This window comes from Acinetobacter sp. LUNF3 (assembly GCF_022699605.1).
GTDB lineage: Bacteria > Pseudomonadota > Gammaproteobacteria > Pseudomonadales > Moraxellaceae > Acinetobacter > Acinetobacter johnsonii.
In genome coordinates, this window is the sequence record NZ_CP093968.1 from 2,016,560 (window position 1) to 2,074,230 (window position 57,671).

49 protein-coding genes and 1 pseudogene (1 of these 50 cut by a window edge) are annotated in these 57,671 nt (G+C 40.6%); 27 read left to right on the forward strand and 23 right to left on the reverse strand.

The window, feature by feature from the left end; translation table 11 throughout:
- The first annotated feature begins 18 nt into the window (after positions 1–18).
- The gene (locus MN200_RS09850; RefSeq protein WP_242759292.1) at positions 19–1,383 is read left to right on the forward strand and encodes an amino acid permease; all 1,365 of its coding nucleotides are present in this window, start codon (positions 19–21) and stop codon (positions 1,381–1,383) included.
- A gap of 216 nt (positions 1,384–1,599) precedes the next feature.
- Positions 1,600–2,085, forward strand: a complete 486-nt coding sequence (locus tag MN200_RS09855; protein ID WP_004696532.1) for an Lrp/AsnC family transcriptional regulator — start codon at positions 1,600–1,602, stop codon at positions 2,083–2,085.
- Between the two features lie 231 nt (positions 2,086–2,316).
- Here MN200_RS09855 and gltS read toward each other — a convergent pair whose 3' ends face one another.
- The 11 genes and pseudogenes from gltS to MN200_RS09915 form a co-directional block, all read right to left on the reverse strand.
- Positions 2,317–3,540, reverse strand: coding sequence for a sodium/glutamate symporter (gene gltS / locus MN200_RS09860; protein ID WP_242759295.1), 1,224 nt, complete (start codon positions 3,538–3,540; stop codon positions 2,317–2,319).
- Between the two features lie 475 nt (positions 3,541–4,015).
- Positions 4,016–5,730 (reverse strand): annotated as a pseudogene (locus MN200_RS09870) (TonB-dependent siderophore receptor); the annotation flags it as partial.
- A 414-nt stretch (positions 5,731–6,144) separates the two neighbouring features.
- The gene (locus tag MN200_RS09875) at positions 6,145–6,360 is read right to left on the reverse strand and encodes a hypothetical protein (protein ID WP_242759297.1); all 216 of its coding nucleotides are present in this window, start codon (positions 6,358–6,360) and stop codon (positions 6,145–6,147) included.
- On the reverse strand, positions 6,353–8,470 hold the full coding sequence (locus MN200_RS09880) for an NERD domain-containing protein (protein WP_058869838.1): 2,118 nt from the start codon (positions 8,468–8,470) through the stop codon (positions 6,353–6,355). The genes MN200_RS09875 and MN200_RS09880 overlap by 8 nt, the downstream gene beginning before the upstream one ends.
- A 63-nt stretch (positions 8,471–8,533) precedes the next feature.
- Positions 8,534–11,173 carry a bifunctional aconitate hydratase 2/2-methylisocitrate dehydratase gene (locus MN200_RS09885; protein ID WP_058869839.1) on the reverse strand — a complete coding sequence of 880 codons (2,640 nt, stop codon included), beginning with the start codon at positions 11,171–11,173 and terminating at the stop codon, positions 8,534–8,536.
- A 294-nt stretch (positions 11,174–11,467) separates the two neighbouring features.
- A complete protein-coding gene (locus MN200_RS09890; RefSeq protein ID WP_058869840.1) occupies positions 11,468–11,737 on the reverse strand; it encodes a hypothetical protein in 270 nt (89 codons plus the stop codon).
- A 120-nt stretch (positions 11,738–11,857) separates the two neighbouring features.
- Entirely contained in the window at positions 11,858–12,217 is a 360-nt protein-coding gene (locus tag MN200_RS09895) for a hypothetical protein (RefSeq protein WP_058869841.1), read from the reverse strand.
- A 108-nt stretch (positions 12,218–12,325) separates the two neighbouring features.
- Positions 12,326–12,760 (reverse strand): I78 family peptidase inhibitor, encoded by a 435-nt coding sequence (locus MN200_RS09900; RefSeq protein ID WP_058869842.1) that lies wholly within the window; start codon positions 12,758–12,760, stop codon positions 12,326–12,328.
- Positions 12,761–12,904: 144 nt separating this feature from the next.
- Complete coding sequence (locus MN200_RS09905) at positions 12,905–13,108, reverse strand: hypothetical protein (protein WP_058869843.1); 204 nt, start codon at positions 13,106–13,108, stop codon at positions 12,905–12,907.
- Positions 13,109–13,316: 208 nt separating this feature from the next.
- Positions 13,317–17,834, reverse strand: a complete 4,518-nt coding sequence (locus tag MN200_RS09910; protein WP_242759301.1) for a translocation/assembly module TamB domain-containing protein — start codon at positions 17,832–17,834, stop codon at positions 13,317–13,319.
- 25 nt (positions 17,835–17,859) lie between these two features.
- The gene (locus MN200_RS09915; RefSeq protein WP_114392862.1) at positions 17,860–20,613 is read right to left on the reverse strand and encodes a BamA/TamA family outer membrane protein; all 2,754 of its coding nucleotides are present in this window, start codon (positions 20,611–20,613) and stop codon (positions 17,860–17,862) included.
- Positions 20,614–20,789: 176 nt separating this feature from the next.
- Between MN200_RS09915 and MN200_RS09920 the strand changes: the two genes are divergently transcribed.
- Positions 20,790–22,109, forward strand: coding sequence for an MFS transporter (locus MN200_RS09920; RefSeq protein WP_058869846.1), 1,320 nt, complete (start codon positions 20,790–20,792; stop codon positions 22,107–22,109).
- Between the two features lie 4 nt (positions 22,110–22,113).
- Entirely contained in the window at positions 22,114–22,749 is a 636-nt protein-coding gene (gene coq7, locus MN200_RS09925; RefSeq protein WP_004696505.1) for a 2-polyprenyl-3-methyl-6-methoxy-1,4-benzoquinone monooxygenase, read from the forward strand.
- Positions 22,750–22,817: 68 nt separating this feature from the next.
- Here the strand turns inward: coq7 and MN200_RS09930 are convergent, their stop codons facing one another.
- The 8 genes from MN200_RS09930 to MN200_RS09965 form a co-directional block, all read right to left on the reverse strand.
- Positions 22,818–23,255 (reverse strand): hypothetical protein, encoded by a 438-nt coding sequence (locus MN200_RS09930; RefSeq protein ID WP_058869887.1) that lies wholly within the window; start codon positions 23,253–23,255, stop codon positions 22,818–22,820.
- 169 nt (positions 23,256–23,424) lie between these two features.
- Positions 23,425–23,868: a 2-amino-4-hydroxy-6-hydroxymethyldihydropteridine diphosphokinase gene (locus MN200_RS09935; RefSeq protein ID WP_058869847.1), complete on the reverse strand. Its 444-nt coding sequence runs from the start codon at positions 23,866–23,868 to the stop codon at positions 23,425–23,427.
- Entirely contained in the window at positions 23,825–24,205 is a 381-nt protein-coding gene (gene folB, locus MN200_RS09940) for a dihydroneopterin aldolase (RefSeq protein ID WP_058869848.1), read from the reverse strand. The genes MN200_RS09935 and folB overlap by 44 nt, the downstream gene beginning before the upstream one ends.
- A 144-nt stretch (positions 24,206–24,349) precedes the next feature.
- Complete coding sequence (locus MN200_RS09945; RefSeq protein ID WP_058869849.1) at positions 24,350–25,648, reverse strand: AarF/UbiB family protein; 1,299 nt, start codon at positions 25,646–25,648, stop codon at positions 24,350–24,352.
- Positions 25,649–25,705: 57 nt separating this feature from the next.
- Positions 25,706–26,476 (reverse strand): HesA/MoeB/ThiF family protein, encoded by a 771-nt coding sequence (locus MN200_RS09950; protein ID WP_058869850.1) that lies wholly within the window; start codon positions 26,474–26,476, stop codon positions 25,706–25,708.
- A gap of 295 nt (positions 26,477–26,771) precedes the next feature.
- Complete coding sequence (locus MN200_RS09955) at positions 26,772–28,418, reverse strand: AMP-binding protein (RefSeq protein ID WP_242759304.1); 1,647 nt, start codon at positions 28,416–28,418, stop codon at positions 26,772–26,774.
- 259 nt (positions 28,419–28,677) lie between these two features.
- A complete protein-coding gene (locus MN200_RS09960) occupies positions 28,678–29,814 on the reverse strand; it encodes an acyl-CoA dehydrogenase family protein (RefSeq protein WP_242759305.1) in 1,137 nt (378 codons plus the stop codon).
- 262 nt (positions 29,815–30,076) lie between these two features.
- Positions 30,077–30,847: a 3-hydroxyacyl-CoA dehydrogenase gene (locus tag MN200_RS09965; RefSeq protein ID WP_242759306.1), complete on the reverse strand. Its 771-nt coding sequence runs from the start codon at positions 30,845–30,847 to the stop codon at positions 30,077–30,079.
- A gap of 143 nt (positions 30,848–30,990) precedes the next feature.
- On the opposite strand from MN200_RS09965, the gene MN200_RS09970 reads away from it, so the two are divergent.
- The 7 genes from MN200_RS09970 to MN200_RS10000 all read left to right on the forward strand — a co-directional run bounded on the left by MN200_RS09970 (position 30,991) and on the right by MN200_RS10000 (position 37,536).
- Entirely contained in the window at positions 30,991–32,016 is a 1,026-nt protein-coding gene (locus MN200_RS09970; RefSeq protein WP_242759307.1) for an AraC family transcriptional regulator, read from the forward strand.
- 300 nt (positions 32,017–32,316) lie between these two features.
- A complete protein-coding gene (locus MN200_RS09975; RefSeq protein ID WP_242759308.1) occupies positions 32,317–33,666 on the forward strand; it encodes a sphingomyelin phosphodiesterase in 1,350 nt (449 codons plus the stop codon).
- 9 nt (positions 33,667–33,675) lie between these two features.
- Positions 33,676–34,293 (forward strand): hypothetical protein, encoded by a 618-nt coding sequence (locus MN200_RS09980; RefSeq protein ID WP_242759309.1) that lies wholly within the window; start codon positions 33,676–33,678, stop codon positions 34,291–34,293.
- A gap of 72 nt (positions 34,294–34,365) precedes the next feature.
- Complete coding sequence (locus MN200_RS09985; RefSeq protein WP_228199352.1) at positions 34,366–34,635, forward strand: hypothetical protein; 270 nt, start codon at positions 34,366–34,368, stop codon at positions 34,633–34,635.
- 477 nt (positions 34,636–35,112) lie between these two features.
- Complete coding sequence (locus MN200_RS09990) at positions 35,113–35,466, forward strand: hypothetical protein (protein ID WP_029575052.1); 354 nt, start codon at positions 35,113–35,115, stop codon at positions 35,464–35,466.
- Positions 35,467–35,755: 289 nt separating this feature from the next.
- Complete coding sequence (locus MN200_RS09995; RefSeq protein WP_125274754.1) at positions 35,756–36,715, forward strand: aliphatic sulfonate ABC transporter substrate-binding protein; 960 nt, start codon at positions 35,756–35,758, stop codon at positions 36,713–36,715.
- A complete protein-coding gene (locus MN200_RS10000) occupies positions 36,715–37,536 on the forward strand; it encodes an ABC transporter permease (protein ID WP_242759310.1) in 822 nt (273 codons plus the stop codon). Before MN200_RS09995 ends, MN200_RS10000 begins: the two co-directional genes overlap by 1 nt.
- A gap of 56 nt (positions 37,537–37,592) precedes the next feature.
- On the opposite strand, the gene prmC is transcribed toward MN200_RS10000, so the two are convergent.
- Complete coding sequence (gene prmC, locus MN200_RS10005; RefSeq protein WP_242759311.1) at positions 37,593–38,411, reverse strand: peptide chain release factor N(5)-glutamine methyltransferase; 819 nt, start codon at positions 38,409–38,411, stop codon at positions 37,593–37,595.
- Positions 38,411–39,499 carry a peptide chain release factor 1 gene (gene prfA, locus MN200_RS10010; protein WP_004982013.1) on the reverse strand — a complete coding sequence of 363 codons (1,089 nt, stop codon included), beginning with the start codon at positions 39,497–39,499 and terminating at the stop codon, positions 38,411–38,413. The genes prmC and prfA overlap by 1 nt, the downstream gene beginning before the upstream one ends.
- Before the next feature lie 461 nt (positions 39,500–39,960).
- On the opposite strand from prfA, the gene MN200_RS10015 reads away from it, so the two are divergent.
- From MN200_RS10015 to MN200_RS10030, 4 genes are all read left to right on the forward strand, one after another.
- Positions 39,961–40,386 carry a hypothetical protein gene (locus MN200_RS10015; RefSeq protein ID WP_004696467.1) on the forward strand — a complete coding sequence of 142 codons (426 nt, stop codon included), beginning with the start codon at positions 39,961–39,963 and terminating at the stop codon, positions 40,384–40,386.
- Positions 40,387–40,610: 224 nt separating this feature from the next.
- Positions 40,611–41,138, forward strand: a complete 528-nt coding sequence (locus MN200_RS10020; protein WP_242759313.1) for a hypothetical protein — start codon at positions 40,611–40,613, stop codon at positions 41,136–41,138.
- A 287-nt stretch (positions 41,139–41,425) separates the two neighbouring features.
- Positions 41,426–42,427 carry an LLM class flavin-dependent oxidoreductase gene (locus MN200_RS10025; RefSeq protein ID WP_242759315.1) on the forward strand — a complete coding sequence of 334 codons (1,002 nt, stop codon included), beginning with the start codon at positions 41,426–41,428 and terminating at the stop codon, positions 42,425–42,427.
- A gap of 241 nt (positions 42,428–42,668) precedes the next feature.
- Entirely contained in the window at positions 42,669–43,232 is a 564-nt protein-coding gene (locus MN200_RS10030; protein ID WP_078389323.1) for a flavoprotein, read from the forward strand.
- Positions 43,233–43,267: 35 nt separating this feature from the next.
- Here MN200_RS10030 and MN200_RS10035 read toward each other — a convergent pair whose 3' ends face one another.
- Together MN200_RS10035 and MN200_RS10040 are read right to left on the reverse strand one after the other, a co-directional pair.
- A complete protein-coding gene (locus MN200_RS10035; RefSeq protein ID WP_242759316.1) occupies positions 43,268–43,942 on the reverse strand; it encodes a hypothetical protein in 675 nt (224 codons plus the stop codon).
- 132 nt (positions 43,943–44,074) lie between these two features.
- The gene (locus MN200_RS10040) at positions 44,075–44,911 is read right to left on the reverse strand and encodes a pyruvate, water dikinase regulatory protein (RefSeq protein WP_005400687.1); all 837 of its coding nucleotides are present in this window, start codon (positions 44,909–44,911) and stop codon (positions 44,075–44,077) included.
- Positions 44,912–45,067: 156 nt separating this feature from the next.
- On the opposite strand from MN200_RS10040, the gene ppsA reads away from it, so the two are divergent.
- The 12 genes from ppsA to rplI all read left to right on the forward strand — a co-directional run.
- Entirely contained in the window at positions 45,068–47,446 is a 2,379-nt protein-coding gene (gene ppsA, locus MN200_RS10045; protein WP_004982030.1) for a phosphoenolpyruvate synthase, read from the forward strand.
- Between the two features lie 341 nt (positions 47,447–47,787).
- Positions 47,788–48,555, forward strand: a complete 768-nt coding sequence (locus MN200_RS10050) for an RDD family protein (protein WP_205667847.1) — start codon at positions 47,788–47,790, stop codon at positions 48,553–48,555.
- A 300-nt stretch (positions 48,556–48,855) separates the two neighbouring features.
- On the forward strand, positions 48,856–49,929 hold the full coding sequence (gene cyoA, locus MN200_RS10055) for a ubiquinol oxidase subunit II (protein WP_004696450.1): 1,074 nt from the start codon (positions 48,856–48,858) through the stop codon (positions 49,927–49,929).
- Between the two features lie 3 nt (positions 49,930–49,932).
- Positions 49,933–51,921 (forward strand): cytochrome o ubiquinol oxidase subunit I, encoded by a 1,989-nt coding sequence (cyoB, locus tag MN200_RS10060; protein ID WP_004982033.1) that lies wholly within the window; start codon positions 49,933–49,935, stop codon positions 51,919–51,921.
- Between the two features lie 4 nt (positions 51,922–51,925).
- The gene (cyoC, locus tag MN200_RS10065) at positions 51,926–52,546 is read left to right on the forward strand and encodes a cytochrome o ubiquinol oxidase subunit III (RefSeq protein ID WP_004696446.1); all 621 of its coding nucleotides are present in this window, start codon (positions 51,926–51,928) and stop codon (positions 52,544–52,546) included.
- Complete coding sequence (locus MN200_RS10070; RefSeq protein ID WP_026056475.1) at positions 52,543–52,872, forward strand: cytochrome o ubiquinol oxidase subunit IV; 330 nt, start codon at positions 52,543–52,545, stop codon at positions 52,870–52,872. Before cyoC ends, MN200_RS10070 begins: the two co-directional genes overlap by 4 nt.
- Before the next feature lie 10 nt (positions 52,873–52,882).
- On the forward strand, positions 52,883–53,761 hold the full coding sequence (gene cyoE / locus MN200_RS10075; RefSeq protein ID WP_242759317.1) for a heme o synthase: 879 nt from the start codon (positions 52,883–52,885) through the stop codon (positions 53,759–53,761).
- Positions 53,762–53,873: 112 nt separating this feature from the next.
- A complete protein-coding gene (locus tag MN200_RS10080; RefSeq protein ID WP_242759318.1) occupies positions 53,874–55,982 on the forward strand; it encodes a hypothetical protein in 2,109 nt (702 codons plus the stop codon).
- Between the two features lie 6 nt (positions 55,983–55,988).
- Positions 55,989–56,744 (forward strand): DUF3142 domain-containing protein, encoded by a 756-nt coding sequence (locus MN200_RS10085; RefSeq protein WP_242759320.1) that lies wholly within the window; start codon positions 55,989–55,991, stop codon positions 56,742–56,744.
- A 144-nt stretch (positions 56,745–56,888) separates the two neighbouring features.
- Positions 56,889–57,275 carry a 30S ribosomal protein S6 gene (gene rpsF / locus MN200_RS10090; protein ID WP_004696436.1) on the forward strand — a complete coding sequence of 129 codons (387 nt, stop codon included), beginning with the start codon at positions 56,889–56,891 and terminating at the stop codon, positions 57,273–57,275.
- A gap of 11 nt (positions 57,276–57,286) precedes the next feature.
- Positions 57,287–57,514, forward strand: coding sequence for a 30S ribosomal protein S18 (gene rpsR / locus MN200_RS10095; RefSeq protein ID WP_004278792.1), 228 nt, complete (start codon positions 57,287–57,289; stop codon positions 57,512–57,514).
- Positions 57,515–57,523: 9 nt separating this feature from the next.
- Positions 57,524–57,671, forward strand: the 5' end (the start) of a protein-coding gene (rplI, locus tag MN200_RS10100) for a 50S ribosomal protein L9 (RefSeq protein WP_004696433.1). 299 nt of this gene lie beyond the right edge of the window; only the first 148 of its 447 coding nucleotides appear in the window; the start codon lies at positions 57,524–57,526; its stop codon lies beyond the right edge, outside the window.

The following is a 57,671-nucleotide window of genomic DNA, read 5'->3' on the forward strand; positions in this document are numbered from 1 at the left end:
GCTAGAGATGGATGAATCATGTCTGCACAACAGCAACCCCAGCTTAAGCATGGGCTGAGCAACCGTCATATTCAGCTGATTGCTTTAGGTGGCTCTATTGGTACAGGCCTATTTTTAGGCATTTCTCAAACCATAAAACTGGCTGGTCCTTCAGTTATTTTAGGCTACGCATTGGCGGGCTTAATTGCATTTTTCATGATGCGCCAGTTGGGTGAAATGGTGGTTGAAGAACCCGTGAGTGGTTCTTTTAGTTATTTTGCCTATAAGTTTTGGAGTCCTTTTGCGGGCTTTATGTCTGGTTGGAACTATTGGGTACTCAATGTTTTAGTCTGCATGGCGGAACTCAGTGCCATCGGGCTCTATGTCCAGTATTGGTGGCCTGAAATTCCCACATGGATTTCAGCACTTGGTTTCTTTGTACTGATCAATGCCATCAACCTGCTGCATGTCAAAGTGTTTGGTGAAACAGAATTTTTATTCTCCATGATTAAAATTCTCGCAATCATTGCCATGATTGGATATGGCGCTTGGTTACTGGCAAGTGGTCACGGTGGTGCACATGCCTCTATTTCCAACCTCTGGGCTCTAGGCGGTTTCTTTCCCAATGGGATTTCTGGCTTAATCATGGCGATGGCCATCATTATGTTTTCCTTTGGCGGGATTGAACTCGTTGGTATTGCTGCTGCGGAAACCAAAAATCCGACTACAACTATTCCTAAAGCAGTCAATCAAATTGTCTATCGTGTGTTGCTGTTTTACGTGCTTACGATCATCGTTCTGCTCTCATTGTTTCCATGGAATCAAATCGCAGAAGGCGGTAGTCCTTTTGTTTTGATTTTTGACTCCTTAGGTAGTCAAGGCGTTGCAACTGTACTGAATTTTGTGGTCTTAACCGCAGCCATATCGGTGTATAACGGTACCAACTATGGCACGAGTCGTATGCTGCTAGGTCTGGCAGAACAAGGTAATGCCCCACAGTTTTTAAAGAAGATTAACCAACGCGGCATCCCTTATGCAGCCATTTTATGCTCTGCATTGGTGACCTTACTGTGTGTCGTCTTGAATTATATCTTTCCAGAAAAAGCCTTTAAACTGCTAATGAGTCTTGTGGTTTCAGCCATTGTGATTAACTGGATGATGTTGGCGTTGACCCATTTAAAATTCAAGCAACGTATGCTGGCATTGCAAAAATCAACCTTGTTTCCAACTTTGATTTACCCCATCAGCAACTATATCTGTATTGTATTTATGCTTGGTATTTTAGTGGTGATGTGGCTCACACATGATATGCGAATTGCAGTGATGCTGATTCCACTTTGGATTGGCTGTTTAACCCTAACTTATTGGTTTAAACAAAGATCAAAAATGCAAAAAATACAATAAATAAGTCAGCAAACAGCGCCAATAAAAGGCACCCTTCCCTTTAAGGGCGCTGGTTGCAAATCAAAGCCAATTTCCCAAATGACTTTGATTGAATCACTTTATTGTAGTCATGACCGATGCAGAGTGTTTCTCTTTTATTTGCTTATTTTGAGTATTTATTGAGAAATATTTTCACATAAAATAGTTTATAAAGAAAATTATACGCAGGAATACGTTATGAATGACGCTCACTACGTTTTAGATAAAATTGACCGTCGTATTTTGTCTGAACTTCGCCAAGATGGCCGTCTGACCGTTACCCAGTTGGCTGAGAAAGTTGGGCTGTCCTCTTCTCCTTGCTGGACACGTGTAAAACGCCTAGAAAATCTCAATATCATTGAAGGCTATACAGCAAAGATTAATTCAAAAGCCATTGGGATTAATGAGCTGTTTTTTATTGAAATTACCCTTGAACGCCATGATGATGAAATCTTAGAACAATTTAGTGAAGCACTGGCTTACATGCCTGAAGTGGTTGAAGCGCATTTAGTAACTGGCGATTACGACTACTTACTTAAAGTCGCAGTAAAAAATGCAGAACACTATGAGCGCTTTTTGCGTAAAAACTTATATTCAATGAAAGGTGTGCGTCATACACGCTCCATTTTTGCCTTACGCCCTTTGAAGCTCGAAAATAAATCCGACCTCATTATGATTGAGTGATTGCTGCAAATATTGTGTAAATGTGGTTTAATACACGCAGTATGAGATGAGCCTCTTACAGTATGTTCCTTAGATGTGCATACGACTAGCCCCTAACCATGGGGCTTTTTAATGTCTATACGTTTTAGAATACTAATGTTTTAGATAGTGCAAATTATTCCAATACAAAACCGTAACCAATAAAAAAGCACCCTAAAGTGCTTTTTTATTAACGATATCATCTCTAAAATATTAACCCAAAATACCAATTGAGAGCTGAATCACAAAAGCATTCACAATATCGACAAAGAATGCACCCGTCAGCGGAATGATCAAAAAGGCTTTATGGGATGGTCCATAGGTATTGGTTACCGCTTGAATATTAGCAATTGCTGTCGGTGTCGCACCTAAGTTGACACCACATTGGCCTGCACAAAGTACCGCAGCATCGTAGTTCTTCCCCATCACACGAAAGGTCACAAAGTACAAATAAAGTGCTAAGAACAGTGTTTGAACAATCAGGATAATCACCAGTGGGCCAGCTAAATCTGCCAACAACCAAAGCTGTAAGGACATCAACGCCATGGCTAAAAACAGTGCCAGTGAAGCATTGCCAAATACATCGATGCAGCGGTCAAAAACCTTAACTCTCAACCCATGCTCTAAAATATTACGTAAAATCACACCACACATTAGCGCCCAAACAAAACTTGGTAGCTCAAACCACTGCCCTTTAGCTACCGCTGTCATGAAGTATGCAAAGCTGATACAAATGGCAAACATCCCCATGGTTTTGACCGCATCATCTGCCGTAATTAGACGCGTTTTTTCAGGAAATTCAAATGGAGCCGTTTGTGCTGAAGGTGGCGCTTCATTACGCCCTGTTGCAGCTGGAATTTCTTCAGCCAACTGGTAGCGACGTATCAGAAATTTAGCGATAGGTCCACCTATTACCCCACCAATGATTAAACCAAATGTTGCACTTGCCATACCCAGCACAATCGCACCATGCACACCATGTTCTTGTTCAAATATCGTGCCCCATGCACCTGCTGTCCCATGACCACCTGTGAGTGTGACCGAGCCTGTAATTAAACCAATCAGCGGGTCTAGACCTAAAACTTTGGCAAGACTAATACCGACCACATTTTGCAGCAGGACAAATACAATAACGCAGACTAAAAATATAAGCAGCGACTTCCCACCTTCTTTGAGCTTAACTAAGCTTGCACTTAACCCCACAGAGGTGAAGAACATCAGCATAAAAATTTGCTGAATATTGGTATCAAAGTTGACAGTTATGTTTGAACTTTTAAATAAGCTATAAGTGATAACAGCTGCAACCAACCCACCCGCAACTGGTTCGGGAATGTTATATTTTTTTAAAATACTGACTTTATTCACAAATACATAACCGACCAATAGCACAGCAACTGCTGCAACAATGGTCATAAATGCATCGAATTGATAGTTCATGAGATATCCAATGATGCTTATTGCATTAATTCTAAAACAGATAAGTCAGTGATGAACAGGCTAAAGTTTCTCAATGTACAATTTCTATGCTTTAGATTACATGATGTTTTAAAACTGAGCTCAGTATTTTAAAAATACATAATCTTAAAAAATAAAAAGACCCAATTGGGTCTTTTTATTTTTATAGCAGCGTAACTTTAAAATTAAAATTTATAATGAAAGCTTAATGTTGCATTTCTTGGTTCACCCCAAATCATTGAGTCTGAGCCTATTCCATCATAATATTTTTTATCAAATAAATTATTTACATTAAGTTGTGTACTAAAATTTGGATCAAACTTATAACCCAGCATTGCATTTGCAAGAGGCTTTGTTGCACAAAGATTTCATAACTATATGATTTTAAAAGTTTTGATTATTTTTTGATCCAAAATTAAATTTATTTAAATCAGATGCTTACATATTTATGCAACAAAGCCTGTTCAATCCGGAAGATAGATAAGGCGGCATTTAGCTTTCCATCCAAATATTCACCTTTTAAACCCATTTCATAGCTTTTACCGTCAATAGGATCAAGGTAATTGCCACTTACATCTTTTCTGTTTTGTGGTTTAAAAATACTGGTATAGCTCACGTATGCTGAATAATCTCGCGCAACGTCATAAATAAGGCCAAAGTAAGGTGTAATCTCATTTTTAAACTCTCTATTCCCTTTACCATCTGCTGCTTCGTATTCCCAATTTGAAACACGAACACCTGCAACTGCTTTTAATGGATCTAAAATATGGAATTTACCTGAAATGTAACCTGCTGTTTGAACCGTGTTATTGAGTACACCTTTTTGATTTTTTTCTATAGGTACAACAATTTGGGTATTCATATCGTTAAAGTTTAATGTATCTACATTTAATACATTCCCTCCCGTATAATAAGAACCTCCAAAGTTATTTTTCTTTAATTCAGATTTATTCCATGCCCCTCCAATAACAACCTCTTGCTCAAGGCCGGCAAGTGTGAAAGGTGCTGCGATATAAACATCGACATTATTTTCATCGGTAAGTTCATCATCTGCATAAACAGAAACATTATATTTTTTGGTAGTCTTATTATAGACAGGAAGTTTATTTGTTTCTTTATTCACTTGCCCTGTTGTGTACAACAAGTTTGAAGATGAATCTTCTTGTCTATATAAATATGAAACGTTTAAACTTACATCATTAAACAAAGTATGCTTTAAGTCAGCAAAAAGCATTGTCGTTTTGGCATCCCAATACGTCCAGTCAGAACTGACTGTCAGTGATCGATCAAAATTGGTCTGGTACCATCGGTATAAAATGCGGGTAAGCCTCCCCAACGTACACCATCGCGATTCAACTCTTGATAAGATGCAGCGAAAGATAATAATGTTTTATCGCTAATATCATAATCAATTGCACCATAAACAATATTTCGCTCTTTCTCATAAAAATCCATAAATGAATCTTCATCAGAATCTTTTACGAAGATGCGTCCACGAAGTGAGCCATCATTATTTAAAGGTGCAGATAAATCTGCCAAGCTTGAATAACTATTCCATGAACCTGCCGATGCACTTACTGATCCAGCAAATTCCCTTGAATTTGCATGCTTACGGATTAAATTAATACCCATTGCTGGGCTTCCAGCTCCAGTCATTAAACCATTAGCACCTTTTACGACTTCAACACGATCATAAATGCTTAAATCTAGGTCAGCTGCCACTAAGTTTGCAGTTGTTGGCTTGCCATCGATGAGGAAATAATCTACATCAAAACCGCGTGCATAAGGTCGCTGACGTTCGTCCGTACGCGGAATAGATACACCTGTAATATTACTCATCAAATCTTGGAAAGACTCAATATTACGGTCATCTAAATATTCTCGGGTATAGACTTTGACTGTTTGTGGCGTTTCACGCAGTGATAAATTTAACTTGGTTGCGGTATTTGTGCTGCTCGTCGTATAGCTGCCTGTATTTTCGGTGACTGCTGTTTTATCTTGGGCTGTAAGGGTGATGGTCGCCAAGTGTGCATTTGGCTGAGACCTTGCATTCGCCTCCTCCTCTTCCACGGTGTTTGCGTGTGTTATAGACAGCATGGCAGTTGAAGATAGGAAAATAATTTGCATCGCCAAATAGAGTGGCTTTTGTGTAGACAGAGGACGTTTAAACATATCGGGACATTCACAGCTAATGAGAAAAAATAAGACAATGAATTGATAATTTTAAAGTGCACGCATGCCTACTATGCTTAAGTAAAACAAGCACGTTTGTAGTATCACAAGTACTAAGTTTTATAAAATCCTTTTCGAACATCTCAGTGGTTTGAGTCATTACATATCAATCCATTTCGAAAAATTATAAACAAAAAATAACGCAAGTGATACTAATTATCATTAGCAAATACATCTTTAATTTAGATTTAAGATATTTGTATTGCCGATATACGTTCCTCTTCACAGAAGACTGAGCAAAGAACAAACAATCGCTATTTATAATGCTCTAATTTTTTATAATTATAAATATGAGAACAAAAAATAGACCAAGTATATTTTGGTCTATTTTTAACTCATAAATCCATTGATGACTTACTCAATGTCATACACCCAATTTCGTGCTTGTTGGTCTGTCGTAGTTTCACAAACATAATAGTCATGATCCCACGCATCTTGATGGAAAATTTCCATTTTTCGGTAGGTCACTTGTTTGCTATTTTCCACACAAATAAAGCTATCGCCTTGATCTTTAACTTGAGTTCCGTTGAGGAAACCACCAATACAGAGGAATCGAGATTGTTTAGGCATTCAATTTACTCATCATACGATTCATAAAATTATCATAATTACCTATTTGATGTTCCCAAAATTCATCTTTCTCAATATTTTTTATAAAATTAAGAGGGTCAATATTTTTCACATCACTTTCTTCATCGAATGAACTATTTACAATCGAATCCATAAAATCAACTTTTCCATTTAAAGATATAATTATTTCATCCATTGATATTTTTAAATGATTATCAAAATAGTGATGATCAAACTCTAAGGTTGTATCTATAATCCAAGAGTGAATTTTTACATCATCTAAATTTTCAAAAAATTGATTTAAAAAACCATTTTTCACAAATTCAACTTTTTTGGAAAGTTGATAAGCAGCCTTATTCAGAGTGAAATTTCGATATTCATAAATTTCTTGAATACTACTTTTAATATAAGTCGATTTAACCTCTACGACGATAACATGATTTTCACATATAGCAATAAGATCAATTTCACCAACTTCTCTATCTGCAGGTTGATATTGGCAAAATACATTAAACCCAGCATTCTTAAACTTCTCAGCTAAATTTAATTCAATATTATCTGTTTCACTTTTAAGTTCTAAACGATTTTTATGCAGCTTACGCACATAATTAATCATCATCGTATTTACATTTTGAAATGCAGTTAGCCATGGAAATTGAAAAACGAAATTATCGATTTTGTAAAATGGCTTTTGTTGAAATGTTGAATGATGATCTTCACTATACAAATCACAAGTCCAAAAATTCAAAATTTGTTCCATTTTATTTTTTTTGACAGTATTTGAACTGCCTTTTACCCATGATGACATTCTTTTAATCTTATCTTCTTGCCTTGCAAATGTGAAAGGCATTCTATTTTCACCTATTACAAAACCATGCATAGTTAGTTCTGTTAAAGCATGCAAATTACTTTCAGCATGAGGTAAAAAACCTATAAATTTTTCTATATGATCTTTTAAATAATGAGCTTGTGATAAAGTCATAGTAATCATGATTTCATAAGCATCTAATTTTTGTTGATTAATACTGAAGTCTAAAATCCCATAAACTTGTTCTAATTGTTCTTTAACAGCAAAAGCCTTAGATAAAGCAACTGCATTAGCTTCTAAGTTATGACCAGTATTTATAATGCTATATATAACATCGGAATTTAACAGTTTTTTAGTACCAATACCCAACCAATAACTTATGAGTAATGAATTTTTCTCTGACCAATTATCTTTTTTATCTTTTGTATTAGTATAAATCAATTCTGAATTTTTCAGCTCGTAATTTACCTGCTTATCAAAACTAAACGACTCTAGTACATTTCTTTTATAATTTATAATCTCAATTTTGATAGCCACAAGCTTTTTATACAATTCATACTGCTCTTGAAGAAGCGGAGTCATTCCTTCCCCGATTAAGAAAGGCATTAATTTATTTTTCAGTGCTAATCCTATTGATTGATCCGTCAGTTTTTTAGTATTTTTTTTAGAAAATTTAACTATTTCATCAAAAGCTTTCCAAACTGTTTCTGCTGAATTATTTTCATTTTCATCAAACTGATAAGGCAAATAATTAAAGTAATCCTGATTTGGAATCAAATATTCATATGCATATAAACTTCCAAAAGCCATAGCCGTAATTTGACCAATATTCAGCCTATTCTTAATATCTTCATAAATGTCTAATCGATGCTTATATTGTGATTGTAAATACTCTTCAGTCTGAAAAAATATAGACAGTTTTTCTATATTAACTTCTTGTTTAATTTCATTTAGTACAGACCAGGAATGATGTTCCGCATTAAGGATTATGCCAGAATAACGCACAGCTAAAATAAAGCTTTGAACATCAAGTTTTAAATAATTTAGACAAATACTTTTATCAACCAAATTAAAGCGAACATATTGGCTTAGTGCGAGAATATAATTTTCACTTTGTGCATCATCAACTGTCAAAAATTTAATAAAACTTGATTGCCAAAACATATCAAATTTATTTTTAAATGTACCAAGCTTGGGTTGTGAACTTTTATATAAGAGGTTTTGGACAATTTTTTCTTTTGCTACTTCAAAACCAAACTCTGCTACAAGAAATTCAAATTTATTTTCGTAATAATTTTGCATAAAAAATAAGGGCTGATTACTCAGCCCTTATTTCTAACTCAATTTAATTTATTTTTCAACAAATTAAGCCAATTGAGCAGCAGCAATTTTCTTAGTATCGATGTCTTTAGCAGCATCTGTATACTCGCTCATCTTGTCGAAGTTCAAGTATTGGTAGATGTCAGCAGACATACTGTCGATTTGAGCAGCGTACTGTTGGTATTCTTCTGGAGAAGGTAATTTACCCAATACAGCAGCAACAGAAGCAAGCTCAGCAGATGCCAGGTAAACGTTCGCACCTTGACCTAGACGGTTCGGGAAGTTACGAGTAGAAGTCGATACACAAGTAGTGTTCGGAGCTACACGTGCTTGGTTACCCATACATAATGAACAGCCTGGCATTTCTGTACGAGCGCCCGCTTTACCATAAGTATTGTAGAAACCTTCTTCCATCAATTGGTGTTCGTCCATACGAGTTGGAGGAGCCAACCATAGACGAGTAGATAAAGAACCACCAGGTACTTTGTCTAGAAGTTTACCAGCTGCACGGAAGTGACCGATGTTAGTCATACAAGAACCGATGAATACTTCATCAATTTTTACGCCTTGAACGTCAGAAAGAAGTTTCGCATCATCTGGGTCGTTCGGGCAGCAAAGAACTGGTTCTGTGATTGTAGAAAGGTCGATTTCATACACTTTCGTGTATTCAGCATCAGCATCAGCTTTAAGAAGTGATGGGTTAGCCAACCATTTTTCCATGTTCTCAACACGGCGCGCCATAGTACGAGCATCGCCATAGCCTTGTGAAATCATCCACTTCAGCATAGTGATATTAGAACGTAGGTATTCAGCAACTTTCTCTTCAGAAAGAGTGATCGCACAACCAGCAGCAGAACGTTCAGCAGAAGCATCAGAAAGTTCGAATGCTTGCTCAACAGTCAGGTCAGTTTCCATTTCTGTCAGGTCGATCTCAAGGATACGGCCAGAAAAGATGTTTTTCTTACCTTTCTTCTCTACAGTCAGGTCACCTTCTTGGATCGCTACGTAAGGAATTGCATGTACTAGGTCACGTAGAGTGATACCAGGCTGCATTTTACCTTTGAACTTCACAAGAACAGACTCTGGCATATCAAGTGGCATAACACCAGTTGCTGCAGCGAATGCTACAAGACCAGAACCCGCTGGGAATGAAATACCGATTGGGAAACGAGTATGTGAGTCACCACCAGTACCAACAGTATCTGGAAGAAGCATACGGTTTAACCAAGAGTGGATAATACCGTCACCTGGACGTAAAGACACACCGCCACGGTTCATGATGAAATCAGGAAGCGTGTGTTGCATTTGAACGTCAACTGGTTTTGGATACGCAGCTGTGTGACAGAAAGATTGCATTACCAAGTCAGCAGAGAAGCCTAGGCAAGCCAAGTCTTTCAGTTCGTCACGAGTCATAGGACCAGTTGTATCTTGAGAACCAACAGTGGTCATACGTGGTTCACAGTAAGTACCTGGACGGATACCCTGACCTTCAGGAAGACCACAAGCGCGACCAACCATCTTCTGAGCAAGGGTGAAGCCTTTGCCAGTGTCAGCAGGTTGTACTGGAGTACGGAACAGAGTTGATGGCTCAAGACCAAGCTCTTCACGTGCTTTAGTTGTCAAACCACGACCAATGATCAGGTTAATACGACCACCCGCACGAACTTCGTCTAGAAGTACTGGAGTTTTAAGGTCAGCTTCAGCGATTTGAGCGCCGTCTTTGAACGCAGTTACTTTAGCAGTAGCCTTGTCGATTTTAAGAGTGATTTCATCACCCATGTTCATGTTTGCTACGTCAATTTCAACTGGTAACGCACCAGCGTCTTCCATAGTGTTGAAGAAAATCGGAGCAATTTTAGAACCTAAGCAGTAACCGCCTTCTTTTTTGTTCGGGATATGAGCAATTTCGTCACCGAAGAACCAAAGTACAGAGTTAGTTGCAGATTTACGAGAAGAGCCTGTACCTACAACGTCACCGACGTAAGCAACTTGGTTACCTTTAGCAACAAGTTCTTTAATTTGGTTTAACGGACCAACTTCACCAGGAACTTCTGGGTTAATACCGTCACGCACGTTTTTCAACATTGCATTTGCGTGTAATGGGATGTCTGGACGACTCCAAGCGTCTTGAGCTGGAGACAAGTCATCAGTGTTGGTTTCACCAGTAACTTTGAAAACTGTCAGTTTAATTTCAGTCGGAACGTCTTTGCGGCTGGTGAACCATTCAGCGTCAGCCCAAGACTGCATAACCGCTTGTGCATTCGCGTTACCCGCTTTTGCTTTGTCTGCAACGTCATGGAACGCGTCAAATACGAGAAGCGTTTTCTTCAGCGCTTCAGCAGCAAGTTCACCTAATTCAGCGTCATCAAGAAGAGCAACTAAAGGAGCAACGTTATAACCACCAAGCATAGTGCCTAGTAAGTAAACCGCACGTTCTTTAGAAACTAATGGTGAAGTCGCCTCGCCTTTAGCCAAAGCAGCTAAGAATGCAGCTTTAACATATGCAGCTTGGTCAACACCCGCTGGAACACGGTTTTCTAGTAAATCAACTAAAAATGCTTCTTCGCCAGCTGGTGGGTTTTTTAATAATTCAACTAATGCAGCTGTTTGAGCATCGTCAAGTGGCTTCGGTGGGACTCCGAGTGCGGCACGTTCTGCAACGTGTTGGCGGTAAGCTTCTAGCACAGTGTTATTCCTCTTTTTTAAAAAATTATTTACGTATTCCTGCTTTAAAGAAAGCTACGTAAATAATATGGACTGCTTAATTTTACTAAAATTCCAGTTAAAAGTTAATGCGCTACAAGTGTTTCTTCGTGATGCCCATTATTTTCTAACTAAATGATGTTCATATCAATTGCACATAAAAACAGCAATATAGTCAGATCCTTTGGAATTATTTCACATTAACTTTGAACTGCCATTTAAAAACAAAAAAGGCAACCTATGTTGCCTCTTTTTACTCAATATAAATATTCAACCTTAGTGTACTGTTGTCGCTTGGATATATTGTTTGAAACTTTCACGACAGCCTTCAAATTTCATCTGAATTTCATCCTCATGCAAATTTTGATGTGCGGAGCTTGCAAAAGAAATTTGCACTGAAATACGCGTAGATTCGTGGTCAAGCGCGTGTTTCAAGTATACATGGTCACCCAAGCTAAGGACATAATGACCACCGCCAATTACGGCCACACCATTTTCATCTTCCAAGAGTAAATCTGCATGATTTAAATAGCCAACAACTTCCATTTTCTGCTCCTCTCGTTTTTTATTTTATGTTCATTATTCTTTATTTTTATATGCTTTGCTATATATATGATTTAGAGTTTTGTCACAAAAAGTTCCATCCAAAAATAAAAAAACCGTTCCTTAGAACGGTTTGTAATCTGGCATTTCAGTATGCGGTGTTGCGATACATTTTTCAGTATATTTCACACGAATTTTTTCACGTGCACCTTCAATATCAGATTTAATTTCAGCCTCAGGTAAAGCATAAACATCTTCAATAATTTCTAACGCAAATGCCTTGGTCATTTCGTCTTCAACTTTATTGGCATGCTCAATCGCTTTATCTTTTTCAATGGCATTTTGACGATCTAACATAATTGAACGTGCTGCATTACCAATACTTTTACAATAGCCATGCCATTGCTCTTCTGGTGTTAACGGTTTTTTTTCAGCACAACCCACCAGTGCAATTACAGCAGCCAAAGCGAATAACTTTTTCATTACAACTCTCCTATTCGCCCTATCATAATCAAACTTTTTCAAATGAAGAACCATTACCCACTTTAAATAGTATAAAAGCCCAAATTTGGGCTTTTATACTTGGAAAAATTAACCGCAGCTTGCTTGAACCACTTTATTGGTTTTTGGATCGACTGTTACTGTCACACGGTCTTCACGATAATCCATAGTCACAGGCTGCCCCGGTTGTACTAAACGTACCATCTTCGCACTGGTTTTTTGCTTAATCTGCGCTTCAGTCAAATTTGACTGACCAATCAAAGCTGTCGCTTGCTCAGCAACACATTTGCTTTGACTAGCACGGAAAAGCGCCCATTCATCAATGACTTGACCATGCGGCAAATGGCAATAGTCTACTTCACCATTGGCCTCTTTTCGAATCTCTAATTTACCACCCTGTTCAACACAGTATGTACTGGCAGGATTAGCCATACCTAAAGTTGGCTTTTCAGTTTCATTTTTTTGCGCAGTACTACAACCCGAAATAGCTGCAACCATTAATCCAAGCATTACGATTTTTTTCATAAAAAATATTTCTTTAAATAAAATATCAACATAGCAAATATGTTTGAAAAAAATTGTGCGAGTTTTGCAAAATTTAAGATTGCATAAAAAGCCCATCATTTGACGGACTTTTGTATGCTGAAAGGCTATATTTTCAGGTCATTTTTAATTGACTGAGTGAATATCAAGTTCTTCATTTTTCGCTAAAACTACAGATGCTAGAATTGGAGTACCTAAAATGAACGGCATAGCAAAGATCCAAAAGACCACGGTATAGTGCGGATCAAAGAAAAACTGAATAGCAAGCGCCACTAAAATTAAAACTGAAAATAAAATCGCTGCAAAGCGTATTACAAATTTGATCGGCATAGGGATCATCACTCTAAATTTAGCAAGTCCATTTACTATACACCTACTTTCATTATGGTTTAATTGATTTTAAGTATCTAGTGCCTGTTATTCATAGGTTTTCTTCATCTATCAAATAAAGAGTTTTATCAAATGGAGGATTAAGCTTTTTTTAACACCTAAAAATAAAGCCTACATGATGTAGGCTTTATTTAGCAGAAGAGTAGCTTTAGAACTTCCAGTTATAGAAGACGTCGATTGCACGCTCTAATGACTGACTCGCCTCTAAGTACATACGTTTGTTCATTTGATAACGCAGAGTCAGTTTATTGACTGGCGTAAAGACACCCACGCCATAACGAATATATAAATCAGGTGTAATATAACCCGTCAGGCTGACTTGTGTGTCATCCCCTGTGCCTTGCGCATCCAGCGCTAAACCGCTTAAACCAAAAGTACGTCCAATTTGGTTAGTAAAGGCGCGTGTCCCGCCTAAACCTAAACTAATCCCTGCGGCAGCAATGGTGTTGTTGACATCTGACTTGAAACCTTCAGTTTGACTTAAACCACTTGTACCCTCGTTAATGCGGCCTGTAATTAACGCATTCAAAGCCTCTTGCTCAGACAGCCCTGCATCGTTATAGACCTGAATATTTGGTGATGTTGCCGTACCCGTCACACGGAAACCCACCGTGCTGCCTTGTACATTTTTATTTGCATCGACATCCAGTGTTGGGTTGCTCAACACACCGTTAAAACGCGCAATGGCACGATTTAAATCCAAACTCTGTCCATAAGCTTCAATTTTAACTTTCTGACTTACCCCAATTGCACCATTGGCACGCATTGCGGTTTCAGCACCGCGCTGAGATAGATATAAACGTCCTAACAATGGAATACGGCTATTAAACCCTTGGAACACAACTTGATTACCTAGTCCAACCATCAGATCAGCACGAATGTCCCAAGGTTTTGCGCTATTTAAAATCGCCAATTGGTTTTGACCTTCTCTGACCACGCGTACATCTGACGATACGTTCACCACAGGTACAGATGCTTCAGGCATCGAAATAAGCGCACGAGGAACTTGAATTTCACCGTTTAAGGTTAATTTCTTACTCAACGGTAAAACATCCAGTGTGATTTTCGGCGTCACTAGCGCGGTAATTAATGGCGCTTGGCGAATCAGTAGATTTTCTCCATTCAACTGAAGCTGAATACGTGGATCATTTTTCCAATCTACCGTCCCTGTAAGTGTACCCACACCACGACCACTGTTAAAAGCACTATTGATGGTGGCTTGGTCTTGGCGTATAGCCGAATACAGCTGAATATTGGTCAAGTTGACTGGGAGTGAAATCATACTAATCGAACCGTCTTTCAGACGGACATCGCCTGTAAGTAGTGGTGCTTTTAGCGTTCCATTAATCTTACCTGCATACGAAATTGTTCCACCCATCGAACGTACATCCGCAATGAAAGGTTTAAAGACTTTAAGTTGTACCTGATCAAATGCAATTTCACCGCGCATAGGCATATTGTCCCGATACGGATCAATAACCACATTAGCATAGCCCACACCAATTTCAGGTGTTTTGACATCCAAACGGATTTGTAAACCTTCTGCAATGCTTTTGGCAACCAAAGCCACTTGTTCATATTTTAAGGTTGAGCCCATATCTTGTGGGTCATCCGCCGCCAAGCCAATCACACCATCACGGGTGACTAAGCGCGCATCAATTTTTGGTTTAGATCCTTGTGCCCAAACCGCTTTAGCATGTCCATTTAACTTACCTGTAATCGCTAATCCTTCAGGCATAAAGGCAGCAAAGTCGTTTAGGTCGAGGTTTTGAGTCAAGAATGAAATATTGCCACGTGTTTTACTGACTCGAATCGGTTGGTCAAAACACAACTGACTTTGTTGACTCATCCAACAATGCGCACCAATCAACAAATCTGCTTTGGCACTGTTATAGACCACGGCTGCACTTTGGCGCTGTACCAAACGTGCACGTAAAGAGTCAAAATCACCTTTTTGGATCTGACCTAACCAATCATTTTGCGCATTAAAACCACCTGCCAATTGCACATAAAATTTCGACTTTTCGTTTTGTGCAGAAACTTTTAATAAATGAGCTTTGCGAATACCTGCCAGTGAAATTTCACCTTGTTGAATTTCACGATTACCACTTCTTAAGCTTTCCATTTTTGCAGTCAATAATGATGGCGTTGTTTCCGATGTCGGCAATTGCCCGACAATGCGTAATTTACGCATATCAATCAGATCTTTAAAGCCAAAATTATCCACTGCTAAGTTTGCCGTAGCCCTTAAACGTGGTTGAGATTGAATATTTAAATAACCGTAGGCACGGCCACGTAAACCCGCATAAATTTCATACAGTGCAGGCGCATTAATATTCAGTCTTAAATTTTGCGCATTACCCGTCGCTTGCACTTGGTTTTTGGCATAAGCCAACAGTAGATTATTCGCTTCAAACTGTTGCGGTAAAAAGCCCTTTTCACTGGAGTTGAGCACCAAAGCTAAATTACCTGTACCACGCAGTGGTTTATTATTGAGCATGCCTGCGAGGTTTAAGCTCTCAATGTTAATGCGTTTTAAAGCATCTGACCATGTGCCTTTGGTTTTCACTACACCAGACAATTCGCCTTTAACACTAGATGCAAAATATTGTGGTTTAAAACGAATGAATGCTGCATTCACATCCCAAGTGATACCGTGAATAAAATGCACCAAACCACTGGCATTAATTTGACCTGCCACACCATTGTGTTTCAACTCAGTTACTTTAATAAACTCAGGCGTTCCTGAAAGTTTTAGGTTTAACGCACCCTGACTCGCTTCAAACTGGCTGGCTTTTAAAGCGCCATCATAGTTCACTGCATAGCCTTTGAAAGCACCACCAGCTTTTTCATCATTAAACAGGAGTGCCGCGGTTGACTGACCCGTTAAGTGAACCGTTTCATTATTGCCCACCAGTTTTCCAGTCAGATCAATGCCCTGTAGCTGAATGATTTGCTGATTCGGTTTGGCATAGCCACTTGCTTGGAGCTTTCCATTCAATAGATTAACTGGTGAAGCTTCTGCTACCATTTGCGGGTTAAAATCTTTCGCGTTTAAAGCAGCTTTCCACTTCAGTTGACGTTTCTCATCTGGCAGCTCTACCACAGCATTACCACTTAAGCTTCCCTTACCTGCTACATAACTAAAACTCGGCACATTTAAATTATTATTTTTAAAATTTAACTGCGCGAGGTAATTACCCGCAGGTAACGTCGCTTTTTCGTGTTGACTCACAACAGTAGCAACATGAATATCTTGCTGACCTTCAACCAACGCCAGTTTTACATCCCCTGAAGCACTACTTAACCAGCCGATATAAGGCACGGCACGATCAATATTTTTCCAAGAGACATCCATCAACATTGGCTGGACTTTGTTATTTTTCTCTGGGTTTTGGTCTAGTGCGAGATGCCATGCTTCATAACGATCAAAGTCTAGATCTGCAGTTAAGTGTAAACCCTTTTCAAGCGTACCTTTGGATGCAATTTTTGCATCCAAACTTGGTGGTAGAAAGTCAGAAACTACTTGTGGCAGTACATCGTCTTTAGGATTGATTTTATCTAAACGACCTTGTATGTCCCAAGTGACATGATCCTTCCAACTTACCACACCACCCAGATTGACCGAACCTTTCATCAACTGAGCATTTAGGTTATCAATGTCAAGTTGATGAACCAAGTCGGTATGCATCAAGGCTGTATATTGACCTTTTGGAATATCTTTACCACTCAGATCTGTATTTAAGTCGATATTTAAACGTTCTATATCACCTGAAAATTTAGCAACGCCTTTTTCAGCATAGAGTTTGTAATCGGTCAGGAGCGGTAAGTTGTAATGATTAAATTTAAGCTGACCTTGCATCGGTACATGCTTACGTACAGGGTGCAAAATAGCCCAACCTGTCAACAGGTCAGGTGTCCGCGTTGCAAAACCCGCTTGAATAGTATCCAATGTCCCTGTTGCGTGTACAGCAATATCATGCACATTTAAACTATCACGCAGTGACGGTAGGTTGGCAATAGCAGTCGCCTCAAGTGGATATTTCCCTGAGAATTTCATTTTCCCAGTTGCATTACGAACTGCTAAATAGCCCATGTCCATGCGAGAGTCTTCAAACTCAAGTTCCGTCCCCGACCAGAGGGCATTATTTAAATGCACATCATAAAAATCTACTTGGGCATCGGATGCAGTCCGGATATTTAAATGATCAATATCTGCTGTATCTAAACGTAAAACAAAGGGTAATTTAATTTCGCTGAACTTAAAGGGTTCATCACTCGGTTCACCTTTGGTAATGATGCGCAAATTGCGTACATCAGCTTCACGTAGATGAATCTCCTTATCTAAGATGGCACGCCAACCCAAAATCACGTCAGCACGGTCAATTTTGACATCGACAGGCTTTAAGGTAACCACCACATTTTTAAGGATAATGCCTTTCCACAGATTACCACCTTCATATTCATATTGGATAATCTGCTGGCGTTGTAAAACTTGGTCGAGTAAGAACTTACTGCCTTTATCGGTAGAAAACATGACCGCAAGCGATATCACCAACAAGATGAGCGTCAACAATAGTGTCAAAATGACACTTCTAAAAATACGTCGCTGTTTGATAAGCGGCGCAGGTGGTGTTGGTTCTTGCTGCTGTTCTACTTCAGCCATAGTCTTCCCAAAAAAGTGTTAAATATTATAATAATGAGCCAATAAAGAAATGCACACGTATCGGATGACTATCATCAGAAATACCTGAAGCTACATCAATCCGAATGGGGCCTATCGGTGATGCCCAACGCACACCAAGACCAATACTGTATTCGGTGTCATTGCTAAAATCTGTATCATAAGCATTACCAAAGTCGCTGAATACTGCTGCACGCCAGCCTTCTTTAAATTGGTAATTGTATTCCATGGAGCCGACAGCTAAGGCTTGACCACCCACTTTAAAACCATCGACCACAGGTGACAAACTCTTGTAGTCAAAACCACGAATGCCTTGGTCTCCACCCGTGAAATAACGTAAGTTATAAGGGACTTTATTAAAGTCTGAGGTAAAGATATAACCGAGATCGCCACGTCCAACAAATTGGTGGTTGTCATTTTCACCCAAGGAATAGATAAAACGCCAACCTGCATTTACGATGGCCATATCTGCATCTGAAAGCAAGCTTTCACTTCCCAGTTCAATTTTATAAGTTTGTTTAATTCCCTTACTTGGGTTTACACGTTTATCGCTATCGATTCTAGAAATTTCATAACCCAATAAAAGCGACTCTTGCTCAGGATCATTATTTGCAATAAATGCATCAGGCAAATCATCTACTTTCGCTGAACCCTTTTGCGTCAATCGATCTAAACGGTAACGTACACCATAAGTATGTTGCCAATTTCCCATAGGGTTTTTAATAACACGGTCAGCCCCAGCAACAGCAGACTCAGTGAGTAAGTTTACGCCTTGTCCGATGTCATCTCTTTCTTCACGCTCATACCCGCCCACGAGACTGATATAATCATTTAGTGGATGTTTATATGGAATATTATAGCGACCATCGATAGATTGACGAATTTCTGAAAGTTCTAAGTTGGCATCAAAAGAGTGTCCACGCTGGTTCACAATCGCACGGCGATACTGTGTACGTAAGCGTGCACCTGAGTCACTACCGTAACCTGCACCAACTTCTACACTATTTAACTGGTCTGCATTTAAAGTAACTTTAACAGGAATTACTTTTGTTGCCCGAGCTTCAAGTTTTAAACGCTCTTCTTCACTCTGTTTGGTTTCTTGTGCGGTGCGAAGCGCTGCTTGTGCTTTATTCTGCTCAGGATCATTAACACCTGCGAACTGTGCTTCACTCACCACAGACTGCGTCACTTCACGATTCGAAGCGACTTCCTGTTTCTCTTGAACCAGAACATCCTGACGAGAAAGTTGTTGTTCATCGACCAACTGCTGTAAATCAGGCGGTAACTCACGGATTCCTTCAACCGGATCAGGTCGAACAGCATCTACCAAACTGTAGTTGAAGTAACGTGAGTTGGTCAAATTATTAGCCAAACCATTAACACGCCAAAAGGTATAGTCCGCGCCAGGCTCCCAAGTCACTAAACTTTGTAAAACATCTAAATCAATAGGCAGTGGTTTGCTTGGATCACTCATCACAAACTCAACACCGCCGAGTTTATAACGTTGACCTGTTTCATAACGTAAGTTAATGTCTGCCGTATTTTGCGGCTGCTCAACTTTCACATCATGTAAACGCCAGTAACTATCAAAGAAACCGTTATTGCTGGCCGCTTCATTAATTCGTGCTTTGGTCGACTCGTATAAGCCGTGGTGCAATACATCACCGACGTCTTGCTCTGGTAAGACTTTAATCACTTGGAACTGCGGTAAGTACTGACCTGCACCACTAAACTCGATGTTTTGTTCTTCAATCCGCACAGGGGTATTCGGTACCACCTGAATGCGCACACGGTTACTGCTGGTTTTTTCAAACTTAAACTCAGCATTATAAAAACCGACAGCTTGTGCGGCTTGGTTTGAAAGTGAACGCAACTGTGGCAGTGCAGAAGGAAAGTCTTCAAAAGACTCTTCGGTAAAGCTAGAAACTTTGCCTTTAATATTTTCTTTTAAATTAACCAAAGCGGCCTGATATGCTTTATTGGATATTTCACCTTCATATTTCGCATTGATGATTTCGACATCCGCACTGATCCGCGGCACTTTTGCAGTATCCAGTTCTCTTGGTGGTCGAATTTTATAAAGCATGCGCTTAAAGAAATTGGGTTCTTTGGCAATTTGCTCTTCAGTACTCATGCCAAAGTCTAAGGTATTGCCTTCCGTGTTGGCTTCTACTGAAATTTTACTGTCTGCTTGAATGCTTTGCATTAGTTGATCAACATTGACTGGAGCTTGATTAATTTCCGCCATTTCCTGCTGAGTTGCATCACTCACCACCAACTCTGTCGTTTGACCACTTCGGTAAGCTTGAGCTTCTGCTTTCGCTTGCTCAGCCATCTGATAAATATCATTGGCCATGCCTTGATCAACTTGCACAGTTGGCAAGTCCTCAAGGTCTTCAAACTCAATCGGTGCAAATTCAGGTAAATTTTTTAAAGCCGTCTGCTGCTGTTGCAACATTTGCATACTGTCAGGAACCGTGGACTGAAATACAGAATTTTCAACTTTTTTTAATTCGTCCGCACTACCCATACCTTGGCGAATTGCTTCTTTTTTAATGTCTTCAGTGAATTGAGTAGAAGTTTGTGGCTCAACTTGGGCGTTATTGGGTTCAATCGCAACGGGTGTTTCAGCCAAAGCCGCTTGTGACAAAAGCGTTAAAAAGATACTCAGACACAAATATTTATTGTTATGATGCCACGGTATGAAAGAATTCATACTCAATGAAAGAGTCGACTTTTTAAATTGTGTTTTAGCAAGCATAGAAAACTCTAAATTTATTTAATCGTTATGGATTTGCTCTAATGAATTGTCACAAAAGAACTGAAATCTATTGATTATTTTACCCGATTTCAGGTTTTAAATATATTACATGATTTTATTGAACGTTTGAGCAATTAGTCACATTTCTTAATAAAACTTAATGCAGTGCAAAAAGCATGAAAAACAATGAACATCTATTAAGTACCCGTCGTTTTCTTCCCATGTTTATAACCCAATTTTTTGGTGCTTTAAACGACAATGTCTATAAACAAGCTTTGCTTTTAGTCATTACTTATGGATGGATTAATCAACAAGCCGCAGATGTCAGTACCTTAAATAATTTAGCCGCGCTGTTATTTATTTTGCCTTACTTCATTTTTTCTGCAACTGCAGGACAAATTGCCGATAAGTTTGAGCGCTCACAACTTATTCGTGGCATCAAAGTTCTAGAAATTGTGATTATGCTCATTGGTTCCGCGGGTTTCTTGTTGGGCAATTTATGGCTGCTGCTCTTGGCTCTATTTATGATGGGCACACATTCCACCTTCTTTGGCCCCATTAAATACGCCATTTTACCTGAGATTCTAAAACCGAATGAACTCATGTCAGGCAATGCGTTATTTCAGTCAGGCACATCTATTGCTATTTTAATCGGGATGATTTTGGGTGGTGCAGTTATTTCGGTGTCACAAGGCAATCTTATTTGGATCAGCCTAACTGTCGTCATCATTGCCGTTTTGGGTTATCTATCCAGCCGATTTATTTTAAAACAGCAAGTCAGCTCACCCGACTTAAAAATTGACTGGAATTTCTTTAGAACCAGTTTTCAAACACTCAAATATGCCAAAAGCATCCCCCTCATCTTTATGATTCTACTGGGGAATTCATGGTATTGGTTTTACGGTGCAACCTATCTCACCCAAATTCCACAGCTGACTCAACAAAACTTACATGCATCAGAAAATGTCGTCAGTCTTTTACTCACGTTCTTTTCTGTCGGGATTGGAGTCGGTTCACTGCTGTGTCGTAGAATTGGTGGCTCTGAAGTGAATATTAAAATGGTGCCTATCGGTGCGATTGGACTCACCCTATTTGCCTTTTACTTGGCTTTGAGTCTAGCTTTTGTACCTGAGCGTACAGGCGCGATGATGAATGTCGCGGATATGTTTAACCACGGTGCAATTTACTACCATGTCATGCTTGCTGTGACCTTGCTCGGCATCAGTGGTGGTTTTTATATTGTGCCGCTATACGCCATGATGCAAGCCTATTCACCGCGTTCACATCGTGCACGTGTTGTTGCCGCAAACAATATATTAAATGCGGTGTTTATGGTGTCTTCTGCTGTATTTTCGATTATCATTTTAAGTGTTTTAAAGATTGATATTAAAATACTTTTCAGCATTACCGCTATATTGAGTGCAGTTTTTACAGTGTGGTTGTTATATCGACTTAAACCTATGCTAAAAACTGTACAACCTGAGTTAGAGGACTAAAGTTATGCGTCATTACACTGGCATCGATAAATTTATCAATTCTTTTGATCAAGCCCTGCGTAGCTTAGTTCCAGGCACGACGTCTGCTCAACGTGAAAACCCAGGCAAGGCGGTCGAAACCCAACTCGCCGTGAGTGAAGCGCGTCATGTTGCAGGTTTAATGCGGGTCAACCATAGTGGTGAAGTCTGTGCGCAAGCGCTTTATCATGGGCAAGCTTTAACGGCAAAACTGCCAAATGTACGCCGCGAAATGGAACAAGCCGCGATTGAAGAACAAGACCATCTTGCATGGTGTGAAGACCGATTAAAAGAGCTGGATAGCCATACCAGTCTGCTCAATCCTATTTGGTACGGCTTATCCTTTGGTATGGGCGCAATCGCAGGCATTGCAGGCGATAAATATAGCTTAGGTTTTGTTGCAGAAACTGAACGCCAAGTGAGCCTGCACTTACAGCATCACATCAGCCAACTCCCTGCTCAAGATGACCGTTCTCGTAATATCCTTGTGCAAATGAATGAAGATGAATTACACCATCGTGATACAGCACTGAATGCTGGCGGTGTCGATTTACCGATTCCTGTCAAAATCACCATGACGGCTATTTCCAAACTCATGACCAAGACCAGTTATTTTATTTAAGCAAATATGCCTTACTCTTATAAAAAAGCAGTGGTTATGCCACTGCTTTTTTATTGACTCTAATTTGCTTATTCCGCTGATATCGGCAGTAATAAGGTATTACCCGCTTGCTTTAAATTCGCCGTATATTTTGACGCCAGTGATGGGTTAGATGGATAGCTTTTCCCATTGTACTTCAGTATGACCTGTCCTAAACCACGGGTATAAACCGACAAATCACGCCAACCTTGGGTTTGGGTACTTAAGGCATAAATCGGTGTAGATGACACAGTCATTTTGCTATGCGGTTGGAAACTCCCATCTGCAAGACCTTTAAAGACCAACAACGTACAGCCACCTGAACCACACCACTCCATCCCACTTAATAGCACCACGGCATCATCGATTCCGTCTTGGTTTAGATCATATAGGCGAGTTTGATAATCCGATTGATCTTGGGTATAGGCCTGAACAGCTAGTTTTAACCCTTGTTTTTCAGTAGGTTGAGGTACACTCGTTGTATCCATAGCAGTTGTAGTTGTCGCCGTCATTTTGGACGGAGTTGAATGACAGCCCGCTAAAAACATGGCCAAAGAAAGAGCACTCAAAATTTGTATTTTCATGAAAAAAGTTCGCTATGAATTGTGTTTTATAAGTATGTTAAGCCAATTCAACAACCAATCACACTTCGATATGTTACTTGGCTTCCAAGCAGCTCACCGTTGGAAATGCATGCTTCGGATGTTGAAATGCATTATCCTTCCACACATCGAACATTGGAATTTTAACATCTAAAGCCAAAGGCAATTTTTTGGGATTGAACTGCATATGTTCTAAGTTTTCACCCCATGCAATCAAATCGACATCCAGTGAAATCTGATGTGATGGACGGACACGCCCAGATGTGGCTTCCATATTTTTCAGCAATACCGAAATATCGGCAACGGACAAAGACGATTTCAGCAAACAGGCTGCATTCCAATAATCTGCCCCAACCCCATCGCGGCATGGAATTAAATAAATATTCGAAAAATGTAGTTGCCCAATTTTAGCAAGTTGCTCAGAGGCATATAAAAAATGTTGCTTGGGATTATTATTACTCGCCAGAGCTAGGGCGAAAATCGTTTCGGTGGCGTTCAAGACGAATTCCTACAGAATTTGCTTGCGCGATAATGGCAGGCTTACGGATGGTAATATTAATGGATTCAATCGCATGAAAGGTAGAAAAAAGTGCGTTGATGACCAATTTTGCTGCATGTTCAATCAGTTCAGGCTTGGCGCCTTGAATGACCTTTGCTGCAATTTCACAAATTTCAGCATAATTTAAGGTATGGTCTAAGTCATCTGAGTTTGATGCTTGCTCCAAATCCGTTTGAATAATCATATCCAACATTAAAGGCTGAATAATCTGACGTTCCCAGTTAAAACAGCCAACCACTGTTTCAACTTTTAAGCCTTCAATGATAATTGCGTCCACATTATTACCTTTAACAGATTTTGACTTTTAATCCCTGCCTTGCGAAACCAAGTTTCTCATTCCTTAAACAGGAAAGCGTTTTTCAGTCCCTCCTTTCAAAAGAAGGACTGAAAGGTTTTTTTGGTGAATGTGCGTCAAAAGAACTTAGTTTTTTAACAACACATTTGGATCCATAGTTTGCACCATTTGCAAACGCTGGTCAGCATAGATGTCGGTATACGGTGCAAGGATGCGCATGAAACGATCGAAATACAGCATCTGTTTAAATAACAAGGCAAAATCACGTGGGAAGCGAATACCGTGACGCTCACCTACTGCAACCATATCCATCATGATGTCATTCAAATCTGCTGGGTTTGAACTCAGCAATTCTTTCGGATCTGCCAACAACACACCACTAAATAAACGCTCAAGATCTGCAGCCAACACCTGAGTATCAATCTTCACTGCAGTCATGCCCATTTTCAGCATGTTTTCCGCCATGAGTGCATAATCCGTTTTTTGTAAGGCATCCATAAAGGCGATACAAGCTGTCCATACTTCAGGTTTCAACTGCCCCACAATGCCGAAATCAATAAAACCCACACGACCATCATCAAGCAGCATCAGGTTTCCAGCATGTAAGTCGGCGTGGAAGCTATTACACATCATTAGACTACCAAACCATGTATTCATAGCAGTAATCAGGACTTGGGATGGGTCTTTACAGCGCTTTTTAACCACTTCAAAATCAGTTAATGGCACACCGTAAAGACGCTGCATGGTGAGCACACGGCGAGTCGAATACTGGTGATAGACTTTAGGTGCCATCGCCTTATGGTTTTGCGTGATATTGAGATAATTCACAAAGTCATCAAGATTACTGGCTTCTTCAATAAAATCGACTTCGCGAACCATACGGGTTTTGATTTCTTCCACAATATCTGCAAGCGATGCAAATTTGACTTTAGGCACTGCTTTTTCTAAAACCTTGGTAGCCCAGTGCAGAACATTTAAGTCGGTATACAGAATTGTTTCTACACCCGGCTTTTGTACTTTAATCACTACATCTTCGCCCGTCACCAGCTTTGCAGCATGGACTTGGGCAATAGACGCTGAAGCTAACGGTGTTTCATCAATCGATACAAAAATCTCAGACAGGTTTCGGCCTTCAAACTCAGACGCCAAAACCCCTTGTACATAACTAAACGGTAAAGATGGAGTTTGGTCTAAACAGCCTTGAAACTCTTCAACATATTCACGTGGAAAAAGTGAAGGTGTACTCGCAATAAACTGACCCAACTTGATATAGGTTGAACCCAGAGACTCGAAGGTTTCACGCATCAGTTTGGCATTACTTGGTTTTTCAGTGGCGTACTTAATACCGGCACGTGCTGCAATGACTGCTGTTTCCCCAACACGGGCAACAGAACGCAGTCCATCTAAAAAGATATTGTTCTTCATAATATCGGTCAAAAATAAATTGTATTGAGTGTATCAAAGAATGAAAAAATTGTAGGCTTATCTTGCCTGACAAACGGGACAATCTGTATCTTTTTCGAAAGCAAGCAAACGTTGTTTCATACTTAGACCATCCCAAAGCAACAGGCGTTGTTTGAGTGCGGTGACATTTAAACCCAAGTATAAAAGTGCATGATGCGCTTGAAGACTGGCCATTACATTCGGGGTGGTAGCTAAAACGCCCGAATCTGCACAGCGTAGGCTTTCATTCGCATGTTCTTCTTTAGGGAACAGACATTCATAGCAAGCGGACTCACCTTCCACCATAAACAGTTGCCCTTGAAAACCAATGGCCGATGCACTGATGAGTGGAACATTGGCTGCTTTACACTGCTGATTGACCAAATACCGTGTCGTAAAATTATCACAACCATCAAGGACTAAGTCTTGGCCTGCAATTAAACTAGCTGCATTGGCTGTATCAAGTTTTACAGCATGCGCATGGACTTTGATGTAGGGATTGATCTGCTTTAAACGCTGGGCCAAAACCTCCGCTTTATAAAAACCGACATTATTTTCTACATAGGCAATCTGTCTTTGGAGATTGCTCACTTCGATCGTATCAGCATCAATCAGAGTGATTTGCCCTACACCAGCACGTGCCAATAACTCCGCAGTCATACAACCAATACCACCACAGCCTACGATGAGTATGTTGGCCAACTTTAATTTTTCTTGTGCCTCTATATCCCATCCGTCCAATAAAATTTGACGACTATAGAGATGCATTTCAGCATTACTGAGTTCTAGACTTTCATCTAACTCATCCATGATTCAGCCTTTTGCTAAAGAAAATGTTGATGGCGAATTATAACCATGAAACCAAGGTTAGCTATGCACAAATTCAATCAATGCTATGTGCTTTAGATAGCTCAACTTTTTCATTTTTAAGTAATGGAGATTGAATCATACTAGTTGCCTAGTTAAATTTTCTTAGGCTATTTATATCTCTAGCTATATTTCGAGCGGTGTTCCACAAATCACATACCACTATAAATGGTTAAAAGAAAAAGCCAGTCTATTTAGAACTGACTGGCTTTAGCTTTAAGACCCTTTTATTTGTAAATTAAATGGCAGCTTGTAAAGTTTGCATCTTTGCCACTTCTTGCTGTTTCAGCAAATTACGTTGAATTTTTCCACTCGACGTTTTTGGCAAGCTTTCAACAAACTCAATTTCTTTCGGATAAGCATGTTTAGATAAACGTGAACGCACATAGGCTTGGAGTTTGCTATCCAACTCTTTAGAGGCTTTGTACTGTGGCTTTAGCACCACAAAAGCTTTCACCACTTCAGTGCGCTCTGGATCAGGCTTACCAATCACAGCAGACTCGAGTACTTCCGCACACTCAAGCAAAGTACTTTCGACATCAAAAGGTCCAACTCGATAGCCTGACGTTGTAATGACATCGTCAGCACGTCCAACAAAGTCGATACCACCAATTTCATTCAGCTTGACCGTATCACCTGTTAAATAATACTGTCCCACAAAGGACTTACGATTATTGCCACCATAGCCCTTAAACCATGTCAGTGGCGACTGGCTAAAGTCTATCGCCAACGTTCCAATTTCGCCGTACTTCACTTCTTGGTAGTTCGCATCAAGTACAGCAAAGCGATGTCCTGGGTTGGCAAAGCCTGCCGAACCAACTTTTTTCTCATGCTCCAATGCATGATGGTTCGCAATCACCATGCCCAACTCAGTTTGTCCATATTGGTCATAAATGTTGACGTTCAGATCATTATTGAACCAATGAATCACTTCTGGGGTCAAAGGCTCACCCGCACTACTGACGGCGCGTAAATGTGTCTTAATGGAAGGATCAAACTTTTCTTTAAAACCAAAGAACATCCGAAAAGCTGTAGGCGAACCCGTTAAGTTACTGACGCGATACTTTTTAATGACTTCAACCGTATGATCGACGCTAAATGCACGCTCATCCATAATAATGCTGTGCCCCAAACTGAGCGGCCCTGTAATGCCGTAGTACAACCCATAAGCCCAACCCGGATCGGCTAAATTCCAAAATGAATCGTCTTCTCTTAAATCGACCGCATGTTGCATATAGCCCTTAAAAGCCAAAACCGCTTTTAAAGGGACAGGCACTGATTTTGCCAAACCTGTGGTGCCTGAGGTAAACATCATCAGGAAATCATCATCAAAGCTACGCAAAACAGCTTCACATTGATCGGACTGTTGTTTGACCTCTTGCCAAAAATCAGCTTCATTGCTAGTTAAGTTTGTTCCTGCATTCACAGTCAGGATATGTTTGACTTCAACATGATTTAGCTTTGGACGTTGCTCTGCATTGGTTACAATCAATTTGGTGTTTGCAGTTAAAACTCGATGTTCAATCGCCTTCGACTCAAAAGCAGTAAACAAAGGCTGATAAATCGCGCCGATCCGCCATGTTGCTAAAATTGTAATCAATAGTTCACGCGTACGCGGTAACAGCCCTGCGATACAGTCACCTACTTGAATCCCAATACTTTTAAAATAATTTGCCAACTGAGCTGAGGCAACATCGAGCTGTTCAAAGCTCCATTGCTCAGACTCGCCATTTTTTCCTTCCCAGATGAGTGCTATTTTTTGTAACCCGACATAACGCTGACAGCACTCAATATAAGCATTCACTGCATTGGGTTGGCCGACCAATTGTTCTTGAATCAGTTGATCATAGTTAAATTCTTGATGGGCTTGTTCTAATGTCTTCATCACGACAACCTCGCATTATCCATTTTTTAAGACCAAATCCACTTTGGCCGTCCATGTTCTTTATCGTTTTAAGCGTTGAACTGACCTCATTGTCAGTTCTATATTATTTGAAAACCTAGAGCAGCTCAGCTGCTCGACTTAATGCCTGTAAGTAACTGCTGCACCTAGATAACCATGTTTTAAATGCACCTACAATTTCCAAATCCCTCAATGAAAGTGCAAGCTTTGAACATCGACCAAGGTCTAAAACTGAGTCGACTTAAACCTTGGTGACTTCACGTGCAATGACAAGACGTTGGATATCAGACGCTCCTTCATAAATCTGGCTCACACGGACGTCTCGATAAATTCGTTCAACAGGAAAATCTGAAACATAGCCATAGCCACCATGAATTTGAATCGCATCAGAACAAACACGCTCTGCCATGGTTGAGGCAAACAGTTTGGCCATAGAGGCTTCTTTTAAACATGGCAAACCTGCATCCTTCAAAGCAGCTGCATGGAAAATTAACTGACGTGCCGCTTCAATTTGCGTTGCCATATCGGCTAAACGAAAAGCAACTGCCTGATGTTGTACAATTTCAACACCGAAGGCTTTGCGGTCATTGGCATATTCAACTGCTGCATCTAAAGCGGCTCGAGCCATACCCACTGATTGCGCTGCAATACCAATACGTCCTGACTCCAAATTCGAAAGCGCAATTTTATAGCCTTCGCCTTCAGCACCTAGCAAATGATCAGCAGGAATGCGGCAGTTCTCCAAAACAATGGTTGCCGTATCCGAACAGTGCTGCCCCATCTTTTCTTCTATACGAGAGACAATATAGCCTTCGGTATCGGTTGGGACTAAAAAGCAAGAAATGCCTTTCTTACCCGCAGCTTTGTCTGTGACTGCAAAAACCAAAGCGACTTGCGCATGCTTTCCTGTGGTAATGAATTGTTTGGTTCCATTCAGCACCCATTCCTCACCTTCACGAACGGCCTTGCACTCCAACGCACCTGCATCTGAGCCTGCTTGTGGTTCAGTGAGACAAAAACAACCCAACCACTCACCTGTGGCAAGCTTGCTTAAATATTTCTGCTTTTGCGCATCAGTTCCATAACGTTGGGTAATGCCACACGGCAGTGAGTTTTGCACGCTGACAATGGTCGAAATCGCACCATCACCTGCTGCAATTTCCTCAAGTGCCACCACCAGTGAAATATAATCTAAACCCGCACCACCCCACTCAGGTGAAACAGTCATACCCAAAGCACCCAACTCACCCAGCTCTTTAAGTTGTTGCGCAGGAAACTGTGCGGTTTTGTCACGTTCTGCTGCTGTTGACTTCAGTTTTTCCTGCGAATAACTACGCAGCATGTCCTGAATCATTTTTTGTTCTTCATTTAAAAGCATGGAGTATCCCTTCTCTGTTCAGGTTATTAAATTTAATAAATATTTGATACACGGCGCCCCATTCGCAACCTGAAAGCCTTTCAAAAGATAATGTTTCTGCGAGAAAGTAGTCTGTAAATTTAATAAAACAGGTTTTGCGAATGGAGATGGTTTTGCCTACTTTTCCCGAAAGAAAAGTAGGTCGAACCGAAGGTTATAAGAAGCCTTTACTTATCGAGGCAAAGACTCCGTTATAAACTTAAAGATCACAAGTCAAAATAAATTATTTAGGCTGCATACGAATCGCGCCATCTAAACGAATCACTTCACCATTCAAATAACTATTTTCAAAAATATGCCCCACAAGCTGAGCAAACTCTTGAGGTTTTGCCAACCGCTTCGGAAATGGCACCATTTCACCCAACGCATCTTGTACATTTTGCGGCATCGCCTTCAACATTGGCGTTTCCATAATGCCTGGAGCAATGGTCATCACTCGAATTTTCTCACGTGCTAGTTCACGTGCCAGCGGTAAAGTCATCGAGACAATAGCACCCTTAGAGGCTGCATAAGCGGTCTGGCCAATTTGTCCGTCATAGGCTGCAACCGAAGCTGTATTCACAATCACTCCGCGTTCTTCTTCACCAGCTTGAAGTTCATATTTCGCGATTAACTGCGCAGCAAAACGCAGCATATTAAAAGTACCTGAGACATTGATGTTTAATACTTTTTGGAATAACGCCAGCTCATGAATACCATCACGACCCAACACTTTGGCTGAAGGTGCTACACCCGCACAGTTCACCAAACCATTCAATTGTCCATATTCCGCCTCGACTTCTTGGAAGAAACTTTGCACAGCGTGCTCATCAGTAACATCGAGGCTTTTAAACTGAGCATTTTCACCCAACTCACGCTGTAGCTCTTCACCTAAAGCTTGGTTCATATCCACCAAAATGACTTTCGCGCCTTGCTCAATCAAATGACGTGCTGTCGCTGCACCTAAACCCGATGCACCACCAGTGACGACAAAAACCTTCCCTTGAATCTTCATTTATTTTTCCTTGTATGATTGAATGCTACGACTTAAGAAGAAATGTAAACACAGAACCCTTTAAGTACAATTTCCAAATATTGCATCTTCCATGATGGTTTTGGACAATGCTCAAAATGCACAATAAAAATATGGAAGCCACTATGACTGCATCGGAACATGCAAACACCCAGAAAGATTCCATTTCAATTGCTTTGGTACACGAAGCATTGTTTGAAGCTGAAAAGCAGGGATATGCAGTTGCTGATATTTTGAAAAATGCAGGCATCAATAGCGAACTGTTAAGTGCGGCAAAAGCACGGGTCTCAGTCAATCAATATGCACAGCTCTGGACTGAACTGGCCAATGTCATGAATGATGAGTTTTTTGGAATGGATCGCCATGCTATGCGCCGTGGCAGTTTTCAGTTTTTATCTAAATCACTGTTACACACCACTCAGCTGGACCAAGCCATTCAGCATATTTTGCAGTTTATGAATCTGGTACTCGACGACTTTAGCAGTCACCTCATGGTGCAAGAACATTATGCTTATATTGTGATTTATGAACGACAACAGCCCAAACGCATGTTTAGTTACGCAACTTACATCATGCTGATTCATGCTCTAATGTGTTGGTTAGTGGGTCAACGGGTGATTTTGAATCAAATTCAACTCAAATGTGATGCACCTACAAATGACATCGATTACAAAGTTCGTTTTTGTGAAAATATCCAGTATCAAATGGCTGAAAACTATATTCAGTTCGATGCCAATTATCTAAAAATGCCCATAAAACAGGACAGTAAATCGTGGTATCAATTTATTCAGCAAACCCCACATATTTTACTGACCCGTTATAAAAATCCACATTCAACCAGTGCCCAAATTCGTCGCTATTTAATGCAAGAACCCCCGATCCAGTGGCTGGAACTGTCTGAAATTGCCCATCATTTCAATATGTCTGAGGCGACTATTCAACGGCGACTGAAAAGTGAAGGTTTCAGTTATCAACAGCTCAAAAATGATATACGCCGTGATATGGCGATTGAGCTGCTCAGTAACAGCCAAGTATCATTACAAGACATTAGCACTGAACTCAATTTTCATGATCCGAGTGCTTTCCATCGTGCTTTTAAAAAATGGACAGGCGTCAGCCCTGGTGCTTATCGTCAAAATAAGGATGCTTAATTTCAGTCGATTGGTATAAGCAACTACGAAACGCTCTTGCTCTTTCTACATAACAAATAACCAACCCATAAAATTCTCTCGTTAAAGTAAACCTCAACATTCTATTGTTCTGGGTTTGGTTTTGATTTGCCAAATGAAATGTCAACAGAGCTTATACATTAAATTGAATTTTTGATGCTCATTCATCGGAAAATCAGGGGGCTGTCGCACTTTGTCACTGACTTAAAAAAATTACCTGCCATAGTGATCTCGTCATATTGTTTTACACAATATTGAATAAAAACATCATGGAGGGAACACATGAGCACCCAATTAAATAAAAACTTAATGAAAAATATCGGATGGTTATCATTATTAGTGTGCAGTCAGCAAGCGATAGCAGACTCATACATTTATGTGACCAATACCACCCCTGAAACGGTATCCGTCAATATTAATCATCATGGTACACGCACCTTAACTCAGGGGAGTCAATGGGCTCAAGAAGCCACCCAAATTGCACCTTATGAAACCAAACGTGTACTGCGTTTTAACCGTTATACTGGGGTAAAGTCAGGTCAAACCTATAATTTTGATACCGTGATTACAGGCGGTGGTTCAAGTGTCACCCTAAAGCAATCCATGACTGGCACTTGGTCTGGCAGTGATATTAAACACTCTGCATCCGGCAGTGATTTCTCTGCACCATGGTTCAATGACCGCAACATTCAACGTTTCAACACCAATTATGCAGGAAAAGCAGCGCAGACTGCTTTTAAAGCTGAATACACTGGTGGTTATGACGACTTCCACTACACCATCCATCAAAATACCGTGCCAGAACCTGTTGCCAGCAGTGCCGATGAGTTTAAAGTTTTAACCTACAATATTTATGCCCTTCCTTTGGTGGCAAGTAAAATTGATGAACGCTTAGAACAACTACCACAAAACCTAAAAGGCTACGACGCGATTTTATTCCAAGAGACCTTTGCTTCTGGTCGTACCGCCATGTTGGCCAAATTAGCTCAGGAATATCCGTACCAAACTTATATTCCAGTCGGTTCAGGCTACAACATTTATGACAGCGGCATATTGGTTGCCAGTCGCCACCCGATTGTACAAACGGATCATTTTATTTACCCAAGCTTTACAGGCATTGACTGTTTTGCCGATAAAGGCGTGATTTATGCTGAAATTCTCAAGAATGGCAAAGCCTATCATGTGACCTCCACGCATACCGCATCGTTTGATACCGACGCGGCACGTGATATGCGCCAGCAACAATTTAAGCAAATCCGCGCTTTGGTCGATAAGCAAAATATTCCATCATTTGATGCGGTACTCATGGGCGGTGACTTTAATGTCAATAAGCTCCTGTGGCCGCAAGATTATGCGCAAATGCAAATTAACTTGAATGGTACAGTACCAGTCAGCACAGGATATACCGAATCGACCTTCGATCCACGAGTGAATAAACTCGCGGGTGCAGGACTCACGGGCGGCTCTACCGTGGAGTATTTAGACTACGTGGTGTCATCCAATAACCACCGTCAGCCTATGCAAGCACGTAATGATGTCCGCATTCTTCGCTCGGCTGCCGACCCCTTATTTATGACTTGGGACTTATCTGACCACTTCCCAGTAATGGGTCAATTCCAATATAACCCATAAGGAAGAACAATGAAGCGCTTTGGGCTTATCGCTTTGGTGCTGAGCGTATTGGTGATCGGTGTGGTGATATGGTTGGGCCTTGGCTCATCATATGCCACATCGGGTCAAACTCAGGCATCCTCACCGTCCCTTACAGAGACCGCTCAACCCAGCAATTTGCAAGAGAAGCTTGCTGCTGCAAACAATGACGAGTCAAAAATGCAGCAACAACAGCAACAAGAATCCATCCAAAAAATCATTCAACTCTTTCAAAAAAATCCGGGCAATATCACACAATTATTAAACCAGTTACAGCAAAACTGCCCTGATACCAACTGTCAGGCATTATTAAAACAGGTATTGGCCGAATATCCAGATCAACAGTTTGCCCAGACTTTAAAACAATTGATAGAACGCCTACCACTGTACGAAAAAGAAATGCAAGCTAAAACCATGTCCACACAAATGACACCGCAACAGCGTTATCAGGAGATTTGGAACTTACGCGAACAGACTTTAGGTAAGCAAGAAACACAACTCGGCTTTGCTGAAGAAAAAGAGTTTGCCAGCTATCAGTTTGCTTATGGTGAGCTCTTGAGCCGCGCACCGAACATGACCTTACAACAACGACTGAGTGAACTTTCATAACTACAGCAACAATATAAAAACCCAAGCAAAAATATTGATGGTCAAAGTGGTAGTTATGATAAAGCCCTTAAATTGGCTTTAATTGGCGTCACCGACCCAATGCAGCAACAAGAAATTACCCAACAAATTCGTAACAGCTACTTTTCAGGCAAAGAGGCGGCGCAATTGGCTGAACGCGAACAACAAGTCGCTCGACAGCAACAACAGATCGCCAGTTATCAATCTGAGCTTGCTGCTCTCAACCAAGAAATGAACCAGCAAAAACAAAACTTAGCTGAAAGTGCATGGCAACAGCAGTATCAACTCCGCCTAGAACAACTGAGGCAAAAGCACTTTAACTAGTGGCGTAAACGTTCATCATTCTCTACCCCAAACACAGACAACTAAAGCAAGGTGATGTACCTCAACTTGCTTTAGCTTGTCCTTATAAATTGTAATTCCACAATATGTCTACGTTTGAATCAGTAATCTTAAAATAAAGAACATTCCAGAGAATCCAAAATATAATTAATTTATTTCAATAGCTTGAAAACAATTCAAATAAATTTTTAATTGAAACTCCACGATATTCCGCACTGAACGCTTCTTTTTGATCTATCCGAGCCCCTTGCAACAGTCGTATGAAATGCACACAGGCACTCAATTTAATAAATTTAAGCTTTTCATTCACTTAACAAATCCATCTTTCATTTATCGGAATCTATTTGCAAAAAATTCCAAAATGGATTATTTTTCAACCAATTTTAAAGCATTCTTTAATGCTTATTTCTGGCTGTACTCCCCCTGTTTAATCACCTTATTTCTTTTAAAGGTTATGACATGCTTAAAATGATTGATGTTCTCGATCAACGTCTGGTGCAAAACTTTACTCAAGCTTTGCAGTCTCCTACCCCACAATTTGAAGAGCAACTGGATCAAGGCATTCTCAATGCATCAGACCTCGAATTAAATCATGCTGTTACTGCATTTTTTAATGAAGTTAATGCGATTGAAGCTGCTCAAGCGTTGGATATTAGCGCTGACCGTATTCAAGCCCTTCAGTTAGGTGCATCGTTTAAAGATGAACAATATTTAGCTGATCTAAAGAAAATTGTGACACTTTGTCTTGCACTTGAAACTGATGCTTTAGAGCAAGTTGAAGTGTTTGACAGTTTACAAGACTATCCAATGTAAGCTTGCAACCCCCTTAAAAAAGCGACTATTACAGTCGCTTTTTTACATTCAAAATGAATGATTTAGTTATGCAATTTTCATATAAGAAGAAATTATTCTATGCTTTTTGGAAGTTATTCTATACTCCAAAAACTGCACATAGCTCAACCAAGTTATTAAAATTCAGATAGTTAAACCAAGACCACCCGTTTATTTCAATTTAATATTTTGTTATCCATTTTTCTTTTTTTATTTTTCGCATACATCAGGTTAAAAGAACCCTCAAATAAACTTATTTAAATGATGCAACATGAAAAACTTTAAACTACTGAGCACTTCACTGATTTTAGGTCTGATCGGCTCTTATACCCATGCCGCTATTCCAAACACGCTCAAACTTGATTATGCCTACTACGCACCAACCAGCCTCGTAGTGAAAGAACAAAAACTGTTAGAAAAAGCCTTACCTAAAACTGAAATTAAATGGGTGTTTAGCCAAGGCAGTAACCGTTCACTGGAATATTTAAATAGTGGCAGTGTCGATTTTGCTTCAACCGCAGGGCTTGCAGCTGTACTTAGTCGTGCCAACGGCAGTCCAATCAATACCGTTTATATCCAGAGCCAACCTGAATGGACTGCTTTGGTGGTTGCTAAAAACTCCCAAATTAAAAGCCTAAAAGACTTAAAAGGAAAAAAAATTGCCGCAACCAAAGGCACAGATCCATTTCTATTTACCTTACAAGCGCTGGATACAGTGGGTCTAAATAAACGTGATGTACAACTGGTTCATTTACAACATCCAGATGGCAAAACGGCTTTAGAACGTGGTCAAGTCGATGCTTGGGCAGGCTTAGATCCACTGATGGCATCGGCACAAGTGCAATCTGGCACAAAACTGTTGTATCGAAATATTGGGTTTAACAGTTATAGCGTGCTCAGTGTCAAAGAGTCTTTTACTCAGCAAAGTCCCGAAGCCATTGAAGCCGTGATTAAAGCTTATGAGCAAGCACGTAAATGGGCCAAAGCTAATCCAGAGAAATTGGCGGAGTTACTGGCACGCGAGTCCAAACTGCCGTTGAATGTCGCAAAATTACAACTAAGCCGTACCAACTTTGATCAAAACATTCCGTCAGCCAAACAGATTGCTGCATTACAAAAGTCTGGCGGCATTTTGAATGAAGAAGACTTAGTTCGTAAAGGCAGCAATGTTAATCAAGTCGTGACTCAGTTGTTTAAACCACAATATGCACAAAAGGTTGTAAGCAAATAATGACCAAGTCAGTCGCGAGCTCTTTCAGCCCTATTGTAGTGAAAAAGAGTTCCTCATTTCAGTTGAAATTGAAGAGTGTTCTCAAAGCGATCACCCTTCCAGCGCTCTTACTGATTGCTTGTGAATATCTAGTCCGTGCTGGTTTTATTGAACCTTATTTATTGCCTGCACCTAGTAGTCTGTGGCAAACCTTTCTAGATTTATGTCAGGCAGATTTATGGATGCATGTCTGGACCAGTACATGGCGGGTGTTTTTAGGCTTTTTTATTGGGAGTGCTCTGGCGTTAATTTGTGCGATTTTGGTCGGGCTTAACAAACAGGTTGAAGCATTTTTAGAACCCAGTTTTTCAGCGATCAAATCCATCCCGAGCTTAGCGTGGATTCCTCTACTTTTACTGTGGTTGGGAATTGATGAAGCATCGAAGATTACCCTAATTGCAATTGGCGCATTTTTTCCGACCTATACCAACACTGTCGCAGCGATTAAAGGTGTAGATCGCAAGCTTATAGAAGTCGCACAAGTCTATCGGCTGAAGTACTGGCAGCAAGTGCAACAGATTATTTTGCCTGCAGCATCTCCGGGAATTTTAACGGGACTGCGTAACAGTTTAAGTTTGGCATGGATGTTTATGATTGCAGCAGAACTGATTGCAGCGACACAAGGCATAGGCTACTTACTGAGTGATGGCCGAGAAACTTCACGTCCCGATATTGTGATCTTAGCAATTATTCTTTTAGCCGTACTTGGAAAATTCAGCGATGGCATTATGAAAGCCATCGAGACTTGGCTACTGCGTTGGCGTGACGTATTTGGAACATAAGGTAGAAAAAATAAAAGCGCATCAACTGCGCTTTTATTTTGAAGGGAACAATGAAATTATTGTGTCCACTGCCCTAAAGTGACGCGGTCATTACCACCATAATCTTTCACCGTACGGACTTGTTTATAGCCCGCTTCTTTAAAGATTTTCTGTACAGCGTCAGCTTGGTCATAACCATGCTCAAGTACCACCCAGCCATCAAGAGTTAAATGCTTTTTACCTTGCTGGATAATGACTCTTAAATCAGCCAAACCATGATCTGCTGCAACTAGGGCACGTTCAGGCTCAGTTGCTAAGTCTTGCATGTGAGCATCATCAGCATCGATGTACGGCGGGTTCGAGACAATCACATCAAAAAACTTTCGATTCAGCGGTGCAAACCAACTGCCACACACAAAAGTCACATCATTTAAGTCATGCTTTTCTGCATTTTGCTGCGCAACAGCTAAAGTTGGCTCATAAATATCGGTCGCCGTAATGTCCCACGTGTCCCGTTCACTGGCCAATGAAAGCGCAACCGCACCTGTCCCCGTGCCTAAGTCGACAATGCGCGCATCTTCAGGTAAGTCTAAACGTAGTACAGTTTCAACCAGTACCTCGGTATCTGGACGTGGAACTAAAGTGTCAGAAGTAACAATCAAATCTAGCGTCCAAAACGGCTGCGAACCTGTCACATAGGCCAAAGGTTCACCTGCTTCGATTCGTGCCAAGGCAGCAACATAGGCCTGCTCTTGTTCATTGGTCAGCACTTGATCTTTTTTCATAACCAAATCAAAAGAATCAATTTTGGTAATGTGCTCCAACAACCATGCATTCTCTTGACGTTCGTAACTCTCAGCTTCACCACGTAAAGCCAAAGCTTGGGCAATATTCATTATCCACCATTCTGCTGTGCAAGCATCGCAAGCTGATCTGCTTGATATTCACGATGTAAGCTATCTAATAGTTCAGTTAAATCGCCTTCCATAACCGCATCTAACTTGTATAAAGTTAAGTTAATACGGTGATCGGTCATACGACCTTGCGGGTAGTTATAGGTACGGATACGTTCTGAACGATCGCCCGAGCCGACCAAGTCACGGCGCATTTCAGACGTTGCTGCATCAGCTGCTGCACGTTTTGCATTTTCCAACCGTGAAGCAAGTAAAGCCATCGCTTTGGCTTTGTTCTTATGTTGTGAACGCTCTTCCTGACATTCCACCACCGTTCCTGTTGGAATGTGGGTAATACGCACGGCGGAATCGGTTTTGTTGATGTGCTGACCACCCGCACCTGAGGCGCGGTAGGTATCAATACGTAAGTCTGATGCATTAATCTCAACCGTTGTATCAACATCAATTTCAGGCAAAATAGCAACAGTACACGCCGAAGTATGCACGCGTCCTTGAGACTCCGTTGCAGGTACTCGTTGTACACGGTGCGCGCCACTTTCAAACTTCAAGCGGCCGTAAACGCCCTCACCATTCACCAAACAAATAATTTCTTTATAACCACCGTGTTCGCCTTCATTTTCAGACAACACTTCAATACGCCAGCCTTGTGATTCAGCGTACTTGGTATACATGCGGTATAAATCACCCGAGAAAATAGCAGCTTCATCACCGCCTGTTCCCGCTCGAATTTCCAAATATGCAGAGTTCGCATCATTTGGATCTTTCGGAATCATTAAGATATTTAAATCAGCTTCTAAAGACGCAATAATGGCTTTATTTTCTTTAATTTCTTCAACAGCCATTTCCTTAAAATCAGGATCTGACAGCATCGCTTCAGCCGTTTCAATATCAGCTTCAGCTTGTTTGTACTTGGTCCAAACTTCTGTGATTTCGCTTAAATCACTATGTTCACGTGACAACTGACGAAAGCGTTTGTTATCCGAAATGACTTCTACATCTGCAAGTAATGCTGTTAATTCTTCGTGACGGTCAGAAAGTTGATCTAATCGTAAACGTAACGATTCTTTCATTAGGAAAATATCTCAATATAAAGGCTGCAATACAGTTTCACAGCACCAAAAAATTTGCGCTTAGTTTAACGGCTCTATCACGCAAAGAACATCTTTATTCAATCCTGAGCGACGTTTACTTTATACGCCTCAGTAGATTGATACACTTTTAAAGCATGTTTATGACCTTACTAACGCTTAAAAAATGCAAAACAGCTTATTTCATATACACCTTTTTAATAGGCCATTTCAGCTCAAAATTCAGAGTGTGAACTGCATCACTCCTAGGTTTATCCACATTTGCATGATTTTGGATAAATTTCATTCTGCTTATTCAAATTTGTAATAAAACTGATACAAACAAGAAACCAACGGGTTTCAATTTAGTTTTAACTCTCCACAATTAACTGGAATCTTTTTGTTACATTAGCCACATCGAAAAAAGTAAGACAGTTCAACCAATGTTGGACATGGAGAAACACATGAAACTTAATACACTCTTAATGTCAGCAACATTAGCAACGGCATCTATGTTTACTGCAACTGCATATGCAGACAGCACAACTCGCGTTGCAGCAGCCAGTGCTTTAGGTAGTGTTGCAGGGACAGCAATTGGTAAAAACATGGGTGGCACAACTGGTGCAACTATTGGCGCAGCACTCGGTGGTGCAGGTGGTGCGGCCGTTGCAAGTGACAAACGTCATCGTACCGAATCTGCTATTGGCGGTGCGATCGGTGGTGGTGCGGGCTATACCGTAGGTAAAAGCATGGGTGGCACCAATGGTGGCTACGTTGGTTCTGCATTAGGTGCAGCGGGCGGTGCAGCTCTCGGAAACAAGATCTCAAAAGACAAACAATATGATTCTTACCATGGTAAAAAATGGAAGAAAAAACATAAACACCATTAATTAGCTGCATCGTAAAGATGTCATTGAAAGCACCTTCGGGTGCTTTTTTATGGCATAGATTTAGACGCAATAACACTCTAGCCAAACTGGTAGAAAATACGAAGAGTCGTTACACAGCACTTACCAAAGCAACGGTTTCGATAAAGTTTCTCTTCATTATTCTTCCAACTTGTTTCGCTAAAGTGAAATCAAGACAAAATAGACATGCTCTTAGGAGTTTAAAAATGAAAATTAAATCAATTTTAATCAGTACCGTAATTGCAGCTTCAGCATTAACGATGACCACAACATATGCAGGTAATACAACCAATACTGCACTAACGTCTGCATTAGGTGGTGTTGTCGGTGCTGCGATTGGTAATCAAATGGGTGGACAAACAGGCGCGATGATCGGTTCTGCCATTGGTGGTGGTGCAGGTGCAGCTGCTTCAGCCAACAAACGTGACCGTAATGGTGCAATCATTGGTGGAGCACTCGGTGGTGCTGGTGGTTATACCGTAGGTAAAAACATGGGCGGTACCAATGGTGGGTATATTGGCGCAGGTCTAGGTTCAGCGGGTGGTGCAGTTCTGGGTAAAAAAGTCTCTGAAGACCGTCGTTATGATGATGAATATGACCGCCGTTACGATGACCGTTATGATCGTCGTTATGACAGCCGCGGCTACCGTAACAACAATTATAAGTATAATGATCGCAACTACCGTGGTGACAATGGCCGTCACTTGGGCTGGTACAAAAACGGGAAACGTTAAGCACCCATAAAACATTTTCAAATAAAAGAGCACCTTCGGGTGCTTTTTATTTATCTGACCACTACACTCAAAAAAGACACTGTATCGTCTCTGCGATACAGTAGCTTACTTCTTTTTGCTTTAAACGCATATGTGGCTGGTGCGGTTCAACGATGTTGAATAGATATTTAGTTTCATTTTTAAATCAATACCTTATATAAAACAACCAGAATATCGAATAAAATCGATATACAAAATAACAGTTATATCGTATTATTTCGATATATAAAACAAAACTGAGAAGTAGAATGCGCATGTTGTCCGAGACTCAATTTTCTATTCTAGAATTAGCTCCTGTCCGCGAAGATCAAACTGTACAACTCACTCTACAGCATAGCTTAAAATTGGCCCAACAAGCTGAGCGTTTAGGCTATAGCCGACTTTGGCTTGCAGAACATCATAATATGGATGGTATTGCCAGCTCTGCAACTGCGGTGCTACTCGGCTATTTACTCGCAAATACCTCAACCTTAAAAGTGGGTTCTGGCGGTATCATGCTCCCAAACCATGCCCCACTGATCGTAGCGGAGCAATTCGGTACGCTTGCGACACTCTATCCAAACCGGATCGAATTAGGCTTAGGTCGAGCACCAGGTACAGACCAAATGACCATGCGCGCACTTCGCCGTGGCCGTCAAGAAACTGAAGATCAGTTCCCACAAGATGTTTTAGAAATTCTGCATTACTTTAAGGACGCTGAGCCAAATCAGCGCATCATTGCAACTCCGGGGCAAGGGACACATGTGCCTGTATGGCTACTCGGTTCAAGTTTATTTAGTGCACAACTGGCTGCAAAACTCGGTCTTCCCTACTCTTTTGCATCACACTTTGCACCGCGTATGCTGAAACAAGCGATTCAGCTCTATCGTGAAAACTTTGAACCCTCTGAATACTTATCGAAACCTTATGTGTCTATGGGTGTCCCGACGGTCGTTGCTGAAACCGATGCTGAAGCTGAGTATCTAGCGACCAGTGCCTATCAACGTGTTTTAGGTCTCATGCGCGGTCAAAGTTTAAAGTTAAAAGCACCGATTGCCAGCATGGACGGTCTATGGTCACCTGCGGAAAAAATGTCGGTAGACAGTTTTTATGCCATGGCGCAAATCGGTTCCAATGGCACGGTGAAAGAAGGCTTGAAACAGCTTCTTTTGGAATATGATGTTGATGAGTTTATTTTCACCTGTGACATCTATGACACGGACAAACGTTTAGAAAACTTTGAACGTCTCATGCAGATCAAAAACAGTTAAGTACAAATGAAGTGAATCGCCTTATGCGTATTAATGCATACCCATAAGGCGACGTGCATAAATGAATAACCAAAATCTTAGCCGATACTTAAAAAATCCTTAAAGCCCTGCAAAACTGCTGCTATGTCTAGACTAAAGTTAGCGTGACTGCTCAGACAATTTATCACTTTGCTTTTTTAGAGCAAAAGCACTAAAAATAATAAATTAAGGAAAGACGATAAAAAACAATTAAGGATCAAGCATGGTCAATTTGTATTCAACAGACAACGTATCTGGTTTATTTCAAAACCATCCCGAATATTTTCAGCATTTTAAAGGGCAATTGATTACCGCATCAGAAATTAAACAACATGCTTTTACTGAACAACGTGTCGCAATTATTGGTACCAACCAGCATACAGTAACTGCCCTTGAGTCGGTTTGTCAGGTCGCTCAATCGGTCTATGTTTTTCAAAATGCGCCACAATTTATCTTGCCAAAAACAGAGCGTGGAATTCAGCGCTTAATTCAACATCCACTGGTTATTAAGAACCGACGCCTATTTAACACACGGATCAAATGCCTACTGGCTCTACGCTTTTTAGAAACCCAAGTTCAAGACCCATGGCTTAGACACCAACTTAAACCTAACTCCGCTGCCGATAAACTTAAATTTTTTAAATCCGATCATTATTATCATGCACTACAACGCGACAACTGTAAGCTAATCACTTGGCCAATAGTCAAAATTAGAGAACATGATATTCAAAGTTTAGATGGTGCTGAATATCCAGTCGATGTGATCATTACCACCTATAGCCATTAACCGTATAGGGTAAGTTTTACCCACTTACCCGTTGTTTATTTCGTAACACCTGTATACTGATAGCCTGTATTTGAACGCTGGTAACGTAAGTATTTTCCAGTCGGCTGGCTGTTTTGATCTAATAAAGTGATATCAATCTTGTTTAAGTCTTTTGAAACGCGGATATATGAACCGCGCCGCTCTTCGTCATAATGGCAGTCATAATTTACTTCAATCGAACTTAACTGTTTTTTCTTGGTCTGGAAAACTGGTGTTGCTGTCAAAGCTTGGGCGTGCATTTTAAAGGCCTGAATTTGATAGAGACCGTGACAGCTATCACCTTTGTAATAACTTTGAATCAGATAAATCGGCTGTGTACCCAATTTTACTTGGTCAATCTTTAAAATATAGCCTGTTTCTAAAGGCTGAAGTTTAATGGACGTGCTCAATTTCATCTGTACATAGGATGAAAATTCACCCATGGTACCGCCACCACCTACATCAAAGGTATAGAATTTAAGCAGTTGGTCCGGTGAGGCATTAATCTTTAGTCTAAGATTTTCAGTCAATTTGGGGAAAGAATAAGCATAACTTTCTGCATTTTCACGGATTAAATCAACCACATCACTTTCGATCTGTTGATTCACCGCATAAAAATCTAGCGCTGCATATTTTTGATCAATCGCCTGCTCAGACTGTTGAATTGATATATTTTGCGCATATAAAGCCATATTAAAATGAGCACAACAAAATACACCTAATAGGCATTTTGATATTATTTTCATTTGATCTAATCTGTATTTTTATATTGATCAATATTATAAAGCATCATCAATATGACGCTTTATAATGTAATGACAATATCAACCAATGCGACGTTTTAAACCCGTCATTTGGAGTACACGAGTTGAAATTTCTTCAATCGACATTTCCGAGACATTTAAGTATTTAATCCCTTCAGAGATATAAATCCCTTCAATTGCACGAAGCTCCATTTGGCACTGGCTGAAGCTTGCATAACGGCTATTGGCTTTACGTTCAGAGCGAATAGCGACAAGACGTTCAGCATCAATCATCAAACCAAAAAGCTTCTGTTTATGCGCGCGAAGTACCGCAGGTAAACGGTTGTCATCTAAGTCTTCTTCCGTTAAAGGATAGTTTGCAACACGAATACCAAACTGTAATGACAAATAAATTGACGTCGGTGTTTTACCCGAACGTGACACCCCAATCAGAATCAGATCGGCCTTGTCATAGTGGCGTGTACGTGCACCGTCATCGTTATCTAAAGCAAAATGCACCGCATCAATACGTGCTTTATAAGACTCCGAATCGGTCACCGCATGGGTCTGTCCGACTAAAGTTGTAGGTGGCGTTCCTAACTCTTCAGACAATTTACTAATAAGCCCTTCAAATACATCAAGATTTATAGCATTTGCAGTGTTAATAATATCACGCACATACGGGTCAACTAAAGTGTCAAAAACCAGTGGCTTTTGTCCGTCTTGTTGTGCCCTTAAATTGATCTCAGCAACCACATTTGTAGCAGCTTCTTCAGAGCTAATATAAGGAATAATATGAATGTCAAAGTCAACATTTGGAAACTGCGCCAATAGCGAGTGCCCAAGGGTTTCAGCAGTAATTGCAGTACCATCAGATACAAAAAAAACACTCCGCTTAAATTGTTTACTTCCTGACATTAAAATTCTCCTCAAAAATTTGTCTTAGTGCTATATAATCTTTATAGTAAACCGATCTTACATGACTGTCGCTTAGTAAAATCAAAAAGCTAAGTAGATTTGTTATAATTTGATGCCAAGATAGTGATTAAATACTGCAAAAGTGGAGTAACAACTTTGGAAGCGCGCGTAATTGGTCTAGAAAAATTAGGGAAACACGACGTTGAACTTGTAGGTGGGAAAAACTCATCTTTAGGTGAAATGATCAGCCACCTATCAAATGCAGGTGTATCTGTACCAGGTGGCTTTGCTACTACAGCTCAAGCATATCGTGAATTTCTCGAGCAAAGTGGCCTAAACGCTAAAATCAATGCAGAGTTAAAAGTCCTCAATGTTGATGATGTAAATGCTCTTGCTGAAACAGGCGCGAAAATTCGCCAATGGATTGTAGATACTCCACTTACAGCAGAACTCGAACAAGAAGTTCGTAAAGCATTTGCAGAGCTTTCAAACGGCAACCCAGACATCGCGGTTGCCGTTCGTTCTTCTGCGACAGCAGAAGATTTACCAGATGCTTCTTTTGCAGGCCAACAAGAAACCTTCTTAAACATTCGCGGTATCGACAACGTATTGATCGCGATCAAAGAAGTATTTGCATCACTGTATAACGACCGTGCAATCTCTTACCGCGTACACCAAAACTTTGCGCATGATGTTGTGGCTTTATCTGCTGGTATTCAGCGTATGGTTCGCTCTGAAACTGGTGCAGCAGGTGTAATGTTTACACTCGACACTGAATCAGGTTTCCGTGACGTAGTCTTCATCACTGCATCTTATGGTTTGGGTGAAATGGTTGTTCAAGGTGCAGTAAACCCTGACGAATTCTACCTCTCTAAACCCCTTTTAAATGCAGGCAAGCACGCTGTACTCCGTCGTAATCTTGGTTCTAAACACCAAAAAATGATTTATGGCGAAGAAGCATCTGCAGGTAAATCAGTTGTTGTGGTTGATGTTGAAAAACAAGAGCGCCAACAATTCGCATTGAACGACCACGAACTACAAGAACTTGCAAAACAAGCGCTGATCATTGAAAACCATTATGGTTCTCCAATGGACATCGAGTGGGCAAAAGATGGCGATGACGGTCAAATTTATATCGTTCAAGCGCGCCCTGAAACAGTGAAGAGCCGTGAAAACGTCGGCACTATGGAACGCTACCTTTTAAAACAAAAAGGCACAGTGATTTGTGAAGGTCGTTCAATCGGTCAACGTATTGGTTCTGGTAAAGTCCGTATTGTTACGTCTATTAAAGAAATGGACAAAGTACAAGACGGTGACGTGCTTGTATCTGACATGACTGACCCAGACTGGGAACCAGTCATGAAACGTGCGGCTGCAATTGTGACTAACCGTGGTGGTCGTACTTGCCACGCAGCGATTATTGCACGTGAATTGGGTGTTCCAGCAATCGTTGGTTGTGGTAATGCAACTGAAGTTCTAGTAGACGGTCAGGAAGTGACTGTTTCATGTGCGGAAGGTGATACAGGTTTCATCTACGAAGGTTCTTTAGATTTCGAGATTCAAACCAACTCTATCGAATCGATGCCAGAGCTTCCGTTCAAAGTTATGATGAACGTCGGTAACCCTGACCGCGCATTTGACTTTGCACAAATTCCAAATGAAGGGATTGGTCTTGCACGTCTTGAGTTCATCATTAACCGTATGATCGGTGTCCACCCTAAAGCATTGTTGAACATTGACAGCTTGCCACGTGAAACTCGTGCTGCGGTGATGGCACGTACAGCGGGTTATGCATCGCCAATCGAGTTCTATGTTGAAAAACTGGTTGAAGGTATTTCTACCCTTGCTGCAGCATTTGCAGACAAACCTGTGATCGTTCGTATGTCTGATTTTAAGTCAAATGAATACGCAAACTTGATCGGTGGTAAGTTATACGAACCTGAAGAAGAAAACCCAATGTTGGGCTTCCGTGGTGCAAGCCGTTATGTGTCTGACAACTTCCGTGACTGCTTCGAATTAGAATGCCGCGCGTTGAAAAAAGCACGTGACGAAATGGGCTTAACCAATATTCAAATCATGATTCCTTTCGTACGTACTGTACATGAAGCGAAACGTGTAATTGAATTATTGGCGTTAAACGGCCTGAAACGTGGTGAAAATGGTCTGAAAGTGATCATGATGTGTGAGTTACCAACGAACGCATTATTGGCTGAACAGTTCCTTGAACACTTCGATGGCTTCTCTATCGGTTCAAACGACTTAACCCAGTTAACGCTTGGTCTAGACCGTGACTCTGGAATTGTTTCTCACTTATTTGATGAACGTGATCCAGCCGTAAAAGCACTTCTTTCTATGGCAATTCATGCATGCCGTAAAGCAGGTAAATATGTGGGTATCTGTGGTCAAGGCCCATCAGATCACCCAGATCTTGCGCAATGGCTGATGGAACAAGGTATCGAATCTGTATCACTTAACCCTGACTCAGTATTAGACACTTGGTTCTTCCTTGCAGAAGAAAAAGTTCAAAAAGCTTAACTCTTTGATGCGAAAAAAAGACCCTTTCATGGGTCTTTTTTATATCTATTCTTTCAACGTATCCGCATTGAAACAAACTTTTTTATACAAAAACTTAGACTAAGTCTGGCATTCATGCATCAACATCTTGATTGAGAAGAGATCGCATTACGATAAAGCTAGAAGAAGCAGCATAATCCTTGCTACACTGTCCTGGATTTTGTGTAGTTTTGGTTAATTTCAGCTTGAAATTCTCTAGACTATCCGCATGTTTTACCATAGATTTTTTATTTGTTTTTAATCTAAAAACAAATACATTTATTATTTGAATATCCCAACTTATATTTTGAGATTAAGTTTATATGCAGATTTACTTGGCACGAAATAATCAACAAGCCGGTCCATATACCTTAGAGCAGTTGAATCAGATGCTCGCAAGCCAACAAGTTTTATTGACGGATTTAGTTTGGCATCAGGGTATGCCTGAATGGAAAGCTTTAGGTGAACTCACCCAAGGAAAACTGGCGTATGAACCTGTAGGTTATCAGCCTCAACCCCCTATTCCTGAGCCAATGCATGCGCCAAATCAATTTTCACAACCAAACCGCCTAGCGGCAAAAGTTGCTCAACCTGAACTGGCATCGATAGGCACACGCGTCTTAGCCAAAGTCATTGATTTACTTCTTTGGCTCCCTGCCGCTGCGATTCCCTCGTTCTTTTTACAAGCCAACCAGTTTGGTGAACTGACTGAAATTCAGCAAAAAATGCAAGCGGCTACTACAGCCACTCAGGCCAGTGAACTGCAAGCACAACTGTTCAGTTTGATTCCTACTGAAGCATGGACCACCATGGGAATTTACCTGCTGATTATGCTCGGCATACAGGCCTTTTTCTTAGCAAAAAATGGTCAAAGTATTGGTAAAAAAATCACCAAAATTAAAATTGTAGACGTTGAAACCAACGAAAAAGTCAGCCTTTTACGTGTATTCACATTACGCAGTGTTGTCTTTATTGTACTCAATATGCTGTTCATGCCGTTTATTACCATCGCCGATCACGTCTTTGGTTTAACTGCAAAGCGTCAAACTTTGCACGATAAGCTGGCAAAAACCAAGGTCATTAAGCAGTAATTTGACCACATTTAAGCTGAGGTTTGGCGCACCTCAGTTTTCTGCAGTTTATTGATATTCAAAATAAATCCATAAATAAATTATAAAATTCCGAGTGAAAAAATCGGTTTTTATAACAGTCATTTAAAGCATCTTTACGTATAGCTTAGTTTGTCGATATGAGGCATAATGCCCTACAACGTAGCGGTGTCTTATGATTGAGAAGTGTTTTTAGACTTAAAAAGAAACTTTCAATCATGCGACACTTTAATCGCTATCCCAATTTTATTAGGGAATGGGACTCTTCACCGAGGTTGTAAAATGAGACAAACGATTTTAGCTGTATTGTCTTTATCTGCGATCGCCGCGCTCTTAACTGGGTGTGGTGGTGATATGGTACTTCTAAACTCAAAAGGTCCAGTTGCACAAGGTCAATCTGACTTAATGATGACTGCGATCTATTTAATGCTATTGGTGGTTATTCCATCAGTCGTAATGGCATTATGGTTTGGTTGGAAATATCGCGCGTCGAATAAAGATGCAGACTATAAACCTACATGGGCACACTCTACTGCAATTGAAATTGTAGTTTGGGGTATTCCTGTCATTATTATTGGTATTCTGGCTTGGTTAACTTGGTGGGGTTCACACAAGTATGACCCTTACCGCCCGCTCGAATCTGATAAAGCACCTGTAAATATTCAAGTCATTGCAGAACAGTTTAAATGGATCTTCATTTACCCTGATCTTAACATTGCGACGGTTAACGAAATTCGTTTCCCTGAAAAAACTCCAGTTGCACTTAAAATTACCTCTAACTTCACGATGAACTCGTTCTTCATCCCTGCGTTAGGTGGTCAAATTTATGCAATGGCAGGTATGCAAACGCACTTGAATTTGTTAGCAGATGGAACTAGCCCAGCTGAAGGCTACCGCGGTTTCTCTTCGAACTATTCAGGCTACGGCTTCTCGCAAATGCGCTTCCGTGCTCACTCTGTAACTGACGCTCAATTCGCTGAATGGGTTGCTGCAGTTAAAGCAGGTAACGGTACAAGCATTAATCCTAAAGCTGTACAAAAAACAATTTTAGATCAAGCTGAATTTGAGTCTTTACGTGACGGTAACCGTGGTAAACACCAAATTGAAGTTTTGATTTCAAAAGCAAAAACTCCTGAAGAGAAGGCTGCTGCTGAGGCAATGAAGCCTTATCCAACTAAGCCACACCCTGTGACTTACTACTCTTCTGTAGAGGAAGGCTTGTTTAAGTCAGTCATCAGCAAATATATGAGCAACTATCACGGTGCTGATCACTCAGCGACTGCGGGTGCTCACGGGGCTGCTTCATCTGAAGCACATGCCGCTGTTGAACCTGCTTCATCAGTTGTAGGGGAATAAGACATGAGCTTCTTAGGTAAGTTAGGTCCGGACGTTATTCCGCACGATCCAATTGTACTGGTCACAGTTGCAATGATGATCTTAGGTGGTATCGCAGTTGTTGCTGGTATTACCTACTTTAAAAAATGGGGCTACTTGTGGAACGAATGGTTCACATCAGTCGACCATAAAAAAATTGGTATCATGTATCTTTTCGTATCGATCATCATGCTTTTGCGTGGTTTCGCCGATGCGATTATGATGCGTCTTCAACTGTTCCTTGCAAAAGGTGGCGGTGAAGGTTATTTACACCCAGAACACTACGATCAGATCTTCACCGCACACGGTGTAATCATGATCTTCTTCGTAGCAATGGGTCTAGTTGTTGGCTTAATGAACATCTCTGTACCACTTCAAATTGGTGCACGTGATGTTGCCTTCCCATTATTAAACTCTCTAAGCTTCTGGTTATTTGCTGGTGCTGCAGGCTTAATGATGGCATCTCTTGCAATTGGTGAATTCGCTGCAACAGGTTGGATGGCTTATCCTCCTCTTTCAGGTATCGAATACTCTCCAGGCGTGGGGGTGGATTACTATATCTGGGCACTTCAGATTTCAGGTTTAGGTACGCTATTAACGGGTGTTAACTTCTTCGTTACCATCATTAAAATGCGCGCGCCTGGTATGTCACTTATGGACATGCCGATCTTTACTTGGACATCTTTGTGTACAGCTGTATTGATCATTGCGTCATTCCCAGTGTTAACAGCAACAATTGCGATGTTAACGCTTGACCGTTACTTCGGTTTCCACTTCTTTACAAATGACATGGGTGGTAGCCCAATGTTGTATGTAAACTTGATTTGGACATGGGGTCACCCAGAAGTTTACATCTTAGTATTACCAGCATTTGGTATTTACTCTGAAGTTGTATCAACGTTCTCTCGTAAAACGTTGTTCGGTTACAAATCAATGGTGTATGCAACAATTGCGATCACAGTACTTGCGTTCGTAGTATGGCTTCACCACTTCTTCACCATGGGTGCTGGTGCGAACGTGAATGCGTTCTTCGGTATCATGACCATGGTTATTGCGATTCCTACTGGTGTGAAAATCTTCTCTTGGTTATTCACAATGTATAAGGGTCGTATCACCTTCACTACTCCTATGTTATGGACGCTTGGCTTCCTTGTAACATTCGGTATTGGCGGTTTAACTGGTGTATTAATGGCGGTTCCACCTGCGGACTTCCTTGTACACAACTCATTGTTCTTGATTGCTCACTTCCATAACGTAATTATCGGTGGTGTGGTGTTTGGTATGTTTGCCGGCATCATTTTCTACTGGCCGAAAATGTTTGGTTGGAAGCTCAATGAAGCATGGGGTAAAGCTGCATTCTGGTTCTGGTTCTTCGGTTTCTACTTTGCATTCATGCCACTTTATATCCTTGGTTTCATGGGTATGACTCGTCGTTTGAATACATATGACAACCCTGAATGGGATCCGTACATCGCTATTGCATTCTTCGGTTCTGTGTTAGTCGCGATTGGTATTGCATGTTTCGTTATGCAGATTGTTGTTGGTTACTTACAACGCAACGACAACCTCGACCTTACAGGCGATCCATGGGATGGTCGTACACTTGAATGGGCGACTTCGTCTCCTGCTCCGTTCTACAACTTTGCTCACCTTCCAACAATCAATGGTATTGATACGTTCTGGAATGACAAAGAGAATGGCGTAGCATATGCGAAACCTACTTCATACGAAGACATTCATATGCCAACGAATCGTGCTGCTGGTGTTGTGATTGCCATGTTCATTACTGTTATGGGCTTTGGTTTAATCTGGCATATCTGGTGGTTAGTTGTTGTAATGTTCATCGCTGCTATTATCAGCTTCATCGCGTCTTCGTTTACGAAGAAAGTGGACTACTATGTTCCTGCTGCTGAAGTTGAGCGTATTGAAAATGAACGTTACGCGATTCTTGAAAAACATTTGAAGAAGGACTAAGACAATGGCTGACGTACTTCATCACGAAAACCACGGACACGATGAGCATCATCACCACGATGATACTGACATCACCGTCTTTGGTTTTTGGACTTATTTGATGAGTGACTTGATTCTATTCGGTACACTCTTCATTGCATTCGCTGTTTTAAGTAGCCATGTGCCTATGGGCACACCAAGTGCAAAAGAATTATTCGGTGAGTCTTTAGGTTTCGTTTTAACTGAAACTTTCGCTCTCTTGATCTCTTCTGTAACTTTTGGTTTTGCGGTTCTTGCTGCATACAAAAAGAACGTCAACCAAGTTTTAACTTGGTTAGCGATCACTTGGTTATTCGGTGCTTCATTCATCGGCATGGAACTATATGAGTTTAATCACTTAGTTCATGCTGGCCACGGTCCAAGCGTAAGTGCGTTTTTATCGTCGTTCTTTACTTTAGTAGGTACGCACGGTATTCACGTAACTTCAGGTTTGGTATGGATGATCATTTTGATGATTCAGATCAAGAAAAATGGTTTGACTCTTCCAAACACTCGTCGTCTTGCTTGCCTAAGCTTGTTCTGGCACTTCCTTGACATCGTTTGGATCTGTGTATTCAGCGTAGTTTACTTGATGGGAGTTCTATAATGAGTCACGATCATAACTCAGCTGGTGCTTCACACGGTAACACCAAGCAATACACGATCGGCTTTATCCTTTCAGTTATCCTGACCGTAATTCCATTCGGTATGGTAATGGCTGGTGGTTTTGGTCGCGGTATTGTTATGGCGGTTATCGCAATTACAGCGGTTGCTCAGGTTCTAGTTCAATTAGTTTACTTCTTGCACATGAACTCATCTTCAGAGCAACGTTGGAACGTGATTGCATTTATCTATACAGTACTTTGTATTGCTGTACTTCTAGTCGGCTCTGTATGGATTATGAACTACTTACACTACAACATGATGATCTAAACTGATCGTCATGTTGAAAAAGTATTTATTCCTGACTAAACCAGGAATTCTCTTTGGTAACTTCGTTACCACTCTGGGCGGCTTCTTTTTAGCCGCTCAGGGGTCTGTAGATTTCCTCCTCCTTCTCATCACCCTACTCGGTACAACACTGGTTGTTGCTTCTGGCTGTGTCGTCAATAACGTCATTGATCAAGATATTGATCAAAAGATGGAACGGACGATGAACCGTGCATTAGTTAAAAAAACCATCAGTCCTTCCGTTGCTTTGGCATTTTCTGCTGCGCTTGGAATATTAGGTTTCGCCCTACTCTGGTTCTTTGTTAATGCTTATGCCTTTGGCTTTGCTGTACTTGGTTTTGTGGTTTATGTGATTTTTTATAGTCTATGGAGCAAACGCACATCCATTCACCAAACCGTGATTGGAAGTATTTCTGGTGCTAGTCCACCAGTGATCGGCTATGCAGCTGTGACCAATGAATTTGATGTTGCCGCATTGTTGCTTTTCTTAGCATATGCACTTTGGCAAATGCCTCATTCATGGGGAATTGCGGTATACCGCTTTGACGACTATAAAAATGCAGGCATTCCAATTTTACCTGTAGCACGTTCAATTTTCCGCACGAAAGTTGAAAGCTTGATTTATGTCTTGCTGTTTGCTGCGGTGTTAAATGGTTTGTATTGTTTTGGCTATACCAATATGTTTTTTCTTATCACCTTTAACGCACTCTGTGCTTATTGGGTATATTTATCAATCATTGGTTTTAAAGCTGAAAATGATCAGGTTTGGGCAAAACGCTATTTCTTATATTCAGTGATTTTAATTACTGCATTAAGTTTTAGTTTTAGTTTTAGCTATGTCTCACCTGCTCCACATTTGCCGCTGTTTTAAAAAGATAGAGTTCTCTCTATCTTTTTTTTATTTCAACTTATTCAATATTTAAGTCTAGTCTTTAAATTGTTACCATAGCAGACACAACAATAACTCATGCTCTGTAATGAAAATGCCATCACAATTTTTTAAAAAATCTATTTTTATTAGTCTATTCCCTATCACTCTTGCTTATAGCACGCACAGTTTTTCTGGTTTTGATGTTACTTGCTACCCATCGACCAACATTCAAACCAATGCCTATACAGCCTGTGACAATTTGCCTGCGCTCACGCCCGCCAATGACAATCAAACCAATATGCTCCTACTCCTGAGCGACATGGGCTTGGCCAAATTGAATTTTAATCAGCCAAATAGTCCGCTTTGGGAAACTGAATATAGCAACGTACCATTTGCGGCTAAAACATTGTTTGAAAGCGCAACCAATAAACGACCGAATGCCCGATTAAAACCAAACAATCAAAAGACTCCTTACCAAGAACATTGCAGTAGTCTAGACAATGGTGCGGATCAATTTACCCAACAGGTGAAAGCCGACCAAAATCTCAGCAAAGTGGAAAAAGATTTACTGATTCAAGAAAGACAAAATATCTCGGCCTGTGACCGTGATCTTGCCCTCATCCAAGTCAATCCGAACTGGTCTATACAAGCACGTCAGTATGCGTCTTATTTAAATGCAACCATTGCCTTTTATAATAGTAACTTTTCCACAGCTACTAAAATTTACTCAGTATTAACTACGGTTGATCAGTCTTGGATCAAAGAAACATCGCAATATATGTTGATCCGTAGCAGCCTCAATGAAAGCTATCAGTCGGGTATCGGTGAATATGGTGATTTAAAAATCGATAAAGTAAATCAGACTTTACTCAAAAATACCTATGAGCATATCACTACCTACTTCAAACGCTTCCCTGAGGGAAAATATGCGGCAAGCGCACGCGGTTTACTACGTCGTTGTTATTGGCTGAGTGGAAATACCGAACTCCTGACCAGCGAACTCGCATGGCAAATCAATCATCCCGATTCCAAATACTATAATTTAGAGCTCGATAATCTAGCCTTCGAAATGGATCGCCATGTTTTTCAAAGCCGCTCATTCAATCCAAAAAATCTAAAAGATCCGTTCTTTCTGGCTATTTCAGACTTAACGCAAATGCGTCAGGCAACATCGGCAGAAGATAAAGTCTTAAGCTGGTCTGAACTCAACAACCAAAAAACACTATTTAATAATCAGCCAGAACTGTTCCAATACCTACAAGCCAATCACTTATTCTTTGTGCAAAACAAACCAGCCGAAGCTTTAAAATATTTGCCAGAACATTCCTCTAATTCAATTAATAGTTACCTTCAACTCAGTCAAATATTGTTAAAAGGTCGTATTTTAGAAAAACTCGGACAAACTCAAAATGCACAACAGTATTGGGAAGGTTGGCTGAGTCAATCAAAATCCATTGAACAGCGTGGCTTATTTGAGCTAATGTTGTATCCACATTATGCTCAGCAGCAAAGCGCAAACGTATTCATCGGTTCAGATGCTAAAATCAAACAAGCTTCATTGCAAAAAAGCTTTATTGAAAATGAAGCCAATGAAAAAAGCTTAATGCAAATTGTACAGAGCAAAGCATCAAATACAGATCAAAAAAATTTAGCTTTATATAAAACTTTGCAAAAATCATTGGTACATCAAAACTTTAAACTATTTAATCAAGCCTTTGTACTGCTACCACAAGATGTCGCGAAGTATAAATATGACTCAGAAACATATCAAAACTATAAAAACCAACCGCCTTTCAGTGATTTCATTTGGGTAGGAACAAAAATCACGCCACAAATGCAATGCCCTGACTTATTCAGCCTGACTCAAAAACTTGAAAATTCACCTCAAGATTTAAAGCTCCGACTTTGTTTGGGCGAATATGCACGCTCGACTCAAGGCTACAACATAAGCTATGTCACCGCTTTAGAAAAAGAAACTTCCAGCTTCCAAGGTGCAATTTTTGCCCGTGGTCAAGTGTATAAGGACATCATCAAATCCAGTTCTGTACCTGATTTAAAAGCGTATGCGCTTTATCGCTCAATCATGTGTTATTCACCAAGCGGGATGAATGACTGTCAGGATGCAGAAGTTGAAAAATCCACCCGTAAACAATGGTTCGACCACATTAAACGTGACTACCCAAGTACTTCTTGGGCACAATCTTTAAAGTATTACTGGTAAGACTATATGTTGAAGCAGATTTTTTCCGTTGTTATGACGTTGATCTGTATGCTGAGCATCATGGCTTGTCAGCCGAGTCAGCCAGCTTCAACATTTGGTTCGGTAAATGCCGAAGACTATGATGCATTTTGGATTTGGGGCAATATTTCATCTACCCCTTACCTAAATGCGGCTAAAGAACTTTATATTTTACAAGGTGAAATCCGTTTAGATTCCCAAACACATCACTCTAAGCTCATACCGCAAGGCGTAAGCGTCTTAACAATTCCTCAGCAAAAGGTGTGGCTGGTTTTTCGTAATTATCATTTAGACTGGCAAGGCCAAGAGCTTACACAAATTTTAAAACGCGTTCAGCAATGGGAAAATGCAGGGAATCATATTCAAGGCATACAAATTGATTTCGATGCCAAAACCAAACACATTCACCAATATGCCCTATTCTTAAGTCAATTAAGAAAACAATTGCCTCAGCACTATCAACTCAGTATCACGGGTTTAATGGACTGGACCAATGTCACAAATCAGGAGACTTTAAACCTCCTGAATAACACCATCGACGAGTTGGTCATTCAAACCTATCAAGGTTCAACCACCATATCCAACTATGCAGCTTATCTAAAAAAAGTTTCAGCACTAAAACTGCCTTATAAAATTGGCATTGTTCAATATGGTGAGTGGCATAGACCGCCTAAGCTTGAAAATGATCCGAACTTTAAAGGCTATGTCGTCTTCCTTTTACGCTCAAAACCTCAAAATAATTAGGGCTTTTTAAGAGAAGTTCTTGAATTTGGCGAGCAAAGTCTCTAAAATTCTCCCTTCGCATCTAATGCGACACAACCTAGGTTGTGACTCCTTGCTTCTAACAACTTTTTTGTTAGGGGCTGTTTAAACCGTAAGGAGCTGACAATGCGTCATTACGAAATCGTACTTTTAGTACACCCTGATCAAAGCGATCAAGTCGTTGGTATGGTAGAACGCTACCTAACTCACATCAAAGAAGCTGAAGGTCAAATTCACCGTCTTGAAGATTGGGGCCGTCGTCAATTGGCTTACCCAATTAACAAGATCCACAAAGCTCACTACATTCTTATGAATGTTGAGTGTGGTCAAACTACTCTTGATGAGTTAGAAGAATTGTTCCGTTACAACGATGCAATTATTCGTAGCCTTATCATCCGTCGTGAGAACGCTATCACTGAAGAGTCACTATTGGCTAAGAGTGCTGAAGAAAAACGTGCGCGTAAAGCTCAACGTGAAGAAGCACAACAAGCTCAAGACTCTGCTGAAGCATAAGGAGAACATCAATGGCACGTTTTTACCGTCGTCGCAAGTTCTGCCGCTTTACAGCTGAGAACGTTACGTACATCGACTACAAAGATATCGACACTTTAAAACAGTACATCACTGAAAACGGCAAGATTGTTCCTAGCCGTATTACAGGTACTAAAGCTCGTTACCAACGTCAATTAGCGCTTGCTATTAAACAAGCTCGCTACTTGTCTTTGATCCCTTACACTGACAATCATAAGTGAGGTTGAGCTGTGGATATTATCTTATTACAACGCATTAAAAACCTTGGTAAATTAGGCGATAAAGTTTCAGTTAAAGCTGGTTACGGCCGCAACTACCTTATCCCTCAAGGTCAAGCAGTAGCTGCTACTGAAGCTAACACTGCTGCTTTTGAAGCTC

Bases quoted from the DNA above. Each gene is read 5' to 3' on its own strand.
- MN200_RS09850 (WP_242759292.1), top strand. From the start codon at position 19: ATGTCTGCACAACAGCAACCCCAGCTTAAGCATGGGCTGAGCAACCGT.
- MN200_RS09855 (WP_004696532.1), top strand. From the start codon at position 1,600: ATGAATGACGCTCACTACGTTTTAGATAAAATTGACCGTCGTATTTTG.
- gltS (WP_242759295.1), bottom strand. From the start codon at position 3,540: ATGAACTATCAATTCGATGCATTTATGACCATTGTTGCAGCAGTTGCT.
- MN200_RS09875 (WP_242759297.1), bottom strand. From the start codon at position 6,360: ATGCCTAAACAATCTCGATTCCTCTGTATTGGTGGTTTCCTCAACGGA.
- MN200_RS09880 (WP_058869838.1), bottom strand. From the start codon at position 8,470: ATGCAAAATTATTACGAAAATAAATTTGAATTTCTTGTAGCAGAGTTT.
- MN200_RS09890 (WP_058869840.1), bottom strand. From the start codon at position 11,737: ATGGAAGTTGTTGGCTATTTAAATCATGCAGATTTACTCTTGGAAGAT.
- MN200_RS09895 (WP_058869841.1), bottom strand. From the start codon at position 12,217: ATGAAAAAGTTATTCGCTTTGGCTGCTGTAATTGCACTGGTGGGTTGT.
- MN200_RS09900 (WP_058869842.1), bottom strand. From the start codon at position 12,760: ATGAAAAAAATCGTAATGCTTGGATTAATGGTTGCAGCTATTTCGGGT.
- MN200_RS09905 (WP_058869843.1), bottom strand. From the start codon at position 13,108: ATGCCGATCAAATTTGTAATACGCTTTGCAGCGATTTTATTTTCAGTT.
- MN200_RS09910 (WP_242759301.1), bottom strand. From the start codon at position 17,834: ATGGCTGAAGTAGAACAGCAGCAAGAACCAACACCACCTGCGCCGCTT.
- MN200_RS09915 (WP_114392862.1), bottom strand. From the start codon at position 20,613: ATGCTTGCTAAAACACAATTTAAAAAGTCGACTCTTTCATTGAGTATG.
- MN200_RS09920 (WP_058869846.1), top strand. From the start codon at position 20,790: ATGAAAAACAATGAACATCTATTAAGTACCCGTCGTTTTCTTCCCATG.
- coq7 (WP_004696505.1), top strand. From the start codon at position 22,114: ATGCGTCATTACACTGGCATCGATAAATTTATCAATTCTTTTGATCAA.
- MN200_RS09930 (WP_058869887.1), bottom strand. From the start codon at position 23,255: ATGGATACAACGAGTGTACCTCAACCTACTGAAAAACAAGGGTTAAAA.
- MN200_RS09945 (WP_058869849.1), bottom strand. From the start codon at position 25,648: ATGAAGAACAATATCTTTTTAGATGGACTGCGTTCTGTTGCCCGTGTT.
- MN200_RS09950 (WP_058869850.1), bottom strand. From the start codon at position 26,476: ATGGATGAGTTAGATGAAAGTCTAGAACTCAGTAATGCTGAAATGCAT.
- MN200_RS09955 (WP_242759304.1), bottom strand. From the start codon at position 28,418: ATGAAGACATTAGAACAAGCCCATCAAGAATTTAACTATGATCAACTG.
- MN200_RS09960 (WP_242759305.1), bottom strand. From the start codon at position 29,814: ATGCTTTTAAATGAAGAACAAAAAATGATTCAGGACATGCTGCGTAGT.
- MN200_RS09965 (WP_242759306.1), bottom strand. From the start codon at position 30,847: ATGAAGATTCAAGGGAAGGTTTTTGTCGTCACTGGTGGTGCATCGGGT.
- MN200_RS09970 (WP_242759307.1), top strand. From the start codon at position 30,991: ATGACTGCATCGGAACATGCAAACACCCAGAAAGATTCCATTTCAATT.
- MN200_RS09975 (WP_242759308.1), top strand. From the start codon at position 32,317: ATGAGCACCCAATTAAATAAAAACTTAATGAAAAATATCGGATGGTTA.
- MN200_RS09980 (WP_242759309.1), top strand. From the start codon at position 33,676: ATGAAGCGCTTTGGGCTTATCGCTTTGGTGCTGAGCGTATTGGTGATC.
- MN200_RS09990 (WP_029575052.1), top strand. From the start codon at position 35,113: ATGCTTAAAATGATTGATGTTCTCGATCAACGTCTGGTGCAAAACTTT.
- MN200_RS09995 (WP_125274754.1), top strand. From the start codon at position 35,756: ATGAAAAACTTTAAACTACTGAGCACTTCACTGATTTTAGGTCTGATC.
- MN200_RS10000 (WP_242759310.1), top strand. From the start codon at position 36,715: ATGACCAAGTCAGTCGCGAGCTCTTTCAGCCCTATTGTAGTGAAAAAG.
- prmC (WP_242759311.1), bottom strand. From the start codon at position 38,411: ATGAATATTGCCCAAGCTTTGGCTTTACGTGGTGAAGCTGAGAGTTAC.
- prfA (WP_004982013.1), bottom strand. From the start codon at position 39,499: ATGAAAGAATCGTTACGTTTACGATTAGATCAACTTTCTGACCGTCAC.
- MN200_RS10015 (WP_004696467.1), top strand. From the start codon at position 39,961: ATGAAACTTAATACACTCTTAATGTCAGCAACATTAGCAACGGCATCT.
- MN200_RS10020 (WP_242759313.1), top strand. From the start codon at position 40,611: ATGAAAATTAAATCAATTTTAATCAGTACCGTAATTGCAGCTTCAGCA.
- MN200_RS10025 (WP_242759315.1), top strand. From the start codon at position 41,426: ATGCGCATGTTGTCCGAGACTCAATTTTCTATTCTAGAATTAGCTCCT.
- MN200_RS10030 (WP_078389323.1), top strand. From the start codon at position 42,669: ATGGTCAATTTGTATTCAACAGACAACGTATCTGGTTTATTTCAAAAC.
- MN200_RS10035 (WP_242759316.1), bottom strand. From the start codon at position 43,942: ATGGCTTTATATGCGCAAAATATATCAATTCAACAGTCTGAGCAGGCG.
- MN200_RS10040 (WP_005400687.1), bottom strand. From the start codon at position 44,911: ATGTCAGGAAGTAAACAATTTAAGCGGAGTGTTTTTTTTGTATCTGAT.
- MN200_RS10050 (WP_205667847.1), top strand. From the start codon at position 47,788: ATGCAGATTTACTTGGCACGAAATAATCAACAAGCCGGTCCATATACC.
- cyoA (WP_004696450.1), top strand. From the start codon at position 48,856: ATGAGACAAACGATTTTAGCTGTATTGTCTTTATCTGCGATCGCCGCG.
- cyoB (WP_004982033.1), top strand. From the start codon at position 49,933: ATGAGCTTCTTAGGTAAGTTAGGTCCGGACGTTATTCCGCACGATCCA.
- cyoC (WP_004696446.1), top strand. From the start codon at position 51,926: ATGGCTGACGTACTTCATCACGAAAACCACGGACACGATGAGCATCAT.
- cyoE (WP_242759317.1), top strand. From the start codon at position 52,883: ATGTTGAAAAAGTATTTATTCCTGACTAAACCAGGAATTCTCTTTGGT.
- MN200_RS10080 (WP_242759318.1), top strand. From the start codon at position 53,874: ATGCCATCACAATTTTTTAAAAAATCTATTTTTATTAGTCTATTCCCT.
- MN200_RS10085 (WP_242759320.1), top strand. From the start codon at position 55,989: ATGTTGAAGCAGATTTTTTCCGTTGTTATGACGTTGATCTGTATGCTG.
- rpsF (WP_004696436.1), top strand. From the start codon at position 56,889: ATGCGTCATTACGAAATCGTACTTTTAGTACACCCTGATCAAAGCGAT.
- rpsR (WP_004278792.1), top strand. From the start codon at position 57,287: ATGGCACGTTTTTACCGTCGTCGCAAGTTCTGCCGCTTTACAGCTGAG.